Source organism: Mesorhizobium sp. M1050 (assembly GCF_040318715.1).
In the GTDB taxonomy this organism is placed as follows: Bacteria; Pseudomonadota; Alphaproteobacteria; order Rhizobiales; family Rhizobiaceae; genus Mesorhizobium.
The window spans coordinates 168106-217582 of sequence record NZ_JAMYMV010000002.1 but is presented as its reverse complement, the minus strand read 5'-3'; the positions used below and the strand labels follow the sequence as shown (position 1 = coordinate 217582).

Genomic DNA, 49477 nt, shown 5'->3' with positions numbered 1-49477 from the left:
GCCCGGCAGCGCACCAGCAGCCACTCCCGATGCTCACCGGCAATCTTCTTCGGTCTGTGCCCACCCATCTTGCCGGGCGCAAGACTGTTCGTTTCGCGCAACCGGCTCACCCATCTGATGACGGTGCTGATCCCAACCTCAAAGCGCACTGCCGCCTGCCGCCGCGACAGGCCACCCTGCTCAACTGACGCAACAACCCGTTCGCGAAGATCCATCGAGTAAGGCTTGCCCATCCATGCTGACCTCCTTGCCCAGCATGAAGGTTGAATCAGATTTGCACGCCTAAGGGAATCCCACGCCGATTCAGCCTCAATTCATTCCGCTCTAGCACCGGTCGCGATGCAGCCGGGTAAATCCGGCACATAAGCAGAAAAGTTATTTTCTGCCTTTTCGATCACCACCGCGTAACGCATATGGTCACTCCGACTGCGAGCTGATTGGCGGCTATTGGTCAAGGTCTGAAATGTCAGACTTGACGCGATACCCTTTCTTCTGGGCCTCTTTCAAAAAATCTACCACCACGTCTGGGAGGCTGCGCTTCTGTCCAGTAGCCTTTCGCCTTGCTTCTTGGACTCTCTCGAATGCAATCTCAGCCGCCTGCAAACTTACCTGAAAGCGATCCGATATCTCTTCAGGATTTTTCGCATCCCAGGCTAGTTTAGTTGGCACTAGAAAATATGATGCAAAAATATTTGCCTCACTTTCCTCAGCTCGTTCTTTAAAATTTCCATAGACGCCCTTGTTGGGATTTCTGCGGCGCTGACCTTCGTGGCCGAGAAAAAAGTGACCGAGTTCATGGGCAATGGTGAACCTCGCCCTGGTTTGGCCGTCCTTGACATCATCAAGGACGCTCCCTCGGGCGACTAGCGTGCCAGTCTCGTCATCCATCGTCGCTTCATTGTTGCCCAACTCATCGTCGAGGGCACATCGAAATGAAAAACTCTTCGCTTTTTGCTGGAGTCTTTCAAGCGCGCAGTACATATCAAAAGCAAAAACGTGATCTATATTTAGCTTTTCACGAACAAAGTTCGCTCGTTTTTCAATAGTTTCTGCCGACAAACCAGACATATTTGCCACCACCAGTTTAATACCAAAAGGTCCTGCCCACTGCCGCTCGCTTGCTGTCTGCAAAACGAAATCAGCTACCTTCTAGGTTAGCAAAAGCTAAATGATTTGGGCTTTGCCGTCTACCGAAAAATCAACATGTAGAGTTTTTTTTGAGTATGACGCTATATCTTGTATTTCTTTGCGGGGGGCTGGTGGTGAGTTAATGGCGTGGCGGCATCTCATTTTTTTCGTTTTTCAGGCAGCGCCCGGGCCAGGCGCCGGGGCCGAAGTCTCCAACGCTGTTATTTTCTTTTCCCGCCCTTGTTCGGCGCTTGGGTAAGCGCCGACGCGGCGACGGATTTGACCGCTTTCGAGGTATTCGGATTGCTCAAGAGCTTGGAGGCCTTTGAGGCAACCGATTGCGAGGTACGTTCATTGCTAGCCATTTTGATCTCCGATCATTGGCCATATACGCCTCGGCTACCTCGACTTAGAGCATCGACTCCCCATATGATGTCCCTGCTAGAGGAGATGGGATTTCGATCTCGTCGTCCCGCGTAGGCTTCGGCTTTATTCGCGGTATCCAAGGCCGGCCCGAGAGGGTCGGCCTTGGTGTTTTCGGAGGGTGTCATATAAAGACATCCTTATGTATTCGTACCCTTTTTGTTCCAGTTGTCATTTCGGCCCGATCTTGCGACCGGGCCGATGATGTTGCGTTTTATCGTTCTGGTGCGAGAGCCAAAGTTGTATCCAGGCCCCTTCAGATCTAATTGAAATTGCAGGCATTTTAATTGGGAATATATTCCACACCCAAAGTTAGGTACCTGCCAGACGCAAAGTTGTATCCTGATGTGCCTGACAAGGGTTTTCTGGCCCCGTTTCTGGCATCAAGATCAAGTCTATCTCGTGCGGGACGAGGTATTTGCGCCTGGGCGATGGCCGAGGCCGCTCTCCCGTTAGCATCCAGATCGCGCCCAAGAGGAGCTGGGCAACCCGTCACCGCGGGAGATGGCGCTGAGACCACAGTCTGACTGCTGGCGAGCCCGCGATGCCCCTGAGCAGAGTGGCGCGCGGGACGACGGCGGCACTGCCAACCGGGGTCTTGGCGGGAAGAGACCAGCAGAGGACTAGGCGGATGACCCGCGCCGACGGACTACCTTGACGCTATGAAGACGGTCACGAACCGACGGTGACAGCGAGATCAGGGCAGATTCCGAACGTTTATCCTCAGCATCGAGCTCTTCAACACCGATTGGAGAGCGTGCCTCCGGGCCTGAGTTGGAAGATCCCTCGGGGGGAATAGGCCTACGAGATGAGCCGTTGACGTTTGCCAATTGGCGCCTGACCTTGGTTGGGTTCAAACCAGAGGAGCCACGGTCATGGAAGATGGAAGCCGGAAAATCTACGTGACGAGCGAAGCAGAGAAGCTTGAGGTTCTCGCCGGGCTCGAGTTGTCCGGAAGCGTTCGCACCCTGAATCGGCTCCTCGGGACAAGTTACGCCGACTTGGCGGCTTCGCAGTCCGAAGAGGTCAGGGCGAGATACGCGAGATGGCAGGAGGTTGCCCGGAATGGACTGGCCATCGAGGCGGAATGGGGCGAGGGGGCTCTCCTGAATCTTAACGATCCAGTCTTCGTCGACATGCGAGCACGAGGGCAAATGAATCCCGTCCGCGTCCGGAATGCGGAAGCGTATGCCGCAGCTCATCCGCCGGCTGAGTTCAATTCAGCAAGCTCGTTGTAGGCGCGAATTTGGGTGCCGACCACTATGTGCCGCACCCCCGTGCTAGCCGGAATCACAATAAAGGTTCCTTCGCTTTCGTCCGGCGCCTTTCCGTCCTCCGTTAGTTTCAGCTGAAGGTAGATCTCGCCGTCTTGGCTCATATCGACCAGGCGTTCCTGGTACTGGCTGATATGGCCGGGTTTCTCGTTTTCTTTGTTATGTTCAGGATGTTCCACAGGCATACTCAAGCTCCCTTCTAAGGACTTATGCGTCGGCAACCCGTAACCCTTGAAACATTGCGGTTTCGTTATCGTGCTCGTCGCGGTGTAGAGTCCGCGCATCGTCTTGCCGAAGCGGGTCGACACCAAACGCGCGATTGCTGTCCTAAGGCTTCGAACGGTTCGCCGATGCGGTTCTGGAAATCGACCCGCCAAATCCTCGCTATGTCCTCGCGGCTGCAAGAGTTTGCCGAAAGGAGCCGTCCGCCGTTATCGGCTCCAACGCCAACAAGACGCTTCATTTGCTGGCCAGCCCGTACCTAGCTCCGTTCTTGATCGCCTCTCGGCCTGCTCTCATCGCTGCCTAGGCTTTTGCCAGTCCCGCTAATTGCAGATTGACTTGAACGGACCGGTCTTCCCAACCAGGAGGCTCGACACGAACTGCTCGGGTTTTCAGCAGGTTATGCAGGGGCTCAACAAAGTGAGATTGAAAGTCCCGGTTGTCGGTAACGCCTGCGATCCTGATTTCGATCGATGGGGGCGCTAACGAGTCTGCAGCGCGCCGGAGCATTCGTTCGGCATCCACCGCAAGGATTAGCGCCGTGACAGACGCTAAGTCAGGCAAGGTCATAAGTTCGAGCCGCTTACGGCTTCGGTAGAGTTCAAGGTCGCTGAAACTGGCATCCAGTGTCCACAATTTTGCGGTGGTTTCAATCCTTCGACAAAGCACGATGCTGGTCCCCCACCATTGTGTCCTATTCATCAACCCGACGGCGCTTCGTCCATCAAGTCCTGTCGCCCCCAGACGCTTCGGTACCCAAAACTCGCTGTGCCGACGAAAATCGTCTCCTGCAACACGCAGTCCTTCAGGATAGTGCGGGAACAGCTTATGCGCATCATCCGTCCAACCCCGAAAAATGTCATACGGTGAAACGTTGCCCCATTTCCGATAATCGGCGACCCAGCGCGCATCCATAGGCCTGATTGGTCCTGGCGCCAAATCGGGCATCTCTGCAGGAGCCTTAATCTCGCTGTCGCGCTCGCCTGCCTCTGGATGTCGATGCAGCATAGGATCATTGACCCTTCCGCCACGCTTACGGTCGTAGATCAGTCGGCACGGTACTGCCAAAGCGATGAGATTCATGGTGCTCTCTTGGACACCGCTAAGAAGAGGATGCCGGCGAGATCCGAAGAGAACGCGGTCCGTTATCCAACCTTCCTTCGACCAACGACGCTCCCAGTGGCTCGGAGCGTCGCTAATCCTGGACAAAAGCCTATCGATGTGGCGCAACATGCCGTCGTAATCGCCAGCATATCTGGGCCGTCGCGCCTTCTTCAATGCCAGATCAATATCGCCAACGCTGTCCTGCTCCCTCAGGAGGCTGCCGAACAGCCAAACTTCTTCGACAAAATTGACCGCATCGGGATCTTGATTGAGAGCGTTGACGCGGTCGAGGAATTCATCGAGCTGTGTCTGTGCCTGGGAATAAGGTGTCCGTCGCTTCGCTTTCGCACGCGCGATGGCTTCGCCGCTGTCGGTAAGCTTAAGCGTCTCTTGGTCGATTAGCCCTCGGTCAAGGCATTCTTCAAACACGATCGCGCCGTCCCGACGCAACGGGAATACCGATTTGAGATCGATTACGTTTCCTGGCGATCCGGTCCTCTCAAAGCTCTGCAGCGCTTGCTTGAAAACCGCAGGTCTGTAACCGGCGATCCGCATTCTCCCATCGAAGCTGATCCCCACCGCTTTCCTCCTTCAGCCTGCGCACGATCGAGGGATGCAGCACAATTTGAAAGCGAGTCAATCGATCAATAGTCCTTTTACGAAATCTCGGGAAGGATTGGATCCGCTCGATCACCTGAGGCTTGAGAACGTGCGTGCCGTAGCTGCCGTGCGCCGGCTCGTCGCAAAGTGATCGCACAGGAGGCGGGGCGCGATCGAAACGATGTGTTCGGCTGGTCCACTTGATGCCGTCCTTGCCTTCGCGCTGGTTTCTGCGCGCCTCGAATGCTTGGCGTACGAAGTCGGCGTGACAGCCCTGAACACGACGCCGGAAGAAGCGGCAGCGGTCCTTTGGCAGGTCGCGGAACGCCCATCTCAGATTTCGTCGAGAATTTCCAGGCAGCGAAGTTTCACGGAATGGTTCGGAGGCCCTGCCGAGAAGGCTGTGGGAGAAAGCGCGGTCGGATATCGGGAAAGAGATTGGAGTGATTACGGCAGGACTGTTCGATCCACAATCCAGCTGGTTCTGCTCAGAGCGGCCTGAGTGACGGACCCGGTCCTTGGCGGAGCTTTACGGAGACATCCTCGCGCTGTGACAGCGAGTTTGCCGGGAGGCTATCTCGACTTCAACTGCCTTCAACAGAGCCTCGTTGCGCCTGTCGTTGGCGGCGACGTCCGCCTCGGTTTGGGTGATTGGACGACTAAGGTCGGCGTCGTTGTAGTACCGCCCCTGTTTGTATGGTGATCCCGGCGGCGCGAACTTCACCTTGTGGATGAGGATCGCCATTATCGTCTCGCCGCTGAGCCGCCTTATGTCTTCAGGAAGGATCACCTCCTTGTATGCGCGCATGAAGTCAACGCCATGCCTTTCGGCCGATGGTACCGGAAGGCTCCGCATAGCAGTTTCGAGCTCGTCGGCAGGGAGGCATAAGATGACTCGGTACGAGTACCTTGAGTTTCCAACCGTCAGTTCCCAGAAGGGCGGCAGCGCCGGATCGTAGAAAGGGTTGCGCTGGAAGTGGACGACGTAGTTCGGAGTGCGTCGGATCCAGTTCTCATGGAAAACTGTCGCGGGAATGCCCAAGTAAGCATCAGCGCCGGTAGGGCGGCTCATGTTTTTCCTGCGTCGCATCCTTCATCTCCTCGATATCTCGGGAGAAGATTGCGCGGCGCGATGCAAGCTTCAAAGCTTGGCTGCCCCGGGGGGACTTCAAGGGCTTTTCGGCCCTCCAAGATCAGCATTAGCTGCATTTTGGCCTCGGAAGCCCCCGTCCAGCGTTGGAAGAAGCTCAAGCTCGCCTGGCAGCAAAAGCCACAACGGGAATCGGAGCAGCGTGCAGCTTTTGAAGGCCGGCTCACTGTTCTGATGATCTAAAAAAGCGCTTGAAAAGCCGGAAGCACCGCCCTATAACATGTTCATGGCTTTGCCACGGGGTCTGGCTTTACGCTGACCGCCATAAGGGACCTTCGGGTCCCTTATGTGTTTCTAGGGTTCACCCATTCCTTGTATGGATCATCGTAGCAGGAGTACTTGACCGCGATCGTCTCGTCGCCGTTGCTCCTCAAATCGATAATTTGTCCTGCTTCTGACAATCGGTCGTGCGCTCGGTTTTTCAAGCCGGTTGGACGGTGACCGAGGGGGTGAAGCACAAGGTCAGCCAATTGCAGCATGGGATTGCTTTTCCCGTCTGGCCAAATGGTCAGAAGCGTCTCTGCCAGCTCATCTTTCGTGAGAGGCGTATGCTTCGATGAGTTTGTTGCATCAAAGCCAGTTCCTTTTTTGAGAAGTCCCTCGAAATAATTTTCGATGAGGCGATCCTCGACCGCGCCTGATCGTTCATAAGCAATAGAGAGTTTCCGGCCAGCGAGCCTCGCGTACTTCGCCGCACGCTCGACGGAGATGTCGAAGGCCGTCCGGCTCATCTGCCATCGTGATCCTTCAGCGTGCTTCTCATAGTACCTGTCTCGATAGCCCGGGCGGCAGATCACGCATGCATGGGCCGTAATACGATCATCGATGATCAGAGCTTCCAGCTCTTCGAAGAAGAGGTTCCTCCGTCCCTCGTCCTGTTTCAGGAAACCGAACTTGCCCTTTCCGGATCGAATCTTATTTCCGTGCAGCTCCGGTACACCCCAGCGCTTGCAGAACCGAATTGTGGCATCAGACAGCGCCTGGACCGCCTCCGAAGGAACGATTATCCCGCCGAGGCCAAAGCTGAAGATATGAGACTCCATAGGCAGGGCGTCATAGGCAGGGCGTCACCCGGTTTGCACATGGTACGAGTTCCGAAATCGTCCATGAAAAAAGTCAGGTGAGGCTGGTCGTCGTTCACAGTATTTCTTTCCACCACAATTGCTGTCGACACTGAGCTTTGCGAGAACTACATCCATTCGGGTTTACAGATTGTTTTGCGTATCGCTCTTTGGGGTTTCGGATTCGGGGCACGTACCACAGAGCAATGCCCGGGAGTCGCCCTTACCGTCTCGCGACGTTGACTATGCCGCCTGGGCTCGTTTGGAGCAGAAGCCAGAGACCTCAATTTTATTGCGCTTCGTCACGACTATGGAACGGTCGGCTGAGATTGCCGGATCGGGAACGGGCGAGTGGAACTGCCGGAGCGACATGGAAGCGTAACGCGCCCCCTCATGGAATCGCGCCTCATCTCTTACTATGGTGTCAGCTTGCTTCGGCTTCCGGGCGAGCCAAAGGGAGCGGGATATGAGGCGTGCTGCGGTTGACGTCAGCAACCTGGCGCCTGACCCTTTCTGCATCGAGAACAGAAAGGTTGCGCGATGGAAAACGAGCCACGGTATTTCTGCAGGCTGACCGAGGATGAAAAGCTTAGTGTCCTCGCCGGGCTCGAGCGGTCCGGCAGTGTCAGAATGATGGCCAACGTCTTGAAGGGGAACTTCTCGGACTTGGCGACCTCGGCGTCGAAGGACGTCAGGGCGAAGTACGCACGATGGCAGGAAGTCACAAAGAAGTGGCAGGCCATCGAGGCGGAATGGGGCGAGGGCGCCCTCCTGAAGCTCGACGATCCGGTCTTCGTGGACTTGCGTGCAAAAGGGCTGTTAAATTCGGATATCATCCGCAATGCAGAGGCATATGCCTGCGCTCACTCGTCCTTGCCGGAATTCAACACTCCGAGCGCCTTATGAGCGTCTCCCAAGTCACCAACCACGGTGTGTCGTTTCCCGGTCTTCGCCGGAATGACCACGTAGGCGACATGCTCTCCGCCCTTCCGTTGTTCAACGATTTCGCCATCGCCGTTGCTGTCGACCGGACCTTCTTCGATCTCCGGGGCGATGTCGTCGGAATGGTTCCCTGACAAAGTCTTGCTCCTTCCACTAGCTTCGCTTTCGGTAGCGACCAGCTTTCGAATCCTTGCAGTCCGCTGGTTAGCGCGATCCGGCCACATTCGGCACTCACGGATTCACTGCTGATGTCAAGCATACGTACTGGATATCGGCGAGCTGGAACGTTCGGCGTAGTGGGCGATCCGATTTCGAAACTCCTTGATCCGAATGAATCCGCTCCAGATGAGCGGCCACCTTGTTTCAAACTGGAGATCCATCGGACGGCAGCGTTTTAGAAAGGAGCTGGCGAAATTTCCACGCGCGTGCAAACCTCGTTGCTTGCGCAAAACTCAAGCTAATTCTGGATTGCGAGCCGATCATGAGGTATGGGGGCGCATGCCCAGACGCGGCGAAATGCCGAAGTCTTGCCTGCTGCATCTTGCGTCTTGGCGCATAGCATTCCGATGACGTCCAATGTTTTCTCGTAGTTCTCCACCACCGGCTTGCATATCAGGTCCTTGTGGTGGGCTACGTTATTTCTGAACGTGCGGACGAACTCCACTCCATCGTGAAGGTGATCGATATTCTTCTCTTTCGGGAACCCCGCCAATATTGTGTGGAGTTCGGCTCTCCATAGATGCGGGTGGAATTTCCTCGTGAAAACGTTCACCCAGAAACCGAAAGTCAGTTCGCTGGTGATGTAGTCGGATAGGTCGCCTCGGCGTCCCTTATCGATTTCGCTCTGATAGGCGTCCGTCAACTGCTGGGCAAGGTTCGACTTTCCCAACCGATAATCGAGGAGATCGGTGCTACGGTACCATTGCCTGCCATATTTGCTCGCGAGCCTTCTCATCGCGACGTTCCGAATCGTGATCTCTGCGATGTGCAACGTTGGCAGAAGCGAACCAGCGACCGCAGCATTCCACGTATGCAAGCGTACCGCTAGTCGCAGGTCGCCATCGGCCAAATCGAGGTAGCGCTTCAAACGGGCAGGCGATATGGTTTTCTTCAGTTTCTCCAAGGCTGCGATAGGCACGGAATTTGGGCCTTGCAGAAAGTGATCAGCTACCTTATAAGTTTCGCATGCGCTGTCGGGTTCCATTTCTGCACTAGCAGTCAAATCCCCGGTGGACACAGACATGGGGGTTGGACCTACGGGTGCCAGCCCCCCTTTGTTTTCAGCCTCTACAACGCCGTTCAAGCATCATTCTCCGTTGGTTCGTCATTGCGACCATATCCGGCGTTCTTTCGCTCCACAACAACCAGATCGCCAGCTTCCTCACCGTACTCGTATGCAACGCCGTCAATGGCAACGCCGCATGGTGAACTGTTTCCTACATTGTCCTTTTAATTGCGTATTCCTGCCGTCTCTGTCTGTCACTTACGGTTGTGCGTTGCGGTGAGCATCAGGAAACCCGCGGACCTGACGTCGCGTCGGCCGGAGGGTCTGTTTTTCTGGGCGCAACTGCAGAAGGAGCGGCCCGCCGCACTTCCGCTTTCTGCTTCCTGATCATTTTCTGAACTGATGCCTTGTCGTAGGCCCAGGCATTCGCGCCTTCGGCCTCAAAGCATTCGACCAACTGCCTGTTATAGAAGAACGCTCCGACCGTTTCCGGGAGCAGGGTCGGCGCGATTCCGGCCAGCCTGAGAAGCGCACGGACCTGCTTGTGATGCATCAACGTCTTCTGGCAGAGCTCGCCAAGCGAAACGAAGCGCGTCCTGAATGCCTCTGCGCTCTCCCGTGAAACGACCGGGATCATCCGCCTTGCGTCGGGACTGAATTCTTCGACGAGGGTAAGGTAGCCTGCCTCGATCAACCTGTTGACGACACGCTCATGCGTACCGGGAAGGAACGCCTCGGCCTCCGCTTTGGTAAAGTTTGTGCGCGTCTCGCGAGAACGCACGATCCGCGTCATCTCGTCGGCGTCCAGCAGCAGTGCCATGTAGTCCGTCCTGCCAACTAGCCTGCCTTTCCAACTCAGCTTCCCCGTGAAGACCATGTCGAGAAGGTCTGGAATGCTGCAGGAGGACGCACGCCGCGCGCCGATAACATCGACCTGACGCTCGGTTGGCTTTGAAATCTCGCAAGCGCCGTCGAAAAGGTGGGTCCGAAGCTCTTCGACTGCTTCTGTTGAGAAACGTCGCTTCGCATTCCTTCGAGAGCCTGTATCTGCCAATGCAGAAAGGTGCCCGCCGGCGACCAATGCCTTCAGGTGTAGGCGGGGAACGCCGAGAAGCTTCTCGACCTCCGGAGCGGTGATCGCATCCTTGAGCTCGGAAACGACTCGATGGACGTCGCCGGACGTGGCGAGGATGCGATGGTCCATGACCCCGGATCGCTCTCCCGCGCCGTCGATGCCCATCCGCTTGAATAGCCGACGGATGGTGAGGGCATGCACGCCGGAGTCCCGGGCCGCGGTGCGAACCGTGTGGACCTTGCGGTCGCCCGCGGGCTCTCCGAGCACGTCGGTCCCGGGTTCGATCGGCATGGTCGCCAGGGCGAAGTGGCGCACGGCGTCGCGCAGTTTGGCGTATGCCGGGTCGTCCACCGTCTTTTGGAGCAGGCCGTATGCATAACCGTAGGTGTCCCGTGGACCCCAGAAACCGCGCGTCGAAGACTGCGCGTCGTTGAGCCTTCCGAGAAACGTGCGAAGGGATTCCTCACCGACGCTGGCAATACGGAATCCTTCATCGGCGGCCGCGGCCCAGTCGGAGGCGGTGAACTGCGCGACCTTGACCTTGGGCTCGTGCAGCGAGGAAACGCCGAGAGCCTCGCAGAACGGGGCCGCCACGTACAGCGGGAGGTCGTCCAGCCAGTTCTCCTGCGACCGCACACCGCGGATCCGTTTCTGAAGCCATGTCTGGAAAGGGGAGGCGGGCGCAGGGATCGCCGCGTCAGCAATCTGGTGAAGGCTCGGAATCAGCCCATGCATCGTGCCGCTGAAATCGAATGGAGCGAAGGGCGTTCGGATGGGGTTCGTCGCGGTAAGAAGGACATTGTGGCGATCGCAGGACCGAAAATGAGACAGGGTCCATTGAAGGCGGAGCCACGGTCTACTGGACGACGGACCGTCATAGCGGTCCATGTCCTCCCGCGCGCAGCGGGCACAGAACCGGAAATACGTCCGGTTGACCGCAAGCCGGACGACTGTCTCGTCGGCTACCTCGTAGAATCTGCCGCCCTTGGGAATAGGCGTAAACCTCAGCAGGGTATCCGGGTCTGCCCGTCCAAGCGTGGCGATGTCTCGCACTGCCGACGGGACACCCTTGTCGAGGCTCCGCTGATGGATGCTCATGTCGCGGAGGAGATCCTTCAGCGAGCGGCCATTCAGGGCCGCCAGGCGGGACGCGAAGCCCGCCGCCGGTTCCTGATCCTCGAGCGGATAGGCAAACGCAAGCGGTTCGAGAATCCGCCCGTTCGTTCTCATGATCAGTGGTCCTCGATCATGAATAGGCCGGGCTCCAATCGAATCCAGTCGTCTACAAGGAAGGGGTTCATTTCGTCATGGCCGCGGGCCTGTGAATGTTCGATGTAGGCTAGGGCGAAATGGTCGCGCGTCAGAGCGGCAGCGTTTTTCGACGCCGCTTGCTCAATCGCGGCGAGGATCACCTGAGCGATCCGTCCGTACCGATACCTGGCCGCATGCGCGATACGGTCCGGGAGGTCGCTTTCCAGCACCTTGCTGGGGTTCAGCCCGGCCGCTTCGCACATAGCGGCCACGACATTGAGGATGAGGATGCGCTCCGCTGGAAGAACGACATCCGGAAGGTGCAGGTGTCGTGCGCGCCGCTCGATCTGCTCGTCAAGCTTCGCGAGGGAGGTGATGCTTGGCATGCCGGACATGATGAGGCTGACAGGCCACGGCGTGTAGTTCATGACGCCCTTGAGCGCCTTCCTGACGGAGTCCCGCTCCTTGTCGGATTCGGTCAGCTTCAGCAGGTGCTGCGTTTCGTCGATATGAATGACAAGAACCTTCCGCAGGTGGAGCTGCTCGGGGAGGATGTCCCATACCTCGCCTTGCTCGTACTTGCGGGTGATCTTGTAACCTGCCTTCCGCAGGATATTCAGCCCTAGGAACTTGAGGGTCGAAGGTCCCATCAGCGTAAGGGAAATCACGGGTTCGATGGTGCCATACGACTTCTTGATCGGGGCCAGCGTGAGGTTTTCCTCAAGCATGCGCTCCACCAAGGTAGTTTTTCCCGCGCCGCTTTCGCCGGTGACGAACAGGATGCGGCCGTCGTCTCTCCGATTGTTTTTCTTCGCCAGCATCATCGCGACAAAGCGGGAGAGAGTCTTTTTGGCGACGTCGTCCCGTCCGCAGCGCACGTAAACGCTCTTCGCGCGTTCCAGCATCTGCTTGACGCGTTTGTCCTTCTCGCTCAGGCGGCTCTCGATCGTTTCGAGAAAGTCGTCGTCGGACATGGCATCGTTCCAGTCCGTCACGGGCGTACCGTCGGCACGCTCGTGATCTGCACGGAGCCCCTGATCGGCAAGTTGACGCGTCATTCGTCGTCTCCGTCGTAAAGGTTCATGCTTCCGCCGAACGGCTTCGGCTTTGGTGAACTTTCTTCGTGGGGCGATTCCGGAGACGGGAGGGACTTCTGCCCGGTATCGACACGGCGTCGCGTCGAGAGCGCGACGATTGTACCCAAACCGTCGCCCTCGGGTTCCTCGGCCGCATGTTCAACAGACCCAAGTCCTGCCCTGCCGGAGAACACGATCCGAGCTTCGATCAGATCCAGCGTCTTTTCCGTGATTTCGTGGGTCGCGATGGCGGCCCTCTTGCGGACGTTTTCGGCCAGATCAAGGAAGTGCCGATGGGCATCGATGCGGATCGTTCGCCCTGCTGCCTGCTCGGCTTTGACGAACTCGCGCACCGCCTGCTTCGCCAGGAGCGTTTCAGCAAGCGTCTTCCCGTTGCCTGTGCCGTCCACGCTGGGAACCGTGAGGAAGTGCTGGTCTTCGGGGACTCCTTTGATCCGACCCCTGAACTGCTTGGGAATCCGGACGTATACGCCGCCCAGGTCCTCAGGTTCGATGATGACGTCGACCTTCTTCTGGCCCAAGAGAGCATAGAGACGAGCGAGTTCCAGCGAGTTGTATGAAATCCCCAGAAACTCGACGCCGTGCTTGCTGATGCTGCGATCCTTGCGCCGCAGCCCGAAGGCAACGGCCAGTTGCTGCTTGGATGGGGCAGGCGGCAGGCCAGCCTTTTCAAGCTCCATCCACTTGCCGTACGGCGTCCGGCCCTCGAGGCCACGGTGGGGGCGGAGATGGTAGTAGTCGACGATGAACACGATGAGGGTCTTGTAGAATTCTCCGACCGTCAGCGCCGCGAGCTGTTCCGCCGGATAGTCTCCCCGTTCGACAACGTTCGCGAACGCTCGTCCGGCGAAGTAGCGGCAAAGGCGCTTCATGTAGCGGAAAAAGGCTTCGACCGTGCCGCGCATGCGGGGGTCTTGCTCTGGGATCACACGACTGACGTTAGCGCGCATCGCTGCGTCATCGAATTCGCTGCCGTACGCCGGTCCTCCGTCAGTCGCCACATAGGTGGGGCGGCCATGCATATGCCAAGAGGCCTTTGCGCCCGCCGCAGCCGCCAATTCGGTCTTGTCGACCATTACCGACCTGAGCGCCGGCTTCGTCGTGGCAGTCGAGGGACTGTTGATGGAAAGGTTGAACCCGACGATGGCGCGGGACGCGCAGCAGATTCCCGCCGTAAAGGCCATCCGGACGCGGGGCACAAGCTTTCGCTGCTCGGGCTTCAAGACCTTCCAGATAGCGGAGCGCTCAATGAGCGCATGGAGGTCGACTTCCCAGTCGTCCATTTCGACCCGGCCCAACGCCGTGGTGACCAAAAGCCCCTTGCCGACCGGTGTGTATTTCCGAAGAGCGTAGTCGCTGTCCTCACGGCCGGCGTCGACCATAAAGGGGTCGAGCGCATGAATCCTGCGGCGAATGGCATTGTCGCTGGCGTAGACATGCTGTTGCGGCGGAAGCCTTTTGTTGATTTCGTGGAAGGCCAGCTCAACGTTCTGGCAGATGTCCGCCATCTTGGGCTTCAGGATGCTGGCAAACTTTTGGACTTCAACGGCAATCACCGCGGCGGCGCGGGGGTCGAGTTGATCCCGGTTTCCGCAGTTCGAGTAGCGCGGACGGAAGCTGTCCATGCGGCAGTGCCCCGCAATGAACTTTGCCATCCATTTCTTTAGGGAGGGAGGGCTTGGGTAATCGAATGCCTTCCGCACTTCGCCTGGGAGTCGCCGGCCGGGCCGCCGTCGCTCTCCGAATGTGTCGAGGTACCAGCGATCCATGCGGTCCGCGTTCTCCTCAATGAAACGCGCGCAATCATCGATCGTGCGGCGAGGTCGCCAATGCCCTTCGACGTTTGCCGCGGCGTCCAAGAAACGAACGCACCACTCCTTCTTCCAGGCGACGGTCCTGAGATCCGCTTCCGAAAGATCGCTGAGGTCGGAGTCGTCGAACCGTACCCGCAGGATGCCGAGGGCCTTGGAATAATAGCCTTCGTCGATGCGCATGCGCTTCGAGCGGATCAGGCCGTTGATCTCCTTGTCCGTCTTCACGACGAAGAAGTCCTCGGCGATCAGGTCGCCGGTCACGGGCTGCAGCACGTGGGAGTCCTTGATCTTACGCTCTACCCTGAAGGATTGACCGTCGATGACGAGCCTGTCGTGGCGGCCAAATAGGTGAGGTCTTTCGTAGGCTCCCGCCAACACCACTGGATTCATCAGTTTCACCCACGCCCCCATTCTCTTGTTTTCCTTCGCCTTTATTGGGTTCCCGTAAGGATTGAATTAACGGAACACTTCGCGCGCCGCGAGATTGACGAGGAGTGCATTGTCAGCCAGCCGGACGTTTGCCGGAACCTTCAGGAGTCCTTTCTGGACAAGGGTCACGGCGGCGCGTCGCCCGCGGTCGCCCAAGCCTGTTGCCCGGATGATGTCCGAGAGCAGGACGCGCGGAGGAAGCCCGCGAAGCGCGGCGGTCACGAGCGCCTGACCTTCGAAGTCGAAGTCGGACGCATACGCCAAGATTTCCCTAGCGTTCTCGATCTGCGTCAGCGTCAGGTCCTTCTCGGTCAGGATCCGGAACTCGTCGGCGAACCGATCACCCTGTTGTTCAGAGACAAGCCGGAGCGTTTCTCGGAGGTCGTCATCCACGTCCTCCTTGTACTTGACGGCGTAGGCGATCCTGCCTGATGCCGTTCGCTGGACGAAGTCGAAGTAGTGCCTTCGCTTCTCGCCGTGCTGGATGTACTCCGCTTTCTGCTGTTCGCGGATCTCCAGGGTTTGGGGCAGGGTGACGAGGACTACAAGTACGGACTCTTCCAGGCCGCTGTCGAACCGAATGGTCCTGCGGCGGAACGGATCGACCACGGCGCCTACCTTGGAGCCGCGCTTCCTCGGTCGCGGCACACGGTTGGCTACGCTGTCCTCGACGTCTACCGCAGAGGCATCCCGGCCCCAGTCACGTGTAGCGGCATCGGTATAGACCAGCCCCCGGACGAGCTGCGGACCTCGGCCACCTGATGGTTGGCGAGCGCGTCGGAACGGAAGCTGAATCCGTGGAAGGATGTCTTCAAGGCTTCGGCGAGCAGGAGGTTATGGCAGCGCATTTTCGTTTCCCTTGCGACAATCGGAGCGCCCCGCCAACAGGCGACGTACGCATTGATGAGCCGACCGCAGGCGACGGGAAGGATTCCGACAGCAGGCGGAACCAGACCCGACCTTCCGGTCATGGAAACGTTCACGCAAGCCGTCGCGGGAAACCGCCACGTCATCCATCGATCAAGGGGAGGGCCGAAAAGCCGGGCTTGAAACCCGGCGGAACATGCCGGGGGCTTCAGTTCTGTGCTTTGCGGACTTCCCGCAGTGCTATCGATATGTTCTTCGCGAACATGAAATTGTCCTCTCGAATGGTCGCTTGAGCGCGTGTCCATTAAGGGCCCGCAACCGGAGCGGCGAATACGGCGTCAAAGCGGAGCGTGTCAAAAGAAAATCTTGGAGAAGGTTACGCCGGTGGGTCAGAGGATCCGGCGGACCTGGCGACCGTCCGCCGGGGCGGCCAACGCGTTGAGCAAACATCGCGATACGGCAGCGGGTGCCGCCTGCTCAGCCAGCGGCAGATCATCTGTCCGTTGGGAGAAAAATGTTTAGAGGCGAGCTGTTTACTCATGACTACGATCCTTCCTGGCTAGATAAACAGGCTAGCTGGGGAAGGGCGAACCGAAGCCGATGTCAGCCATCGGCATGAATCATACCGATGGCTTAAGTTCTGGCTTTACGGCCGTCCTGCCCAACTATCGATATGAATTTCATCATGGAATTCGGTTCCTTTTTTCCGGCAGGCTTGGTGCCGGGAGCGGCGTTTTGACGGCAAAGGATTGAGATATGGTTAGGAAAACTCATCAAATTCGATAGGATCCGAACTTCTTCGATCGCGATATCGAAATCCTTGTCTTCTTGGTCAGGGTGCCGCGAGAGGTGGGGCAAATGGCAAATGATACCGACTTGCAGTCAAAGTGGAGACTGGTTCGCTGGCAAACTAACTGGGATAGCTGACGGGGATTTTTCGGATTGCCGAAGGCCTAAGGCAGGGCGTATGCGACGTCACAAGTAAGCTTTCCCAGCGAAAATTCGGATTTCGTCGCGAAATGTTTACTGTTTCTCGGTAGGCCACTTTATGTCATAGGAAGCGTGAATTGAACATTCTAATTGAAGCCCGGCAAGGAAAGTTGTTCTTCCACGTCAAGCTTGACGACGGCAGCGAGGAGAGCGGCTTCGCCCCCGAAGGGCTTGGAAAAGTTCTAGCCGCCATTCGGAACGCTGTGCTCCGGAACATGCTTATACTGCATTTCCGGGAGGAGCATGACAGATATGCGCGCATGTTAGAGGGTCGTAAGGTTCATATCGACGAGAACGGCACCAAGGTTTGCATGTCAATCGACACTGCATCCGACGAAGGAGTGTTCAGGACCAGCAGTCTCAGCGAATTGGTAGAATTCATCGATCCGCGAACTGGAAATCCAAAACTTTCCGGTACCAATTCATCCCCTTTGCGCTCCTGAGCTTGCGGGCATTCTCGATCCTTTCAAGGCCGATGAATTCTGCTCCTGCAGGACGAGCGATCGCCTCCGTAATGTTGGGTTTTTCGATGTTCAGCATCGCGCCCCAGCCGAATTCTTCTTCGACACTGTTCCATACAGGATAGATCTCCTTCACGGCTTCGATGACCCAGCCATAGGAGCCATCCCAGCCATATTTCTGATGGTCGGGTGTTGGCCCGAGTTCCCATCCGAGTTCGGAAGTCAGCCCGATTTCCAATGGGGACAGTATCGGCCACAGGAATTGCGGCGCTTTGATATCGACCATCTCATTGGCGGCATAGTCCCTGACCATTTCCCGAAGCAATTCAAGCCTATTCTCCTCGCCTGAGGAAGGCGTTCTGTCGGTGTACTCCACCATTGCCGTCGACATGTTCATTCGCTCCTGCTCTGTCCTCGAATTGTAGCCGGCCGGCGCAGACTTGTGAGCCCGCCGGACGTCAAGCCCGCGGTTATTTTCGGAGCAAAAGAGCCTGCAGCACTCGGTGGTGAGAACCACGACCTCTTCCTGCTATCGATGTTATCGACCTCATCGATATGCAGTGAGCACGACCCACGCGCCACGACCATCGACAACCGCCTGGCTTCGGTCCTTGATAGCCTGCAGAAAGACCGGGCGGGTCCGCCATGCGGGGGTGCTGGGCGGCCTTCATGCACGTCACCGTTGCATGGGACGCGTCCCCGGCATGGTGAGCCCCTGCATCCGCCGAATATCCGAACGCAAAGCCTTGCCACATCCTCCGGCGTGATTCCCACCACCGAAGGATTGAAGCCAAGCCCTTCACCGTGGGAGCGTAGCCCCTCACAGATTTCTTGGAGCGCGCTTTCCAGCTTATCGGAAGATGAAACCAAGGTCTCCGCAGTTCGGCCAAACGTACTCGCGGCCTGGATCTACGGCAGTGTGGCGAGGGGCGAGGACCGTCCAGACAGCGATCTCGACATCGCTGTACGTCAGCGATTACGGCGCGAATATTGGAATACCGAAGCCCCTCCTGAGGCGAGCCCTGCCCGTCCCCTCTGAAGATAATGCCATCCCTTCCAAGGTTCCGAGAGCAGACCAGAGCTTGCCCTTGCAAGCCCGCTACGGTCTGCAAGCAGTGGAGAAAAAAGCAAGCCGCCACATGCCCCGACAGCTCCCGGAGCAGCCTGACGGTTGCGTCGGTGCCGAGAATGATGGTCAGTGGATAGCGCAAGGCGGCGTTGAGCTGTCGATCGCCTGGTCTCGTCGGCACGTCGATAATCAGTCGCCACTTTGACCATGAAATGACCCATCCACAGTCGACCTTACAGTAGATTATCGACAGCGAACGGGCGATGCCTTGGGTGCGCCAAAGCGACCCTGGTCCACATCGATGGCATTCATTAGCTGGAAGCCGTCATCATAGGATTGCTTCAGGCAGAGCATATTGCCGCGGCGGGAATTCTGCTGCGGGTCATTCGCGGCGGAGCCTTGCGGACTTTCGCGCTGTCGCGGCCGAATGAAAGATAGATCGCATCATCGCACGGCCCAAAGCACCCTGTAGCAAATTTCATCCTTTGATCAATGCAGCAATGGTCACCCTTTCATAAACCTGTTCTGCTATGTGCGTTATTTCGGGGACTTGGACACGAGCAGAAATGGATCAACCTATTGCCACCGGTTCGTGGCAGGAAATACGCCTTCAAGTTCTCAAGCGTGACAATTACCGCTGCGTCTCATGCTCGACGCCGGTGAAATCGGCCGAAGCGGATGTCCACCACCTGTTGCCCAGATCGATGGGTGGAACGGACGAACTCTCGAATCTGGTCACCCTGTGCGATGGCTGCCATGCAGTCCAACACCAAACCTGGCTGGTGGCCTTGCGAGGAGGGTTATTGAGCGATGGGCGGTCAGGCTTGCCCGTTGGTTGGATACTGAAGGCCAGGTTTCCGAAGGCGTTGGCAATTTCGGCCCGGTCCTCCGTCTGTTCGGGATAGATCGCTTCCGGGAAGGCCAGTTGCCGATCGTGCTGGCTGCTCTCTCTGGAAAGTCGGTCCTGGTCGTCAGTCCGACTGGATCAGGCAAGACCCTTTGCTTTCAACTGCCTGCTGTGCTTCGCCGCGGTCTGACCATGGTTGTCAGCCCTCTGAAAACTCTGATGTCGGAACAGGTGTCTGGCCTGTTGGCCAAGAAGATCCCGGCCACCTTCATAAATAGCGACCTGAGCGCCGACGAAAAGCAAACCCGGTTTTCACTGCTGGGACAGGGCGCGATCAAGTTGCTCTATCTGGCTCCCGAGCGCTTCTTCGTCAGGAGCGAGGACGAACGTGCTCGCCTGAAGCAGACGCGGCCATCGTTCATCGTCGTGGACGAGGCCCACTGTGTCGATCAATGGGGCAGGGACTTTCGGCGGGAATACGGCCGGCTGAAGGAGGTCCGCGAAAAGCTAGGTGCGCCACCCGTCTTGGCATTCACCGCGACCGCTGGGCTCGAGATGCAGCAACGCATCCTGAAATCGCTCGGTATCGAAGACGCCGAGGTCTTTGTGCGCGACGTCGACAGACCCAATATCGCGCTCCTCCGATGGCGGTGCGCAGCCGATCAGCGAGCCGGGGAAATCGCATCTCTCCTGCGGATACCCCAGCTCCAAGGACACAAGGCGATGGTGTTCGTGCCCTCGATGAAGGTCGGGGAGGAGTTGCAAGCGGCGCTACGCAACCTCGGACTTGAAGTGCCGCTCTATCATTCCAGACTGGGAAACGCATGGGAACGACAGGAGCTCGTTAAGCGCTTCCTTGGGCAAAGCAGGCCATCCCTCGACCAGATCATCTGCACTAACGCCTTTGGCATGGGCCTCGACGTCCCGAATGTCCGCCTCGTGATCCATTGGCAGCAGTCTGCATCGGTTGAGGACCAGCTACAGGAATTCGGTCGCGCTGGGAGGGACGGAAAGCCTTCCGTGGCGGTTATGTTCCACAATGGTTTGAGCGTTGGTCGCGATATCTCAAGGCTGCGTTTCATGGCCGAGACAACAGTGGAGTCGGCACAAGTCTCCGCGCTCGACCGGGAGACGATGCTAGAGCAGCGCTATCATCAGATTGATCAAGTCAATGAGCTGATGAAGACCGGGTCCTGCATGCGCACCGCAATCTCGGAGTATTTTCAGGGGCCGAAGACCACTCGACGCCCAAGCCTCTCGGTCTGGATCCTGGACTGGGCATTCGGCAACCGCACGAAGTCTCGACGTTTCCAGGCTTGTTGCGATCATTGCGACAAGGCGGACCTCAGACGCCGCGGGATGGCGGGATACGTTGCCCGGGTTATTGCTGGCTAAGTTCACAGGGATCGATGAAAACGCGCGCGTCAGCCGATTTTCGCATGGCGGTACCGATCGAATAGTCACGGCCAAATTCCGCGGACGATGTCCATGAGACGACTGCTTTCCGAAGCTTTGCCACGAGTTCGTGTGAATCCCGCGTGCGACACGTATGCCTTCGTTGCAACCAGACCGAGTTCCCTGGCAACATTGATTCTGCGCGATTCGATGGCCAGCACTTGACCTTCGCTATTTTTGCTTTACCTAATGGGTTAAGGGTTTTCAGGTGGATATTGAGTATGCAACCACGAAACTGGAGAAACTCTGCCTCAGCAGCAAGGCCTTGGTGAAGGAGTTCGGAACCGTTGTCGCTGGCGCATTCCAGAATCGCCATGCATTCCTTGCCGCAGCGCCGGCGTTGGCCGACGTGCCTACCGACAAGCCGTTCAGGCGTCACCTTTTAGAAGGTGACCGCAAAGGCCAATGGTCCGTGGCGGTGAAGAACGGAATCTGCATCTGTCTGGTGCCGGATCACGACCCGGTGCCAGAGATGGAAAGCGGCGGCATCGACCTCAAGAAGGTCACCAAGGTAAGGATCATTTACGTAGGGGATTACCACTGATGGCAACCGCGACGACCAAGAAGCCGGACTACATCGTTTCCCCAGGCGCAATCCTGGACGAAATCCTGGAAGAGCGCGGGATCGCCAAGCAGGCATTCGCCGAACGATGCGGACGGACGCCTAAGTTCATCAGCGAGATCATTTCAGGAAAAGCTCCGCTCACCGAGGAAACGGCGCTCCATTTCGGCAGGGTCCTCGACATGGAACCGCAGGTCTGGGTCAATCTCGAAAGCAATTACCGATTGAGGCTGGCGGAGCGCCAGGAGGAAGAAGAGTTCGCTCGGCAGTCGGCCTGGGCGAAGAAATTTCCGGTGAGGGACATGGTCCGGTACCGGATGTTCGACACCCCAAAAAGCCCGGCGGAAACAGTTCGATGCATCCTGGACTTCTTCGGGACAGCTTCGATCGCGGCGTGCGACGACATGCTCGCCAGCCGACAGGCTTCGGTGGCCTATCGGCGGTCGCAGTCTTTCCGCGGCCACCCCGAAGCTGTCATGGCGTGGCTTCATTGGGGGGCGCGCATCGCCGCGGACATTCAATGCTCCGAGTACGATCCCATGAGGTTCAAGGCTTGCCTGAAGCAAGCCCGCTCGTTGACACTGTCCGGACCCGAAGAGATTCAGGCCCGTCTCGGAAAGCTATGCGCCGACGCGGGTGTCGCTCTCGTGTTCTCCCCGGAGTTGCCGGGCACGAGACTTAGCGGCGCTGCCCGATGGGCGGGAGACACTCCGATCATCCAGCTGAGCCTTCGGCACAAGTCCGACGATCACCTCTGGTTTACGTTCTTCCACGAGGCGGGTCACATCCTACTGCACGGCAAGAAAGGCCTTTTCATCGACGACGACAAAGGTGACATTGACGATCCTAGGGAAGCTGAAGCAAATGAGTTCGCGGCATCGAGCCTGATCCCAAAGCCAATGTGGAAAGCGTTCGTTGCCAATCGATGCTTTGACGAGGCTTCCATCCGAGCGTTTTCCGCGGAATGCGGCATCGCGCCCGGCATTGCAGTCGGGCGCCTTCAATACGAGCGCGTGGTCCCCTACAACACGGCGCTGAACAGGTTGAAGCAGCGGTTCGAGTGGATCGCCTAGACAGACCGGAGGCCCAGCCTTCGGTCTCGAAGTGCGCGGCCTGGGGAAGGCGGAAGCCGAGGAGCGGGCGCGCTTTTACATCGCGCTGGTAGGCCTCAGCGAATTCACCGGGGCTTACCCGAGGCAGCTTTACGGCGGCATGGCGCAGCGTGTCGGCATTGCCCGCGCTTTGACCGTGCAGCCCGAGATCCTGCTGCTTGACGAACCGCTCGGCGCCCTCGACGCCATGACCAAGATTCCATGCAGGAGGAACTGGCGCGCGGTCGGCAAGGTTTCGAGCATCTCGGGATGATGCGGCCTTGGTGATCTTGGATCGTGCGCCGGATGCTTGAGGACGATGAAAGGTCGCGGAAAGGTCGCGCCGGCGATTGACTTTTCTACCGAGATCGCTATGGTTTCGGTTGTCGTAAAGAGCATAACGAGCATCGGCCCCTGTTTCAGCGCCCGCTCGCTAGGACGACCAAGTTGTGCAGGAAGCTTGTGACAGGACACTTCGGGTGGCTTCCAACCCCTTGAGCTAAGGAAGCGCTTCTACTGTCGAAATTTTAACGAACGCCCATGGAGCCTATGCAGGTTCCCTGGGCGTTTCGCTTTCTGCGGCCTTCTCTAATCAGTCAGCGGCACGTGCGCAAGAATAGAACCTATCCGGGTCCCGTGTGGGTTTCGTTGCGCGAAAGCCGTTACCACCGAATAATGGATATCATCGCCGCGAATCTTGTGCTCGAGGACGGCAATCCCGATTTTTGTGCGGACGACTGTCACCCGCACGTCCCGGATGTGGCCGAACTCGCAATACACTGGCGAGCCGGGGCAGACGATAGCGGCGACGTATTTCGGAACGTCGCCTTCCTCAACGTATCCGCACGCGAGGACCTCCGCTTTGTGTCGCGCCCAGATGTGACGTACTCCAAAGCCGCCCCGCGCGCTGTGGCGCCCGAGTTTTAGGACGATGGGTGCGCCTGGAATTGCCACTCCCCTGACGTTCTTTTCTTCGACCCTCCCGAAATAATATGTGCCGTTTGAAGGATGTTGAATGAGAGTATTCGGCATCTACCCCGTCATGAACTGAAACTGCATCGAGCGCGCCCCTAACATGAGGCATTGAATATTGACAGTGAATGTCACCGGAATCGTCTCCGGCACCACATTCCGGAATCCACCTGGCAACCGATCGCTCAACCCTCGACATACCTTTGGAGCGGCATTCGGCAGCAAAAACCGCCATGCCTGAACTCCCAGCAATGGTAGGCCCACCGATGTCTGGAGCGGGGAGGCCCGCATCAGGGCAGCCACGGGACGACATGACCGCAATCGACAGGGTGATCCGCATTTGCGACCGAGCACAAACAGGGATTTTGCGCTCGCGCTGATAGCGTTTTCCCGGGTTGCGTAATCGCAGATTTCCGCGCGTCCGGTCCGACGATGAAGATCACGGAACAAGATGGCGGCCGCGTCATCATTAAAGCAAACCGTGTCCTAGTCCGCTGATGCTTGTTTTTTGAGAGCATCACAGGCTGAGTTCAGTCTGTGATGAATCAGACTGACGTCGCGCCTGCTCGGTTCGTCTTGACTACTTGCGATTTGGCCCAGCCATCGTGTCGCCTTTTCGATTTCTTCGATCGCGGTCCTGATGCCTTTGACCTTTTCTACAGCCTGTCTGCGACGCTTTTGAAGGGCATCCTGCCGTTCGGCATTCGACATCGCTACGCCGGTCTTCGGCAGCCGACCACGCCGTTTCGGAGATTGTGCGGGAAATTGGACGTCAATGAGCTTCATGACGATGCGCTCGATGGCTTCGTGTTTCCAGGCTCCCGTTGTGTCGTATTGCCCCGGCGTGATTTTTGCGATGCGATGGGCTTCGAGAATGGCTTCTGTTGCTGTTCCTGAGAATCCTCCGCTCATGAGTGATGCGACGCCTGTAAGCGTGTTCGCGAAGTGTCGGCTGAGAAATGGATCGCTCCGTTTAGCGGCCGGATAATAGGCGAGGATCGGCGCTGTGATCTCGCGAAGCATCGCTTCGTTCGGTTCCGCTGGCGACAGCGACGTCGACTGTGTTGAAGGGGGCCTTTCGCCGAGGGGCTTCGGACCTCCAATTCTTCGCAGGTGTTCAACGATCGCCCTGCCGGTCGGCATTATAATGTTTTCGAAACGCTCCGCTCCGCAGTGGATTTCGTAGACGTTGTGCCTGCCTCCATCGTGCTTGACCTGTCCTTTTCCATTGATGACGTAGGTCTTTCCTTCGAAGTCGATCGTGCGCGTGCCCGTCACTTTTCCCTCATATTTACGTTATTACCGGAATCTCATGTCGGAGCAATTGCGTCAACATGAGGCCGGATCGAAATGCCGACACGGTCGCATCTTGGCTGGAGCGCCATCTGCGCGGGGTCCGCCTGGTGAATCCAAGGGGTCACCGCTAGTCGATCCGCCTCGCTGAGCTTAGGGAAACCCGCTTGCCGACTCAGGTCGCGCAGCAGCTTCTCGTCCAGGTGGCATTCTGCCTCTCGTCGCGTGAGCGCAAGTCAGGGCGTATGCCAAGCAGAGATCGACCAGGGCGTAGTCGTTCCGCAGATGGATGCATGGGGCGCCCGCCGCGAACCACTAGCCGAGCGATCCTTTGACCATCACTTTCACGCAATGGTCTCCACGATCTCATAGCGCTGGATCAGCGGTCCAATCCCATCGTTGAGTAGGGTCAGGACGCTCTGCGCTGTCGGAGCGAGGATTTCAATCCGCTCGATGCGAACCGGACTCCATGAAGGTTCGTCGTCCTCATTCGAGGTGACTTCGCGGCGGAGTTCGATGACGGCCTGCCGCACCTCGTCCAGTTCCGCAAAAAAGAAGCCCGGGGTTCCAGGGTCTTTCCAGCGGCCTTCGTTCGGCTCAACGTCTAGTGAATAGGTATACAAGATCATGGTTCGTTCGCTCCTGCTGTACGCCCTGCCGGATGCTACAATTGCCTGTCCTACCGCCGGAGATCAAATCCCCCGAAACGTCGATCCCAAGCAACACCGAACGAGACAGTCTTCCCGTCTGAGAGGCCGAGGCCGCTCTTCTGCCCAAGAACCCCTGGTGCGTCCCCACGTCCGATTGAATTCCGAGCGCCTCTTTTGCAGCGTTAGGTAGCAAAAGCCACCAACCGTTAAACCCTCCCGGCCCACTTAATATCACCCGATGCAATTCAGGAAAAAGTCGGCACGGGGCCGTGGCTGGCACGCTCTGATCATAGGAGGGCACACACCTCTTCGCGTACTGAAACTCGCTGAGGAGGCGACTATTATGCCGGGCGGAAGACCGGGATCAATGGCGCGCTTGAAATTAGCATAATCGTGATTATACTAAACGTAATTATGCTAGGGGGCGGATGATGAGGTTTGTCGGCAGGGAACGCGAACTTGAACTTATCCGCAAGGAACTTGCCCTTCCTCGGCCATCGTTGATTGTGGCCTATGGCAGGCGGCGGATCGGGAAGTCACGGCTGCTGCGGGAAGCAGTAGACGGGACAAACGAAATCTATTTCCAGGCGACGCGCGTCTCGTCGACCTTGAACCTCGAAGCTTTCAAAGCCGAAACGGCACGCATCCTTGGAAGCGATCCGCTGCTCCAGGCCATCGAGTCTTGGGAGGGGGTGCTCCACTACGTGGCGGGCGCCGCCGGCAGCGGCCGCAGAGGGCTTGCCGTGATTATCGACGAGTTTCCATATATCGTCGACCAAGAGCAGGCACTGCCTTCGATCCTCCAGAAATTCTGGGATAGCGGTGCTCCTCGGACGGGAAGCCTGAAACTTATCATCTGCGGTTCGGCGATCGCGCAGATGGAAGAACTGCTCGCGGAGCGGAACCCGCTTTATGGCCGCAAGACGATGACGCTTGAGGTGAAACAGCTTCCGTTGCGGGACGCCGCCTTGTTTTTTCCAGACTACGATTCGCGCCAGGCCATCGAGGCCTATGGCATTTTCGGGGGAATCCCCCACTACCTGCAGCTCTGCGACCCGGAGAAGAGCCTCAGGCAAAATGTGGTGGACCTGCTCCTGACGGAAACAGGCGCACTGCTGGACGAACCTATGACGCTGCTCCAAAACGAGCTGCGGGACCCCGGCATGTATTCAAGCATCGCGGCCGCGATCGCGGACGGCTGTACGACATCGAGCGAGATCGCAGGAAGGCTTCGGGTGGATGCTGGGAGCCTGCCTCCGTACATTCAGAAACTTTCGAAGCTAGGCCTCGTGAACGTGAACAAGTCTTTGGACGCAAGTGAGAAGGCGAGGAACCGCCGCTACACGCTAAATGACCCCATGATGGCCTTCTGGCACCATTTCGTCCGCCCGAACCTGTCTGCGATCAACAGCGGCTTTGGCGAGCAGGTATTCCAAGACGTGATCGAGTCCAGACTGCCTGAATTCATGGGCGGAGCGTTCGAGCGCATGTGCGTGGATCATGCCCGGGCGAACGCTCAGGAATCTCTCGGTTCTCCGGCGATGGAGGTCGGAAGCGTCTGGGGCCATGCGGACTTTGACATTGACGTTGCGGGTCGAACCCTGAACGGTTCCTTCTTTTACGGCGAATGCAAGTGGCGCTCGGTGGCGATGGATCTTGCGATGCTCGAAACCCTGCGAAATCGTTCGGAACAGACGACCTATGGCGCAGGGAAGAAAGGCAAGCACTATCTGTTATTCAGCCGGAACGGCTTCCGTGCAGAAGTCGAAGAACTGGCAAAGACCGACGGATCGATACACCTTTTGCGACTGGATGACCTGGCCAGGCATCCGTTCCGAACGCCTGCGCCCCGTCCATAAGGTCAATTCATGGACCGTTTCGCGGCCACCATGCAGCGTCTTGGTTGCCACATAAGTTTCCACCCACCCGCATTGAAATCGCTGACGATTTTCAAGCGTTCGCCAACGGCACTCAGACCGTCGCCACATAAGTTCCCACTCTTGGTAGCCGTCGCCACATGAGTTTCCACCGCTCGCGGAACGGACTCTGGAGCACAACCTTCGGTAGGCGAATCGCGCGCCATGCCGCCGCTATCGGCGATCGGACTTGGCGGCGACGCGTCTGCAAGCGTGGTGCAGACCCGCGCGATTGGCGTCTAGGTTGCGCCGGCTATGGCCCTGAAGGCTGGCGCGCGCATCATTTCGAGTGCTGATGCGGAGTATCCCCGGTTGCTTGTCCAAACCCGTGACGACCCACAAATTCTCTTTGTCAAAGGGCGGTTGGCGAGTTCGCCAGAAAAGTCAGTCGCGATCATCGGCACCCGTGAACCCACCGAGCACGGAAAAATCATCGCCAGACGATTGACCGAGTTCTTTGTCGAAGACGGGTGGAGCGTGGTGAGCGGCTTGGCCCTTGGATGGGACGGCATCGCCCATGAGGTCGCCGTCAGCGCCGGAGGGCACACTGTCGCGGTTTTGGCACATGGATTGCAGACGATCTCGCCGAAAGGTCATACGAAGCTGGCTGAGCAGATCCTGGAGAGCGGCGGCGCCTTGGTGACAGAATACCGAATGGGCCAGGGGCCGCTCCCTGCCCAGTTTGTCAAGCGAGACAGAACGCAAGCTGGACTGGCGCAGGGTGTCGTCATGATCCAGTCCGACCTTAAAGGTGGGAGCCTTTTCGCCTCTCGTGCTGCAATTGAATACCAGCGGTGGCTGTCGGTGCCGTATCCGACACCTCAAGATGTTTCGCGGCAGGAGCCTAAGGTGCAAGCGAACATCCTTCTGGCGGACGGCGCGCTACGCGAAAAGTCCGACCTGCTGAAATGCGAGCCCGGCGATCTTGAACGGCTCATCGTGCTACGAAGCAAGTCCGACTACGCACAGATGATTCACCCTCTGGCGCTGCCAAGCCCACCAGATCAAACTCCCCTGTCACAGCTACAGCTGTTTTGACCGGGCAACACGGGCGCACGGGTCGAACACGCTGCGGAGGGGAACGCGTGGCCCCTTCGATGGATCGAGCTTCGTAGCCAGCCGTGGCGATGTCCGCTAGATAATCGGGAAACGTGAATTCTTCGCTATCTAACGCATGAGGGAGGAGTGGGATCGGCCTGCGTTGCCGTCTGACCTCCGGCGGAGCATCGCCATTGATCCACTTCGCCATCTATGCATTCTGGGTGCGGTGGGAGGCAGGGATGGCGAAATCGAAGGCAAACAAGGCGAAAGCGCGCCAGGCCCGAGGTCGGGCGGCGATGACTTCGCCGAGAATCCAGAAGCCCCGGAAATCCCAGACGGCAGTTCCGCTCAGTCAGGCGGCCAGAAGGCGGGTTCGCGTCGCGACAGCGCTTATGGACTACGTGGCTGCCAGCATCGACAGGGCTGGCACGGTCACTGTCCCTGCGGACAAGATCGTCGCAAAGGACGCGGAAGGGAGCAACGCCCCCGTGAATCTAACCGAAATCGGTGAGTTCGTTGAACGCTTGCAGCGAGCCGGAAAGCTCGCACACGTCGAGAAGCGGTCCAACGCTTACCTTTTCAAGGTTCTCCGACGCCCTTTTGCGAATTCTCAGAGACAGCCAACGAAGGCAGTGGCGTCGCGATCACCTCAGTTGCCAAACATAGAGCAGATGATGCGGGCCGTTCTCGCTGCCATCGACGCGGGTGCGAAGCGTCATCCTGCGGTTCGGGCAGCAGTGTCAAATGCGCTCGCCATTCCGGTGTCCATGGCAAGGAGCCATATGTCAGAGCACAGTTTAGACGGCCGTCTACCTCTCTGCATCGAACACCACAAGGCGCTCGGGCACATCCAACGCGAAGGACGTGTGATCTCGATCCTGCCGAGGGGGCGGGCTCGGCTCCAGGACAGCAGGCCTTTCGAAGGTGACGAAACCCCAAAAAAGTTCAGGGTAGCGGAGAAGTCGCTCACCGCCGTTGGCGGATCCCATGTGGCGAATTCAGGCGACGTGAGCAGGCTTCTGCAAACGATACCGACCCTTCCTCCGGAGAGGCTTATCGTTCTCTGGTCGAACGCCGTGAAGGTTCTGGCCGCCCCCTCCAAGGCGGCGGAACATGAGCGTGCCCGACAGGTCATCGGGGCGGTCGAGACAGCCTGGGACGCGCTCGACAGGAGGACGGACGAAGAATTCGCCTGGCCGAACACAGAGGTGCGGGGTGGCCCCGGAACGTCGACGGTTCCGGAACTGCGGTCCGAGGGCATACTTTCCTATCTGGAGTACCGGGTAGGGAAGACCGCCGGCCTTCCTGCCGTTGTCCGGCATTCGATCCTCGCACGCGTGTTTGAAGGGAAGCTGCCACGCGTCTTCGATGCCGAGTACATGCGGGGATGGGGAAGTCCCGGGAGCGCACAGCGACTCCGGAAAATGGCCGAATCCCTGGCTGCCTTCGCACGGAACGCGAAGAGGAGCGACCAAGACCGACTCGACGAAGCCATCCGGCAATGGGAGCAGGACTTGGAATTCCTGCATGATCGGTATTACGTCGGGCGCTTCGGCTTTGGCTGGCCGACGACCTCGATCAATGATCCGGTTCGGATGCTGGATCGGCGATAGATGGCATAGTGTCGAGGCGAATGTAGGCATGTCAGAGAAGGGCTATTCGGCCGCCTCATTTTCTCTGTCACGTGCATATCGGGTCAGAAGCTTCGAATCTTTGAATTCGTTGCAAAGAACCTCCAACTGCTCGGCATCCATCTTGCCCAGAACATCAGTATTTCGTTCCAGCAAGCCCTTGCCTCCGAGACGTTTGATCGACCGAGCGACCACGATCAGGGTTTCCTTGGGAAGACTGGGCAAGGTAGGGATAAGCGCCGACCCGAGCGAGCTTCGCTGGTCGCTGGTACGAGCTAGCGAGACGACATTGTCGATCCCTTTTACCATGAGGGCTAGCGGCTTTGCTTCCGTCGCTTTCGCCAGGACAAGCGGAACGATCTCGATGAAGAAGTCCAGGCCCACCCGTACCCGCTCCGTCAGCGAGAAGTTTAGGATCCGCTCCCTCTGGTCTTCATTGAGGCCTTGATCCTCCAGCAAGATCTTAAGGACCCCCACCTCCTTGCCGCCCAGCGAGGACAGCCAGAGGGTGAGAGCACCGTCTGGATTATCGTCGATCTGTTTCATCGGAATCGAAAGAACCTCCCGCGCGATAGACAGACACCGTTGTTCGTCTGCGCTCCCGGCGAGAGCGCCGACAATCGCCTGAAGGTCGTCAGCGTTACCATCAGCCGACTGCTTCCCAGTCAGCAGCTTCTGCACGTCTCCAGGCGTCATGTACGTTGCAATGTGTTCGATGCAGGCCTCCACGGAGGAGGGGGAATGGCGCCAGAGGATTGCGGCCGCTCCGGATATATCGCCACGCAAGATTTCAGGAAGCAGGCCACGCGCTTCCATGTCCACAATGGATCTGAGCACGTCACCAGAGCCGGAAACTGCGGGGTTCTCTTTGATAAATTGAATAGCACGACTGGCGAGATTCCCCGGTTCGTACGCCCCAGTACGGTCGTTCTCCTCAGGCCAATATCCCACCATGTCGCGGTGCAGAATTGGATAGGCTTCAGGGGCTCCTGCAGCCTGCTCAAAGAGCTGCTTAAGAAACGCTCCAGCCTGGGCCTTGGGGGCATATTCCAGCAGCATTCGAGCGGCAGGGTATATCGCCGACAGGTAATCAGGGCGGGTGTGCATCGCCAATACGCGAGTTCTCGTCGCCTTTACATGCCCCTGGAGAGGAGCGGTTGCCCATTCAGAGCTTTTCGCGGTGGCAATAAATCTTGAATATTTTTCCGCAGCCTCCGCATCGACTGGATCGGCATTGATGATCGCGTTCATTTGGCTTGTCAGCGCCGCTTTATGCTCCTCAGTCAGCTCGCCAAGGTGTGACGCTACATATTCCAGGGAGGTCCATGGCAGATCGGCAAAGGGCATGCTGATGATCTGTTTCAACATCCCGTTCCATGCGTCAGCATCCTTACGCATCAGAATTTCCGCCGCGCGGACCATGTAGGCACAGGTGTCGTCGACTTTGGCCCATGAAGCGATAATCGGCAGGATGCCGGTGGCAGTACTCGGATCGATGTGGGATTCCCAACGCGTTACCAGGTCGAGGAACTTGTGTGCCCCTGCTTCCCAATCCAACGCCCAGTCGTCGCCGTCTTCCATATCTTTTTGCAACCGGGCGGCCAGGGCGACGAGAAATGCTCGAGCCTCTCCATCCGAGGCGTGCGCGGCATGAATTCCCGCTTCGCCCCATGCACTCAAGGCACCTGCGGGATCGCGGACCGCCACCTGCCCTGTCAGTAGCTGCCAAAGCACTTGGCGGCTCTCCTGACCGCCTTGGGCGAGGCTCTGATAGACTGCGCTGAGCCTCGATAGCAGCCGATCTTTTTTCGGGATGGATGCTGGCTCGTTCGCGAGCTCCAGGATTGCGAGGTGCGCGTACTCTGAACTGAGGAACGGAAGCAGGTGCACTTCATGCTCGTCCATCCAGTTTTCAAGCTGCGAGAAGGGCAAGGTCTGCGCTCCGGTGCTTGCTTGAACCTCTCGGGTGAGCAGCCAGCTTTTCAGGCGAGATTCCGAAGAGGAAAGGAGGCCGTCACTGGCCCGGACGTCCAAGACGAGTTCTACAGCTGCCTTGGCGTCGGAAACGAGTTCCTCGAGGTTCGGCGTCTCGCCCATAAGCAAACGCCATTCAAGCTTTTGACCCGTAAGGAGGTCGCTACAGAAATGATCGGCGACCTCCCGGCGGTCGTCCGCTTCAAGCGAAGCAATAATTCCCTTTGCCGCGCGGGGACCAACGTTCGTCCGGATGTCCTTGAGGCCAGCCATCTGCCGTGCCAACGGGACCATCAAACCATTGCGATATTCTGCGGGTATGCGGTGAGCCAAGGCTGCCAGTACCCTCGCAGCATTTACCCTTCGCGCGGCTGTGTCGTCTGCCAGTCCTTCAGAGAGTTCTTCCAGCAGTCGAACGTCGTCACGTCCGAGGTCATCGTCGTCGAGATGATGGCCGAAGATTTCGAGGACTCCTTGAATATCCCCTGACACGAAGGCGTCGTTCAACTCGGCAGCGCGATCTCCGAATTTCCTAGAGATCGCATCCTGCGCAAGAAGGAGCAGTGGCTGCAGTGACCTGGGCCACCTCAAGTCCAAGAGGCTGGACAGGTACTGGCGAAGCTGCCGGTGCTCCGTCCGAACGTCATTTCCGATTTTTCCGTCTGCCGCAGCTAGGAATTCCTTCAGAGCGTATTGGGCGCCGATCGCAAGCGCTTCCGGCGGTTCTCGCCGGAATACCACTCGGTTAAACTCCTGAATCAACTCCGGGCGCTTCAGTAGCTCGTTGTAGAAATCCGGAAAATCGACCCGCAGGACGCACAGCGCAGCCAGCGCAAGGGGGTGATTTGTAACTGCACCCCCATGCAAGACCCCTGGGGCGCTGGAGCCGACGCCGCTCCGCTCCCTTTGGGTCGCGATCCACCAGGTCTGAGTGAAAGCGTTTAGGATCTGTATCGCGTTGCGCGGACTTTGGACCCCGACGTGAATTAGCCTGTCTACGAGGTCTTGCAGCCTGACCCCTCGCTTTTCAAGCTCGACAACCATGGAGCCGGCGGCACGAAGTTTCTTCTCCGTAAACTGCCTCATATCCAGCTTTGGAAACGGCGGAATCTCGAGGCGAAACTGGAACAGTCGGTCAAGATATCGACGCGCGTCCGAGCGCGTGAAAACGGACCCTGGCAATTCAGGATTCACCCTGCCACGTCCACGTGACAACGCATCGGCCACACGGTCTTCGTCACACGAAATGACGAAGACGACTCCGAAGTTTTCAGAACCGTCGGTAAGGGGGAGTTCAAGGAAGGTCCGAACAGCGTCCAGCCCGGAAACCATTTCAGCTGCGGACAGACGGTCGAGGTCGTCAACGAACACGACGAGGCGCTCGCACGAACGGCCATCCCGTGACTTCCGAAACGTCTCGATCTGATTGACCAGCAGCCGTTCGTATTCCTCTGCACTTGTGGCGGGGAAAGTGACCACTGATTGGCTATTGAACAACGTTGGCGATTTCAGCCTGAGGTCGACAACGTTTCTGGCCAAGAAGGCACCGACAATCGCGGCAACTGACAGAACAGCACTGATGCCCAATTGGTTCGAAAGACCGAGGCTGTATGAAGCAAACCAGAAGACGCCCACAGTACTCGCTAGCAGTAGCACGAAAAGAAATGCCGACGCGGCGTTCTGGAGCATGGCTTCCTTAAACCATTCTCCTAGGTTCCGTCTTACCTGAGCGGACTCGGCAACCTGCTGATAAAGGCTACGTCGGAGTTCCACCTCGTCGCCGCCAAGCTGGATAAATACATGCCGCAGGAGCGCTCGCTTGATATCATCGTCGCCCCCATACTTCCAGGCGTTGAATGTGATCGGACGGAAGCGGTTTCCGCGTCGCTTCCCGGTCGGGCCGCTAGAGTCGGATGCCAAGGACTCAAGATAAAGCTGTTTGATTGTGCTTTTCCCAGTTCCCCAAGACCCAAGCAGCCCGATACTGAAGGGCGGACGATGCCGGCCTTCGACCAGACTCCTAAGCGCTTTTGAGAAATACTGGTGGCCAAAGGCGTCTTCCGAGAGGACTGAGAGCTCCCTGTCCAAGACGCTGGGCATCTCGTGTTCACCCGAAATTCCCGCGCTGGCTCGTGCAGTCATTGTGTCCCCCGGTTTTCTACCCTCGACAAGCGTATATCCCACCTGGATCATCGAGAAGCCCCAGAATTCAGTAACTAGACCACCCCATGCTACTGCGGCAATCTGAGGCCAATGAATTCTGTTGTGCAGGGTCACGTGGATGCCGCCGCCTTCACCCTGTCCTCCTGCCTTCCTAACCCCATCCGGATGAGATGCTTCCTGATGGTGGGCGTCGATACAAGTTCGTCTTCCTCAGCCAGCAGCTTCGAGTACGTGCGTGGTCCGCCCATTGGCTTGGCGAGCGCGAGTTCCTTGATCCGGTCGCGCAATGCTTGTGAGGTGTCGCGGCGGCGCCTCTGAAGCGCGAGGGCTGGTTCGAGGAAACGAAGACCCATCAGGCCGACGCTTCCAGGTTTCCGGCAGACTGGCGCCAGTTCGCCCGCCGCGGCCATAGCTACCAGCCCGCCGGGTTCCATGCGCATGCGCCTGGCGCAAACGATCAACGAGATCGCCTGTTTGACCTCACCTTCCGGGATGTTGCCGAACATGTTTTCAAGGAAGCCCTCAACCTGAGACCTCGCGTACCTGCTGCCCCGCATTCCGCGGCCCGTCACGTTTGCGAGCCGATCGAGGAAGCCGGCTTTCACCAAGGGGCCGAGCTGACCAGGAGGAAGGCCGAGGATGCGGTCTGCCTCCTGTGTAGTGATGACGTCGTCCAAGAATTTGCGGATGCGCGTAGCCTCGTCGTGATTGAAATGAACCCGTGCCCGATACCATTCCCGCTCGGGCAGGATGCCGAGCCTGTCCGCAATGGCAGCAACCCCGCGGCGAACGATCCCTAGTTCTTGCGCGAGGGCCTCGATCCCGATGTCGTCGCTATAGAAGTCTGCGTCCGAGAGTTCGCGCGGCACCGTACGGTTCTCCGCAGCGAGGGCTTTCTTCATCGCCTTGTTGAACAAGCTCGACATCCGGGGGGACAACGTGAACCGATTGTCGGTAATCCAGCCGAAGGCCACGACATGGCCGCGACGACGGCACTCCTCCGGAACCTCGCGGGTGAGCCACATTCGGAGCTTGCGCATGAGATGCGCCGGACCGCGAAACAGAGCCTCGAATCCAATCTCCGGGTGTGATTCCAACGAGGGCGGGTGGCGTGCAGACCTCGGCGAACCAAGCAGCCGCCCGAGCATGTCGCACGTGTCGATAACTTCCTGCAGCGACATGTCGTCCAAAAGCGGTGCAGGTGGCGAGTTGCAGATGCCAAGCCGGGAGAGGACATATCCGGCGAACGTGCCTCCGGGATCTTTCCGGGGAATGCCCTTCCTCCCAAGGTACTCGCCCTTCGGGGAGTGATCGAAATACGGCCACCACCACATCAGGGGACTCCCGTCGGGAAGCGAATCCTCGATCCGCGTCCGGTGGAACGGACACTCAGTGATTGCCAGGATGTCCCACCAGAGCCGATGGTAGGCGCTCTCTCCGAGGCAGGCGGGACAGAAGCGCCGTTTCGAGATGGAAAACTGCTTGTCCCGCAGGAACTCGCCGCAGAGCCTGATGCCGTCCTCTTGGATCATAGGCGTGGAGCGCTGCAGCCTGTCTCGCCAGCTCGCTGGAATAGGCAGCTGGAGAACGATCTCCAGCTGCTCGGCAGGGACAATGTCCCATAGGCGCTAACTTAGGGGTAGACTGGTGGAATCGAGATGTGATTCCTCGGCCAGATGCAAACGAATGATTCCATCGAAGCAGACTGGCAGGCTCTGATATCGGGGCTGTCGCAGTGCATTGATCTTGAGGCGACGGCGCGGGCGACAGGAGCGCTGGTGCGCCGTCGCAATGTTGCAGACGCAGCAACATTGCTGCGTCTGGCGTTGGCCTACGGCCCCGGTGGGATGAGCCTGCGCTCGGCTGCGGCCTGGGCCGGGATGAATGATGTTGCGAGCCTTTCGGATGTTGCACTTTTGAAGCGCTTGCGCGGAGCGGCCGATTGGCTCGGCAGCATCGCTGGCGCCTTGCTCGAAAGCGCTTGCGCCAAAAGCTGCGTGCCCATGGAGCGCCGGCTGCGCATTGTCGACGGCAGTTCGATCTCGCGTCCCGGCAGTAGTGGCACGGACTGGCGGCTGCATGCCACCTACGAACCTGCGCTTGCGCGCTTCACGCATCTGGAGATCAGCGACGTCCACGGTGGAGAAGGCTTCTGTCGTGTTCCACTTCGCCAAAGGCACTTCGGCCGCGACTGGCCCGAGCGACGACAATGCCGAGCGTGAGGAGAAACCTGGCTCTGCGCGATGTGGCGGACCAGGTTTCGAAGGAACGCTCTTTCATTCGTTTCCTGGCTTTCCTGTGGCTCGATTCCTAGAATTGAATTCCAGAAATTAGACCACGAATCCCTTAACAAAGCCCTTCGTCTTTAGCTCCAAGGAATCCATCCTAATTATCTGGAATCCTTCAGATAAACCCGTAGACTATGAGGCCGACAACCCGTTAACCTATGAACCTATGAGGTTTGGACAAAGCCGGAACATTCTAGATCGGCAGGCATTTCGGATCGAAACGTTGCTTGCGGTATTTGCTGGATTATTCACTGTCATTTCCGCCGAACGGAAATTTCTCCGCGCAATTCAATTGCGCCGGCGGTAGACAGGACTCAGCATCGAGCAAGAGATCTTGTGCTGCAGATTGCGAGCTATATGGCGGCTTGGGGACGGATTGCCCGTAATGCGGCAGGCAAAAAACGAGACCGTCAGAAGAGCGTGACGGCAGCGTAAATGAAGGGGGCGACTGGGGAATGACTTACACGCGCATATCGACGGTCAAGGAACTCTGCGAACTCGAACCGGGCGCGCTTGATTTCACCTTGGCCGATCAGGTCGAACACCTGGGCGACCTCCTGACGGAAGCGGAAGGCGCAGCGGACGAATTCTTCAACAAGAACTTCGTCACTCGAGGCATGGAGCGGCTGCTTCGCGAAGGCTTGCAGCGGCTGAGCGGAAAATCGTCTCAGGCCGTTTTCGAACTCAGGCAGGCGATGGGTGGCGGCAAGACCCATTCGATGCTGGCTTTGGGCCTGCTCGCGCGAAATCCTCAGCTGTATGGTCGCGTGCCGGCCAAGGTGACCGATGGCATCGTCGGCGAAAAGTCCCGTGTCGTGACCGTTGAAGGTCGCAATATCTCCCGTGACCGCTTTCTTTGGGGTGATATCGCCACGCAGCTCGGCGACGGGGAATCCTTTTCCCGCTTCTGGGTAAACGGCCCCGACGCGCCGACGGAGAACGACTGGATCAAGCTGATCGGGAACGAGCCGACACTTATTCTCATCGACGAATTGCCGCCATACTTTGCTTATGCCCTGACCCGGTCTGTCGGCGGCGGCACCTTGGCTGACGTCACGAATGCTGCCGTTTCGAATCTGCTTTCGGCCGCCATGAAGCTGCCGAGGACCGCCATCGTCATTTCCAGCCTGCTTGGTTCTTATAAGGACGCGAGCAAGGAATTGGTGAAGGCGATCTCCGACTTGGCCAATGAGGCGAAGCGGCAGGCGCAGCCCATCACCCCGGTCGATCTCAACACCAACGAAATCTACGACATCGTGCGCACCCGCATGTTCAGGAAGCTTCCGGACCCTTCCGAAGTGGAAAAGGTCGCGGAGATGTACGGCGAGGCGATCACGATCGCAGAACGTTCGAAGACCATCGCCAGGTCGTCGGAACAGATCGCCGACGAGGTCATCGGCTCCTATCCGTTCCACCCGTCAGTCAAAAACATCATCGCGCTCTTCAAGGAGAACGAGAACTACCGTCAGACGCGCGGCCTGATGCAGTTCGTATCCAAGATGCTGAAGAGCGTTTGGGAAGGCGAGCAGACAAGCGACGTCTATCTGATTGGCTGCCAGCACCTCGATCTTAGGATTGCCGATGTCCGGGACGAAGTCATCCGGATCGGCAAGCTCGAGGGTGCCTTGGCGAAGGACGTCACCAGCACGGACGGCTCCGCGCATGCCCAAGTCATCGACGAGGCAAAAGGAAACAATGCTGCCACGCAGGTGGCAAAGCTCTTGCTGACGGCATCGCTATCCGACGCCGTGGATTCGATCAAAGGTCTGAACAAGTCCACGCTGATCGAATACCTGGTCGTCCCTGACCGGAATGCCTCGGAATTCGAAGAGGCTTTCGACGAGTTGCAGAAGGATTGCTGGTACCTCAAGAAGGAAGGCGACGTCTGGTATTTCTCCAATACCGAAAACCTCCGGAAGCGCATCCAGACCAAGGCGGACAACGCTCCCATCGCCGTGGTCGAAGCCGAGATGGCCCGCCGTCTTATGCTGGCGTTCAAACCGGAAACGAAGAATGCGTACCAGACCGTTTATGCGCTCCCGAAAATAGACGAAGTGTCCCTGGAAGCATCGGGCCGCTGCCTTCTCGTGATGAGTCCCGATGCGCGGACGCCTCCGCAGGCAGCGCAGGCATTTCTCGACAGCGTGACCTACAAGAACGCCTTCTGCGTCGTCGCCGGAGACGGCTCCTCTATGGGCAGCCTTGAAGAAAAAACCCGCAGGATATGGGCGATCGCCAAAGTGAAGGCGGAACTCGGCGCCAGCAAGGTGCACGACGAGGAACTGGCCGAAGAGGCCGAAAGCGCGGCGTTCGACTTCTCCTCCACCGTCACGACGCTGTTCAACCGAGTCTATTTCCCGATGTCTTCGTCGCAGGACAAGGCAAAGGCTGAACTGAAGTACACGACGTTGAAACTGGCGGTCGAGAAGGACGGCAAGGATTACACGATCAGCCTTGGCGGGGAGGCCGCCATCGAAGCTGCCCTTCAAAGCACCGGGGCCCAGAAGCTTGTAGCGGATGTCCTCCTTGAGGCCGACAAGTTGATGGGACGGGCGGAAGAACTGCTGTGGCCCGAAAACCAGACGAGGATTCCGTGGGCGGACGTCGTCAGCCGTGCACAAACTAATCCTCGCTGGCTGTGGCTGCCTCCGAAAGGCCTCGAGATCCTCAGGTCCCATGCGGTCTCCATCGGCCGATGGGTCTACGAAGCTGACGGCTTCGTAGACAAGTCTCCCAAGAAGCCACGCACTAAAGCGGGCGTGATCAGCGGGGCCCTGAACGAGAGCACGGGGGAAGTGCCGCTCACGATCCATCCGATGCACGCAGGAAAATCTGCGGTCATCAAGGTTTCCGAGACCGGAGACTTCGAGAAGGACGGCCGTGACCTGGAGGAAAATCCGTTCTCCACCAAGGCCACTAAGCTGTGGTTCCTCGTCATCGATCCGGAAGGCAAGCATGAGCAGGGAGATCCGGTCGTATGGACGAATGTCCTGACGCTGACGCACCAGCCGCACTTCGTAGCCGGCAAGAGGACTGTCGAGCTTTCTGTGGTGCCGCGCGGCACGATCCGCTGGAACACTGACGGAAGCAACGTGAAGGAAAGCGCCGTCTACTCTGGACCCATTGACCTCCCTGGCACGGAGGCTGTCACGATCTACGCCTACGCTGTAGACCAAGGCGTGGCCGTCGAGAAAGAATTCCATGTCGCGGGACGTTCCGGCGAAAAACTGATCGACAGGAACCGAAAGGCGAAGCTGACGAAAGACGTGAAGGCCGAGACGACAGCCGACACCTACAAGATCCTGGAGGAGGCCGAAGCGAACAAGGGGACCTTCGAGGCGGCGTCGCTGACGATCGGTTCGGGTTCGCTCAATATCAGCATGCGCATCGGAAGCGACGTCGTCCTCTCCCCCGCGGGGGCGAGGGATTTGATCGCGGCGTCACGCAAGGCGCTCGGTGACGACAATGCCGACGTGAAGCTGGGCGCCAAGAAGATCGGCTTCGAGACAGGGTTCGGCCTTGAGCAGTTCGCCAAGGCTCTTGGAGAAAACGTATCCGCGATCGAAGTCGATCAGTCATGAACGAACGCGAGTCCCTGCAGACCATGGGGTTCGGGGTCCCGGACACCATTGACCCGCATCACTTCGTAGTGCGGGTTCCCGGTGGAAATTCCGGCGACATCGAGATCATCGAACAGTTCGGTATCAACGCCGAATCCTCTGACGACGACCATCTCCTACGGTGCAAGCTTTCCCGCAAGGCATGGAACGGTATCAAGGACGAGGCCAAGCGGGTCCTTAACGAACGTCTTCGGGAAAAGAAGCTGAAGCCCAGCCGCTGGAACGCCGGCGACAACAAGGTCGAGCGTCTTCTGGGACGGGAATTCTGCCTTCTCGCGTGGGCCGTCGAAACCGCGCGGCCCGACGATTATCCTGCGGCATGTGCTTCTTGGGCAGCGCTTAAGCCCGAGGAAAGATGGTGGCTGTTCCGGATGTGCGACACCGCCACCGGCACCGCAGCCGACACCGACATTGGCTGGCGCAAGGCGGTCAGGGTGGCGTTGACGGAAACACCCGGGCCAATGACCCCGATCAAGCGCCGCAAGACGCCCAAGGCTAAAGCCGAAGCCGACCTGTTCGCGCTGCTGCCATCAAGGGATTGATTGAATGAATCAGCACGTCAAAGAAGTCGTACCGTTCAGCCTGAAGGACGCGCCCTCACTGATCGAGCGCATCTTCCCTTCGATGAAGATTTCGGCTGAGGCAGAAAAGGAGCGGGATGCGAAACAATCTCAGACGCTGACACAGTTGGGCGCCTATTGGAAAGGCCGCAAGCCATTGATCCTTGTCCGCGCGTGCATTCTCGGCGCTCTTCTCCCCGTCACATCAGACCCTGAGATGGATATTCGCGTTTTCGAGCGTTTGATGGCGATCGACGATGAAGCCTTCAAACATCGCGTTAAGAGCAAAAAGCAATACCCGGCGATCCTCGATCTGCCCTATGAGGCTAGGATGGACCTCGCGCTCCGACCCGAAGAGCTAGAGGAAAATGTCTACGAAGCCATTTGGCCCTCCGTGAACTCCCATTTGAATACGCACGCCACCAGCTTGTCGAATTTGGTGGAGCAGCTTGGAATCATGCGGTTTGGAAAAAGACCTACAGTCGGAGACACTTTCGCGGGCGGCGGTTCGATTCCTTTCGAAGCTGGAAGGCTGGGCTGCGATGTCTATGCCTCTGACCTCAACCCGATAGCCTGCATGCTCACATGGGGCGCGTTCAATGTGATAGGCGCGGATTCTGCGGAGCGGTCAAGGATCGTAAAGGCAAACGAAGCGATCTCGACAGAATTGGATGAAAGAATCCAGGCTCTCGGTGTGGAGCATGACGAACAAGGGAACCGCGCGAAGGCATATCTCTACTGTCTTGAAACGAAATGTCCGGAAACCGGATGGATGGTTCCCCTACTGCCCAATCGTATCATCTCTAAAGCTTGGGGCGTTGCCGTTGACTTAGTACCAGACCACAAAAACAAGAGATACAATTTTTCGATCCTGCACGGCCTGTCTTCGGAGGAACTCTCGTCGCACTCGAAGGGGACCATTGTTGGGTCGCGGCTGGTCCACGCCATGAACCCAAACACGGATGGCACTGCATTTACGACGCTCCGCGGTGACTTTCGACGACCAGATGGATCCCGGAGCAACGCCTTGCGGATGTGGAGCAAGGAAGATTTCAAGCCTAGGCAAGGCGATGTCTTTCAAGAACGCCTGTACGCCATTCTTTGGATGAGAGTAGAGGACGCAGGAAAGAAGCGCCCGGGTTCATTTTTCGCCGCGCCCACAGAAGCAGATACTAATCGGGAAGGCACCGTCGAGAGGATCGTAAGCGAAAATCTACTCCTTTGGCAGAGCAAGGGCTTCGTTCCCGATATGAGCATTGAGTCCGGTGAAGAAACAGCGCGCCTGTTGCGCGAGAGAGGTTGGACATATTGGCACCATCTCTTTTCCCCGAGGCAGCTACTCTACTTTTCCATGTTCAGTGAGATTGGACAGGAGGTTGGACATCCCATTCACGCATTGAATCTCTGCCGACTTCTGGATAGGTCGTCGAAGATCAACAAGTGGTCTAGCAGTAACGGATCTTCGGGCCAACCAACGAATGTTTTTGATGACCAATCACTAAAGACGGTTCTGAACTACGGCGCGTATACCAGCTACAATCTCAATCGCTTGTTGGTCGATGCCCGCCATTTCAAAGTTCGTGCACCGCAAGATATCTTCAACGTCCCTGCAAAAGCCATTGATGCTCACGTGGACATCGCGATTACCGACCCACCCTATGCGGATGCCGTCAACTACCATGAGATCACCGAATTCTTTATCGCGTGGCTTCGCAAAAACCCTCCGGAAGAGTTTGCGGACTGGAATTGGGATAGCCGCCGTCGCTTGGCGATCAAGGGCAAGGGGGAGGAATTTCGCGCGAGCATGGTTGAGGCCTACCAGGCCATGGCCAACCACATGCCCGACAATGGCATCCAGATCGTCATGTTCACGCACCAGGACGGCAAGGTGTGGTCCGACATGGCCCAGATATTTTGGGGCGCAGGCCTTCAGGTCATGGCCGACTGGTACATCGCTACGGAGACGACTTCGGAACTGAAGAAAGGCGGTTACGTCCAAGGCACCCATATCATCGTCCTGCGCAAGCGTGGCGGGAGCGAGAGTGGCTATTCCGACGAGATCACCCAGGAGGTGAAGGAGGAGGTCGCACGACAGATCGAGGAGATGGTCGGGTTGAACCAGTCCTTGAAAGGCAAAGGGCGCAGCGAGAGTCTGTTCAATGACGCCGATCTTCAGATGGCCGGCTACGCGGCCGCTCTCCGCGTTCTGACGAGATACGTCAAGATCGACGGCAAAGACATGACCGTCGAGGCGATGCGGCCGCGTGCGAAAAATGAACGCACCGTCATTGACGACATCATCGAATATGCCGTCCAGGTCGCCAACGAGCATCTGGTGCCGGAAGGCATGAGCGAACAGACATGGCGGCGGCTAACGGGGGACGAACGCTTCTACCTCAAGATGCTGGATATCGAGACGACCGGAGCGAGGAAGGTCGACAACTATCAGAACTTCGCCAAGGCGTTCCGCGTGCCGGATTACGGCGCGCTCATGTCCTCGGTGAGCGCCAACGCCGCAGCCCTGAAATCCGCTTCCGATTTCGGAAAGCGGCAGATGGGCGGCGACGAATTCGGAAGCTCGCTCACGCGGGTGATCCTGCATGCGCTCTGGGAAATGGCGAACGGGGTCGAGGACGAATTCGTCGTCAGCCATGTCCGCGATTTGACCGACAACTATCTCGACCGCCGCGGCGACCTTATTGCCATCGCAAGCTACATGAAGGCAAAGAGGGGGATCTCGAACCGGGAGGAATCCCAGCATGCCGGAATTCTGGCCGGGCTGATCAGGAATCAGAGGCTTGGCTAGGCCCGACATGGACGTAGACATTCCCGGGGCGCCGTTCGCCGAGACAGAGTTCATCACCCGGTTTTCGTCGAGGCACGGCAAGCTTGCGGTCTTCCTCAAGGACCGGCTGAAAGGCGCCACCAGCTACGACCGGATCGCCGGCTATTTCCGCTCGTCCGTTTTCGAACTCGTCCACGAGGAGATTTCCGACGTGGACGACGTCAGGATCATCTGCAACAGCGATCTCGACCCCCGCGACATCGCAATGGGCATTGCCGCTGAAGACACCGCCCGGCAGTCCATCCTCGAGAAGTGGAACAGCGGCGACGATCCGGTCGAGTCCTTCCGGCACCGTGAACGCTACCAGCGCCTTTACGAATTGCTGAAGAAGGGTAACGTCAAGATCAAGGTCGTGTCCAAGGACGATGCTCCGTTCCTGCATGGCAAGGCTGGCGTGATCAGACGGCCTGACGGGTCCAGTTCCTCATTCATGGGATCGATCAATGAGACGGCTCAAGGCTGGGCCCATTCCTACGAGATCGTGTGGGAGGATCGTTCCCCCGACGGCGTGAACTGGGTCCAAGCAGAATTCGACGCTCTCTGGAAGATCGGCAGGAAGCTCCCCGAGGCCGTTATCGAAGAGATCGGCCGCAGCGCCCGTAAGGTCCAGGTGACAATCGAGAACCTGCCGCCGGAACGGATCGGCCAGTCCGCGCTCGTGGAATCCCCGCTATATCGCCGCGGCGAAGAACTCATGCCGTGGCAGCGGGCGTTCGTATCCTTGTTCGTTCAGGAGAGAGAGCGCTACGGAAAGTGCCGCCTGCTCCTGGCCGACGAGGTCGGCGTCGGGAAAACGCTCTCGATGGCGACCGCTGCGCTGGTGTCGGCCCTCCTCGACGATGGACCCGTCCTGATCCTGTGCCCGGCTACGCTGGGTGTGCAGTGGCAGACGGAGCTGCTCGACAAGCTCAACGTGCCGACCGCGCTTTGGCTCTCCTCGAAGAAGATGTGGCGTGACCCGCACGGACATCTCATCCGCACCCGGGGAGCCGAGGATATCGCCAGATGCCCTTACAGGATCGGAATCGTCTCCACGGGCCTGATCACTCAGAACACTCCCGAAGTCGAAGTTCTGCTCCGCAAGAACTACGGTATGGTGATCCTCGACGAGGCCCATAAGGCCCGCAAGAAACGGCAACTTGGCCGCGAGCCGATGGACGGCAACCTTCTAAAGTTCATGATGAAGATCGCCGGAAAGACCCGGCATCTGATCCTGGGCACGGCGACGCCGATCCAGACTGACGTCACCGAACTTTGGGACCTTCTGGAAATCCTGAATCACGGCGCCACCCATGTTCTCGGGCGCGAGTTCTCGACGTGGAGAAAACCAGACCTGGCCCGGGAAATCATGACCGGGGAGAAGATCGTGCTGGACGAAGGGGAAGCCTGGAATCTGCTCAGGAATCCTTTGCCGCCGAGTGACGAGGATCACGGCCCCTTCAATTTCATTTACCAGGATCTCGACATCGAAGGCAAAGCGGTCGACTTCACGGACGCGCCTTTCACGGACCTCGCCATTTTCACCCGGGACGATTTGAGAGACGCGATCAACGGCAAGGTCCGGGGCATCGGGTTCTTCCAGTATCACAACCCGATCAGCCGGCACGTCGTGCTGCGGAGACGCAAGACGCTGGAAGATGCGGGCCTGATGAAGCGGATCGCCGTTGATATCTGGCCCAACGCTTACGACCCGAATCCGGCCCTCTTCGAGGGAAAGGCCGTGCGGACGAGCGCGGATTTCGATCACGCCTGCGAAGCCGTCGAAAAATTCACCCAAGCTCTGGCCCAGCGGACTAAAGGGGCCGGGTTCATGCTGAACCTGCTGCGCCAGCGAATTTGCTCAAGCATCGCATCCGGCCTGTCGACTTGTCGCAAGCTGGTCGAAAAGCGCCAGCTTGACGATACCGACATTGAGGACGAAATCGACGACCTCTTGGCGGAAGATCCTGAACTCGCCGGAGTCCTGAACGACGAGATCGGCTATCTGCGCGAGGTGATACGGCATCTTGAGAGGAATCCAACCGATCCCAAGCTCGACGCCTGCATCTATTTCCTGGAGCAAAAAGGCTGGCTCCAGGACGGGTGCATCATATTCAGCCAATACTATGACACCGCACGCTGGATCGCTTCGCATTTGTCCGCACGGTTCGAAGGGGAGACCGTGGCGGTTTACGGCGGCTCCGGGAAGTCCGGCATCTTCATTGATGGCCAATGGCGGACCGTCGATCGCGAAGACATAAAAAAAGCCGTCAGGGATTACCGCATCAGGCTGGTCGTCGCCACCGACGCGGCGGCCGAAGGTTTGAACCTGCAGGCGCTGGCGACACTCATTAACGTCGACCTCCCTTGGAATCCTTCGCGCCTCGAGCAGCGGATCGGCCGCATCAAGCGGTACGGACAGAAGCGCGAGGCCGTTAAGATGGCGAATCTAGTTTATCAGAACACGGTCGACGAAAGGGTCTACGACAAGCTTTCTGAGCGGATGAAAGATCGCTATGATCTTCTCGGCTCTCTTCCCGACGTTATCGAGGACGCATGGATCGATGACATCGAAGCCATGGAGGAAGGCTTCAGGGAGTTCACGCGAAATAGGAAGAGCACCGCGGACGTCTTCGAGCTTCGGTACGGCGATTTCCTGTCGACCGACGGCGCCGACTGGCAGTTTTGCGAGCAGGTCTTGGACAAGGACGAGGCGATGAAGGTGCTGAGCAGCGGCTGGTGATGGGTAGCTTGGAAGAAACAGTCGTGAAATGCCGTTGCCGAGGGTCTAACGCGGACTGTTCGTATTGTTTCGGCTCCGGGATTATCTCCGAAGAGCCGAAATCTTCAACTGATATGGCAGTCCTGCGGCCCCCGCAGCCAGGCAGGAGAAAGATTCCCGAATCGGCTCCCGGTCAGCTGATCGCGCCCCGACGCTGCATCTCGCAACGGCCGATCATCCTTGCGTATGCGTATGGAGCGTCCCGTGACCGCCCACCTCGAAATCGAAGCCGACCATCTCGCGTCCGTCCGCGCCGTCCGCGTATTGCGCGAACTTGTCAGGCACGGAGGCTTCCTGTCCGCGCCTTCCCTAGCCAGCCGCAGCGGCCTTGCCGGATCGAGCGCGCGTGCGGCTCTGGAGAAGCTTGAGGCCAGCGGCATTGTCGCCAAGGTGGGCAGCGGCCGTGTCCACCTCTACCGCGCTCGCATTGAACATCCGCTGGCCTCGTCCCTGGAGGGATTGTTCGAAGCGGAGGAAGTTCGCTTCGCGTCGCTCTGCGAAGCCATCCGTTCGGCGGCATCAGATTGGAGTCCCGGCGTGACCGCCGTCTGGATTTACGGCAGCGTCGCACGTGGCGAAGATCGGCCGGACAGCGACCTGGATATCGTCGTTGTCGCAGAAAGCGGGATCCTTGAGGGCATGTTGGCGGCGATGAGGGACGCGCTCGTCGAACCCGGCGAATTGTTTGGATTTTCTCCGTCCGTGGTCGGGCTAGCTCGCGAGGACATTGTCCGCCTTTCCCGCCTACGCGATCCCTGGTGGCAAAGCGTGGCCGCCGACGCGATCGTCCTCGTTGGCGCGCGCCCCGATGAATTCGCGCCTGAGGCTCATGGATAAGATAATCGGGAGACAGGGCTCTCCCACGATGTATTGTCCCGACGGGCCACGGGGGGGCAAGTCGGCGATGACCACACCAATTAATGTAGCACAACATCAACATGAACGGCCCTGTCTCCCCAGAGTTGTTCTTCGTCACGGATTCCGAGGATTCCCGCCAGCCCAAAATGCCTCATCGCCCGGGATTTGGTTGCGCCGGCAGCGCCGCTCTCCCAGACTGATTGTCATGAGTTGCGGAGGATACGATGGATCGACTGACAGACAAGCCGCATTGCGAATACGCCGCTACGTCACAAGACTCAGCTTTCAGCGGTGACCTCATAGCGTTTATCGTGGATTGCTCGGAACTCGCCGTTGAATGCGGCGATGCTCAAAGCCTTCGGGCACACCTCTGCGACGACAGATGGCGGTCAGACATCGAGCAGGAAGCCTTGGACGAAAAGTCGCCTTTCAGGCCCAGGATCATCCGGGCAAAGGAAGCGCTGCTGCGGATGGAAGCGGTCGAAGCCGTTCATGGGATCGGCTCCGCCCTAGTCGTGAATCATCCGTTCAACATCAAGCTGGCCGCCTACGGGCTGCTTGGAAGGATCGCCGTTGCGAGAGAGCGAGCGACCCTCGCCACGGACTAACAGCTAGCTTATGAGCCCACTCGTCGGGAGCGCGTCGGACATTGCTATCGCCACGTTATGGGCCTTGAACGCAATCGCCGAAGCCTCATCTTGATTTCCACTGACTGGCGGAATGAACGCTCCGCCGGGACCAAATACGGCGAATTCAGAAGGCTCTCCATCTGCCCATATCTCCATCACCGTGAAACGGCCGAACCCTGCTATAACTCGCTTCCCAGCGCTGTTCGTCCGAGTATGAGGCTTGCAGAGTGTCGCAGGAAGGCTCTGCACCTCCCGTTCCGCCACGATACGCCTTGCCTTGGGAATGGTAAGGAGCATCTCCACCAGTTCCAGCTCCGCTTCAAAACGTGTCGCCCGGATGGCAGTGACATGTTCTTCGTCGGTTATCCCTCGATATCCAGAGATCTCGTAGTCCTCAATTTTCAGAATTTTCATCAACTCTGTCCGATGTCTGCTGCGCGCACATCCGCTGTAACGGAGAGTTGTCAACAATACCTTCTGGCTCGGCGGCCGAGGCGGGAAGTCAGCGGCAACGCCTGCTCACTGTCCTGGCCGCGGCGATACGATCGCACTAGGTCAGCCGAGCCGTCCGGCTTCATGCGACCGCGACTACAGATCAGCCTCCGGCGGAGCCTGCGCCGCGAGGCTCCTAAAGAGCATGCAGAAAGGCTGATTTTGCCGATCAAACGGCCAATTCCTGCAACTTATGCGAGAAACGGTGGAAAAAGGCTGGCGCTGGTGGAACATAGCCAGGCACCGAAGACAGCGCATCGCCATCAGTTTCCTGAGCTTCGCAGGTATTTGACGAGCGCCGCAATCGCGAGCAAAAGGGCAATGAACGCTAGAGTCCAGATGACGGCCATGCCGCCCATCATCCACGCACTTGAACCACCCACCATAGCGGTTGTCTCTACAGTCAGCGAAAGCCCGACATCGCCGGTGCGCCTCTGCGATTCCGAGGTGAACCTAGTGCGACGTACACTTCCGTCAAGACGACAGGAAAGCTCGCGCGGCTGACTGTCACCCTCACTGCACCGTACCCGGTCCGGCCAGTTCGTCGATGATCGGGCAATCCGGCCTCTCGTCGCCCTGGCAGTGCTCGACAAGGCGATGAAGCAGGCCACGCAGTCCGACCAGTTCGGCGATCTTCCGATCGATCTCCACCAACTTGGCTTCCGCCAGCGCTTTCACGTCCGCGCTCTCACGGTCCTTGTCACGATAGAGCGACAGCAGCTGACGGCACTCTTCCACAGAAAATCCCAGGCTGCGCGACCGCTGCAGAAATCGCAGGCGGTGAACATCGGCCACAGAATAATCACGATAGCCGTTGTCTGTCCGGACAGGGCTTAAGAGGCCGATGTCCTCGTAGTACCGGATGGTCTTTGACGGCAGGCCGGATTTCTCGGACGCGATCCCGATATTCATGATTGGAAATCTCCTTGGTCGAGGAGGCTAAGCCTTCCTGCTGCTGGAAGGTCAATACGCGCTGACAATCTTAATCGGCCCCGCCGCAGCCGTCCGACAGGTTCCATTCGATCGTCTGGAAATACTTCTCGTCGCCCTGGAGCATGGCGTCGAGTTCCTCGAGCGAATGGGCTTGCGCGCCATGGGCGGAGCCCACGATCAGCGCGGCTACGGCAACCATGTGCCGCTCTGCCGTCGTCCGTCGCGTACAAGGAAATTGGCGGCTATGTAGCTGATTTCTGCCGCCGCATGATCGCGAACCTGGATACCGATCCAGGTCCGGGAAATGACAAAGAAGCGGCTGAACCCGGGGCGGCGGCGATGTTCTCTCCGTAGACGAAAGCAAAAGCAGTATCGCCGTTGGAGACCAGCACTCATTACTGTAGGTTGTGTTTCTTAAGACCAATTAAGCGTGATGCAAACTCATGTGGCGACGGCCGTCCGGAATCGAGACTTATGTGGCGACGGTTGCAGTCCAGATGGCGAACGCTTGAAAATCATCAATGGTTCCCAATGACGGCGAGTTCAGCCTGATGCGGCAACCAAGAGCTGGCTGGTCGCCGTCGGCGTTGCACCAGTTCTCGTCGTCGCCATGCCTTGCGTTGCAATGTGCGCACCGAGCCACTGCATGCACCGGATGACGGGCCGCGCCTGTCCGGCAGAGGACGTTTCCCTAAAATCAGGCGAAAACACCGA

The 49477-nt window shown here is 58.2% G+C and carries 37 protein-coding genes and 2 pseudogenes; 18 read left to right on the top strand and 21 right to left on the bottom strand.

The window, feature by feature from the left end:
• The 7 genes and pseudogenes from NKH57_RS02300 to NKH57_RS02270 all read right to left on the bottom strand — a co-directional run.
• Positions 1-233 (bottom strand): IS630 transposase-related protein (locus NKH57_RS02300; RefSeq protein WP_352941330.1); only part of this gene is annotated, 233 nt, incomplete at its 3' end.
• Between the two features lie 96 nt (positions 234-329).
• Positions 330-413: pseudogene (locus tag NKH57_RS02295) on the bottom strand (type II toxin-antitoxin system HicB family antitoxin); the annotation flags it as partial.
• 31 nt (positions 414-444) lie between these two features.
• Positions 445-1131, bottom strand: coding sequence for an ImmA/IrrE family metallo-endopeptidase (locus NKH57_RS02290; protein WP_352941328.1), 687 nt, complete (start codon positions 1129-1131; stop codon positions 445-447).
• Positions 1132-2749: 1618 nt separating this feature from the next.
• Positions 2750-3010, bottom strand: a complete 261-nt coding sequence (locus NKH57_RS02285; RefSeq protein WP_352941326.1) for a hypothetical protein — start codon at positions 3008-3010, stop codon at positions 2750-2752.
• Between the two features lie 340 nt (positions 3011-3350).
• Positions 3351-4730, bottom strand: a complete 1380-nt coding sequence (locus tag NKH57_RS02280) for a hypothetical protein (RefSeq protein WP_352809101.1) — start codon at positions 4728-4730, stop codon at positions 3351-3353.
• 550 nt (positions 4731-5280) lie between these two features.
• Positions 5281-5841: a hypothetical protein gene (locus tag NKH57_RS02275; protein ID WP_352941324.1), complete on the bottom strand. Its 561-nt coding sequence runs from the start codon at positions 5839-5841 to the stop codon at positions 5281-5283.
• A 344-nt stretch (positions 5842-6185) separates the two neighbouring features.
• Positions 6186-6944: a DUF3800 domain-containing protein gene (locus tag NKH57_RS02270; RefSeq protein WP_352511232.1), complete on the bottom strand. Its 759-nt coding sequence runs from the start codon at positions 6942-6944 to the stop codon at positions 6186-6188.
• A gap of 558 nt (positions 6945-7502) precedes the next feature.
• Between NKH57_RS02270 and NKH57_RS02265 the strand changes: the two genes are divergently transcribed.
• Complete coding sequence (locus NKH57_RS02265; RefSeq protein ID WP_352511231.1) at positions 7503-7868, top strand: hypothetical protein; 366 nt, start codon at positions 7503-7505, stop codon at positions 7866-7868.
• Positions 7865-8038 (top strand): hypothetical protein, encoded by a 174-nt coding sequence (locus tag NKH57_RS02260; protein WP_352809104.1) that lies wholly within the window; start codon positions 7865-7867, stop codon positions 8036-8038. Before NKH57_RS02265 ends, NKH57_RS02260 begins: the two co-directional genes overlap by 4 nt.
• Positions 8039-8361: 323 nt before the next feature.
• On the opposite strand, the gene NKH57_RS02255 is transcribed toward NKH57_RS02260, so the two are convergent.
• The 6 genes from NKH57_RS02255 to NKH57_RS02230 form a co-directional block, all read right to left on the bottom strand.
• Entirely contained in the window at positions 8362-9207 is an 846-nt protein-coding gene (locus NKH57_RS02255) for a hypothetical protein (protein ID WP_352941322.1), read from the bottom strand.
• A 205-nt stretch (positions 9208-9412) separates the two neighbouring features.
• Positions 9413-11434: a TniQ family protein gene (locus NKH57_RS02250; protein WP_352941320.1), complete on the bottom strand. Its 2022-nt coding sequence runs from the start codon at positions 11432-11434 to the stop codon at positions 9413-9415.
• 2 nt (positions 11435-11436) lie between these two features.
• Positions 11437-12513, bottom strand: coding sequence for an ATP-binding protein (locus tag NKH57_RS02245; protein WP_352941318.1), 1077 nt, complete (start codon positions 12511-12513; stop codon positions 11437-11439).
• A complete protein-coding gene (locus tag NKH57_RS02240) occupies positions 12510-14756 on the bottom strand; it encodes a TnsB C-terminal domain-containing protein (RefSeq protein WP_352941358.1) in 2247 nt (748 codons plus the stop codon). Before NKH57_RS02240 ends, NKH57_RS02245 begins: the two co-directional genes overlap by 4 nt.
• Before the next feature lie 66 nt (positions 14757-14822).
• Positions 14823-15404, bottom strand: coding sequence for a PDDEXK family nuclease (locus NKH57_RS02235; protein ID WP_352941315.1), 582 nt, complete (start codon positions 15402-15404; stop codon positions 14823-14825).
• 1626 nt (positions 15405-17030) lie between these two features.
• Entirely contained in the window at positions 17031-17510 is a 480-nt protein-coding gene (locus NKH57_RS02230) for a hypothetical protein (protein WP_352941313.1), read from the bottom strand.
• Positions 17511-17648: 138 nt separating this feature from the next.
• Here NKH57_RS02230 and NKH57_RS02225 point away from each other — a divergent pair, with 138 nt between their 5' ends.
• The 6 genes and pseudogenes from NKH57_RS02225 to NKH57_RS02200 form a co-directional block, all read left to right on the top strand.
• Positions 17649-18152, top strand: coding sequence for a nucleotidyltransferase family protein (locus NKH57_RS02225; protein ID WP_352941356.1), 504 nt, complete (start codon positions 17649-17651; stop codon positions 18150-18152).
• Between the two features lie 560 nt (positions 18153-18712).
• Positions 18713-19087: an HNH endonuclease gene (locus NKH57_RS02220; RefSeq protein WP_352941311.1), complete on the top strand. Its 375-nt coding sequence runs from the start codon at positions 18713-18715 to the stop codon at positions 19085-19087.
• Positions 19018-20424 carry a RecQ family ATP-dependent DNA helicase gene (locus NKH57_RS02215; protein WP_352941309.1) on the top strand — a complete coding sequence of 469 codons (1407 nt, stop codon included), beginning with the start codon at positions 19018-19020 and terminating at the stop codon, positions 20422-20424. Before NKH57_RS02220 ends, NKH57_RS02215 begins: the two co-directional genes overlap by 70 nt.
• 268 nt (positions 20425-20692) lie before the next feature.
• A complete protein-coding gene (locus tag NKH57_RS02210) occupies positions 20693-21028 on the top strand; it encodes a system killer suppression protein (RefSeq protein ID WP_352941307.1) in 336 nt (111 codons plus the stop codon).
• Positions 21028-22119, top strand: a complete 1092-nt coding sequence (locus tag NKH57_RS02205; RefSeq protein WP_352941304.1) for a HigA family addiction module antitoxin — start codon at positions 21028-21030, stop codon at positions 22117-22119. Before NKH57_RS02210 ends, NKH57_RS02205 begins: the two co-directional genes overlap by 1 nt.
• Before the next feature lie 16 nt (positions 22120-22135).
• Positions 22136-22380 (top strand): annotated as a pseudogene (locus NKH57_RS02200) (ATP-binding cassette domain-containing protein); the annotation flags it as partial.
• Between the two features lie 345 nt (positions 22381-22725).
• On the opposite strand, the gene NKH57_RS02195 reads toward NKH57_RS02200, so the two are convergent.
• The 3 genes from NKH57_RS02195 to NKH57_RS02185 form a co-directional block, all read right to left on the bottom strand.
• A complete protein-coding gene (locus tag NKH57_RS02195) occupies positions 22726-23169 on the bottom strand; it encodes a hypothetical protein (RefSeq protein ID WP_352941302.1) in 444 nt (147 codons plus the stop codon).
• A 426-nt stretch (positions 23170-23595) separates the two neighbouring features.
• Positions 23596-24387 carry a hypothetical protein gene (locus NKH57_RS02190; protein ID WP_352941300.1) on the bottom strand — a complete coding sequence of 264 codons (792 nt, stop codon included), beginning with the start codon at positions 24385-24387 and terminating at the stop codon, positions 23596-23598.
• A 359-nt stretch (positions 24388-24746) separates the two neighbouring features.
• Positions 24747-25031: a hypothetical protein gene (locus NKH57_RS02185; protein ID WP_352552596.1), complete on the bottom strand. Its 285-nt coding sequence runs from the start codon at positions 25029-25031 to the stop codon at positions 24747-24749.
• Positions 25032-25483: 452 nt separating this feature from the next.
• Between NKH57_RS02185 and NKH57_RS02180 the strand changes: the two genes are divergently transcribed.
• The 3 genes from NKH57_RS02180 (at position 25484) to NKH57_RS02170 (ending at position 29622) form a co-directional block, all read left to right on the top strand.
• On the top strand, positions 25484-26911 hold the full coding sequence (locus NKH57_RS02180) for an ATP-binding protein (protein WP_352941298.1): 1428 nt from the start codon (positions 25484-25486) through the stop codon (positions 26909-26911).
• A 312-nt stretch (positions 26912-27223) separates the two neighbouring features.
• Entirely contained in the window at positions 27224-28006 is a 783-nt protein-coding gene (locus NKH57_RS02175; RefSeq protein ID WP_352941296.1) for a DNA-processing protein DprA, read from the top strand.
• A 242-nt stretch (positions 28007-28248) separates the two neighbouring features.
• Positions 28249-29622, top strand: coding sequence for a hypothetical protein (locus tag NKH57_RS02170; protein WP_352941294.1), 1374 nt, complete (start codon positions 28249-28251; stop codon positions 29620-29622).
• A 42-nt stretch (positions 29623-29664) separates the two neighbouring features.
• Here NKH57_RS02170 and NKH57_RS02165 read toward each other — a convergent pair whose 3' ends face one another.
• Together NKH57_RS02165 and NKH57_RS02160 are read right to left on the bottom strand one after the other, a co-directional pair.
• Entirely contained in the window at positions 29665-33756 is a 4092-nt protein-coding gene (locus tag NKH57_RS02165) for a P-loop NTPase fold protein (RefSeq protein ID WP_352941292.1), read from the bottom strand.
• Between the two features lie 131 nt (positions 33757-33887).
• On the bottom strand, positions 33888-35309 hold the full coding sequence (locus tag NKH57_RS02160) for a TniQ family protein (protein ID WP_352941290.1): 1422 nt from the start codon (positions 35307-35309) through the stop codon (positions 33888-33890).
• Between the two features lie 279 nt (positions 35310-35588).
• On the opposite strand from NKH57_RS02160, the gene NKH57_RS02155 reads away from it, so the two are divergent.
• From NKH57_RS02155 to NKH57_RS02125, 7 genes are all read left to right on the top strand, one after another.
• Complete coding sequence (locus NKH57_RS02155) at positions 35589-35999, top strand: hypothetical protein (protein WP_352941288.1); 411 nt, start codon at positions 35589-35591, stop codon at positions 35997-35999.
• A gap of 521 nt (positions 36000-36520) precedes the next feature.
• Complete coding sequence (locus NKH57_RS02150; RefSeq protein WP_352941286.1) at positions 36521-39646, top strand: anti-phage-associated DUF499 domain-containing protein; 3126 nt, start codon at positions 36521-36523, stop codon at positions 39644-39646.
• On the top strand, positions 39643-40227 hold the full coding sequence (locus tag NKH57_RS02145; protein WP_352941283.1) for an anti-phage-associated DUF3780 domain-containing protein: 585 nt from the start codon (positions 39643-39645) through the stop codon (positions 40225-40227). The genes NKH57_RS02150 and NKH57_RS02145 overlap by 4 nt, the downstream gene beginning before the upstream one ends.
• 4 nt (positions 40228-40231) lie before the next feature.
• The gene (locus tag NKH57_RS02140; protein ID WP_352941281.1) at positions 40232-43051 is read left to right on the top strand and encodes an anti-phage-associated DUF1156 domain-containing protein; all 2820 of its coding nucleotides are present in this window, start codon (positions 40232-40234) and stop codon (positions 43049-43051) included.
• A 7-nt stretch (positions 43052-43058) separates the two neighbouring features.
• Complete coding sequence (locus NKH57_RS02135) at positions 43059-45812, top strand: phospholipase D-like domain-containing anti-phage protein (RefSeq protein WP_352941278.1); 2754 nt, start codon at positions 43059-43061, stop codon at positions 45810-45812.
• Positions 45813-46055: 243 nt separating this feature from the next.
• Positions 46056-46688, top strand: a complete 633-nt coding sequence (locus tag NKH57_RS02130; RefSeq protein ID WP_352941276.1) for a nucleotidyltransferase domain-containing protein — start codon at positions 46056-46058, stop codon at positions 46686-46688.
• 245 nt (positions 46689-46933) lie between these two features.
• A complete protein-coding gene (locus NKH57_RS02125) occupies positions 46934-47317 on the top strand; it encodes a hypothetical protein (protein ID WP_352941274.1) in 384 nt (127 codons plus the stop codon).
• A gap of 3 nt (positions 47318-47320) precedes the next feature.
• On the opposite strand, the gene NKH57_RS02120 is transcribed toward NKH57_RS02125, so the two are convergent.
• The 3 genes from NKH57_RS02120 to NKH57_RS02110 form a co-directional block, all read right to left on the bottom strand.
• On the bottom strand, positions 47321-47752 hold the full coding sequence (locus NKH57_RS02120; protein ID WP_352941272.1) for a hypothetical protein: 432 nt from the start codon (positions 47750-47752) through the stop codon (positions 47321-47323).
• 591 nt (positions 47753-48343) lie between these two features.
• Positions 48344-48742 carry a Cu(I)-responsive transcriptional regulator gene (gene cueR / locus NKH57_RS02115; RefSeq protein ID WP_352941270.1) on the bottom strand — a complete coding sequence of 133 codons (399 nt, stop codon included), beginning with the start codon at positions 48740-48742 and terminating at the stop codon, positions 48344-48346.
• Between the two features lie 70 nt (positions 48743-48812).
• Positions 48813-48962 (bottom strand): hypothetical protein, encoded by a 150-nt coding sequence (locus NKH57_RS02110; protein WP_352941268.1) that lies wholly within the window; start codon positions 48960-48962, stop codon positions 48813-48815.
• Positions 48963-49477: the final 515 nt, after the last annotated feature.

Excerpts from the sequence above, each read along its gene's own strand:
- NKH57_RS02195 (WP_352941302.1), bottom strand. The coding sequence starts at position 23,169 with ATGCCGAATACTCTCATTCAACATCCTTCAAACGGCACATATTATTTC.
- NKH57_RS02250 (WP_352941320.1), bottom strand. The coding sequence starts at position 11,434 with ATGAGAACGAACGGGCGGATTCTCGAACCGCTTGCGTTTGCCTATCCG.
- NKH57_RS02265 (WP_352511231.1), top strand. The coding sequence starts at position 7,503 with ATGGAAAACGAGCCACGGTATTTCTGCAGGCTGACCGAGGATGAAAAG.
- NKH57_RS02135 (WP_352941278.1), top strand. The coding sequence starts at position 43,059 with ATGGACGTAGACATTCCCGGGGCGCCGTTCGCCGAGACAGAGTTCATC.
- NKH57_RS02225 (WP_352941356.1), top strand. The coding sequence starts at position 17,649 with ATGTTATCGACCTCATCGATATGCAGTGAGCACGACCCACGCGCCACG.
- NKH57_RS02125 (WP_352941274.1), top strand. The coding sequence starts at position 46,934 with ATGGATCGACTGACAGACAAGCCGCATTGCGAATACGCCGCTACGTCA.
- NKH57_RS02260 (WP_352809104.1), top strand. The coding sequence starts at position 7,865 with ATGAGCGTCTCCCAAGTCACCAACCACGGTGTGTCGTTTCCCGGTCTT.
- NKH57_RS02175 (WP_352941296.1), top strand. The coding sequence starts at position 27,224 with ATGGCCCTGAAGGCTGGCGCGCGCATCATTTCGAGTGCTGATGCGGAG.
- NKH57_RS02150 (WP_352941286.1), top strand. The coding sequence starts at position 36,521 with ATGACTTACACGCGCATATCGACGGTCAAGGAACTCTGCGAACTCGAA.
- NKH57_RS02120 (WP_352941272.1), bottom strand. The coding sequence starts at position 47,752 with ATGAAAATTCTGAAAATTGAGGACTACGAGATCTCTGGATATCGAGGG.
- cueR (WP_352941270.1), bottom strand. The coding sequence starts at position 48,742 with ATGAATATCGGGATCGCGTCCGAGAAATCCGGCCTGCCGTCAAAGACC.
- NKH57_RS02245 (WP_352941318.1), bottom strand. The coding sequence starts at position 12,513 with ATGACGCGTCAACTTGCCGATCAGGGGCTCCGTGCAGATCACGAGCGT.
- NKH57_RS02110 (WP_352941268.1), bottom strand. The coding sequence starts at position 48,962 with ATGGTTGCCGTAGCCGCGCTGATCGTGGGCTCCGCCCATGGCGCGCAA.
- NKH57_RS02270 (WP_352511232.1), bottom strand. The coding sequence starts at position 6,944 with ATGGAGTCTCATATCTTCAGCTTTGGCCTCGGCGGGATAATCGTTCCT.
- NKH57_RS02230 (WP_352941313.1), bottom strand. The coding sequence starts at position 17,510 with ATGAACATGTCGACGGCAATGGTGGAGTACACCGACAGAACGCCTTCC.
- NKH57_RS02140 (WP_352941281.1), top strand. The coding sequence starts at position 40,232 with ATGAATCAGCACGTCAAAGAAGTCGTACCGTTCAGCCTGAAGGACGCG.
- NKH57_RS02165 (WP_352941292.1), bottom strand. The coding sequence starts at position 33,756 with ATGACTGCACGAGCCAGCGCGGGAATTTCGGGTGAACACGAGATGCCC.
- NKH57_RS02205 (WP_352941304.1), top strand. The coding sequence starts at position 21,028 with ATGGCAACCGCGACGACCAAGAAGCCGGACTACATCGTTTCCCCAGGC.
- NKH57_RS02220 (WP_352941311.1), top strand. The coding sequence starts at position 18,713 with ATGTGCGTTATTTCGGGGACTTGGACACGAGCAGAAATGGATCAACCT.
- NKH57_RS02160 (WP_352941290.1), bottom strand. The coding sequence starts at position 35,309 with ATGATCCAAGAGGACGGCATCAGGCTCTGCGGCGAGTTCCTGCGGGAC.
- NKH57_RS02145 (WP_352941283.1), top strand. The coding sequence starts at position 39,643 with ATGAACGAACGCGAGTCCCTGCAGACCATGGGGTTCGGGGTCCCGGAC.
- NKH57_RS02180 (WP_352941298.1), top strand. The coding sequence starts at position 25,484 with ATGAGGTTTGTCGGCAGGGAACGCGAACTTGAACTTATCCGCAAGGAA.
- NKH57_RS02285 (WP_352941326.1), bottom strand. The coding sequence starts at position 3,010 with ATGCCTGTGGAACATCCTGAACATAACAAAGAAAACGAGAAACCCGGC.
- NKH57_RS02275 (WP_352941324.1), bottom strand. The coding sequence starts at position 5,841 with ATGCGACGCAGGAAAAACATGAGCCGCCCTACCGGCGCTGATGCTTAC.
- NKH57_RS02240 (WP_352941358.1), bottom strand. The coding sequence starts at position 14,756 with ATGAATCCAGTGGTGTTGGCGGGAGCCTACGAAAGACCTCACCTATTT.
- NKH57_RS02170 (WP_352941294.1), top strand. The coding sequence starts at position 28,249 with ATGGCGAAATCGAAGGCAAACAAGGCGAAAGCGCGCCAGGCCCGAGGT.
- NKH57_RS02185 (WP_352552596.1), bottom strand. The coding sequence starts at position 25,031 with ATGATCTTGTATACCTATTCACTAGACGTTGAGCCGAACGAAGGCCGC.